Here is a 57671-nt window from a genome sequence, read left to right on the forward strand (position 1 = left end):
GAACTGCCTCAATGTTACGCTGCAGAACGGCGAGATCTGGTTCGAGGATCGGCCGATCGGGCTGCGCGCCCCGTCCGAGCCCGACGGCCCCGCGAAACTGCACTTCCGCCCGCACGACATCGAGCTGATCGACGGCTGCGGCGGTTGCCTTGCCGGCCTCGTTGCCGCCAGCCGCCGCGTTGCCGGCACCCGTCATCTCGAACTCGACCTTGGCCGCAACCATCCGCATGTCGAGATCGAACTCTCGCCCGAGCGCGCCGCTGCCGGCGACCACAGCCGCATCGCCTTCCGACCGACAAAGTGGAAGATCTTCAGGGAGGAGCAGGCGAATGCGGCCCCAACGCCGGAGCCGCCGGCCGAAGTGGAGACCGCCGAACCGTTTGAACTGGCACGCACCGGCAGCTGACCGGTCGCGCTCCTAGCCCAGTTTCGCCCGTCTCGTCATGCCTAGCGTGCAAGCGCGCCGACAACGACGGGCTGAGAGTCGCCGTGCGGATATCGGTTTGCTTCGCGATGCGCTAAGCAGGGACGCCCGCTGCCGACAATGGCTGCGGAACCAGGAGAAGCGCATGACGATCGTCGACGACCTGAAACAAGCCCTCGGCGACATCGTGCTCACCGGCACGCAAATCGGCGAACGCCACCGGAGCGACGCCAGCCTGACCGGCCGGGAGCTGCCCAGAGCCGTGATCCGCCCGACAAGCAGTGGCGAGATCGCCACGGCCCTCCGGCTCTGCAACGAGAACGGCCAAACGGTCGTCGTCCAGGGCGGCCTCACCGGACTTGCCGGCGGCGCCAATGCCGGCAACGACGCGGTGGTGATCTCGCTCGAGCGTTACACCGGCATCGAAGAAATCGACCCACAGGCAGGCACCATGACCGTGCGGGCCGGAACGCCGCTCGAAGTGGCGCAACGCGCCGCCGAAGACGCCGGTTTCCTGCTGCCAATCGATCTCGGCGCCCGCGGTTCCTGCCAGATCGGCGGCAACCTCGCCACCAATGCCGGCGGCATCCGGGTGCTTCGCTACGGCGTGACGCGCGACAACGTGCTCGGTCTCGAAGCGGTGCTCGCCGACGGCACGATCATCTCGTCGCTCAACAAGATGATCAAGAACAACACCGGCTACGACCTCCGGCAATTCTTCATCGGCTCCGAAGGAACGCTCGGCGTGATCACCCGCGCGGTCCTGCGCCTGCGGCCCTTGCCCGCCGGCCGGCTGACGGCGCTCTGCGCTCTCGAAAGCTACGACGACGTGGTCGCCTTCCTCACGCGCTGCCAACGCCGCCTGCCCGGCCTCTCGGCCTTCGAGGCGATGTGGGAAAACTACTTCCGCTTCAACGCCGAGGCGGAGAAGCTGAAGTTCTTTGACGAAATCCCGCCCTTCGCGGTGATCGTCGAGCAGGATCTGCTCGGTGATGCCAGCGAGCGTGACGGCTTCGAGGCCTTTCTCGGTGAGGCGCTTGAAAATGGGATCATTGCCGATGCGCTGATCGCCCAGTCGGAGAAAGAAAGCCGTTCGTTCTGGAGCGTGCGCGAAGGCCACGCGATGGACAGCCAGCTGCCGGCGCTCGTCAACCTCGACGTCAGCCTGCCGATCGGCGATATCGGCCGCTTCGCCACGGAATGTGGAGCGGCTCTATTTCAACGGTTCCCGGCCGCCCATGTCTCCTTCTTCGGCCACGTCGCCGACAGCAACCTGCATATCGCCTTTTCGGAGCCTGACAGCGACGCGGACACGCCGCATATCGTCGACGGCATCGTCTACGAAATCGTGCGGCGCTACAAAGGCTCGATCTCGGCCGAACATGGCATCGGCACGCTGAAGCGGGATTTCCTCGACCATTCGCGCAGCCCGGCCGAACTCGAACTCATGCACCGGATCAAACGGGCGCTCGACCCGAACGGCATCCTCAATCCGGGCAAGGTGATCTGAGGCAGCCTCATCGCCACGCAAACGGCTCAAATTCAGAGCCAGGACGCCGGCGTTTTCGGCAGGCGCCCTTCGGGATCGATAACCTTCAGTTCGGAACCCTCGCCCGCGTTCCAGTGCCACAGCGCGACGCAGGTGCCGCCGGGCGACATGAAGGACGGATAGATCAGGCCATCGAAGCCTCGGTCGCTCAACGCCAGTTGCAGGCGGTGCGTCTCCGGCACCAGACCACGATCGAGCGCATCGCGCCATTCGCATCGGTGGATTTCTTCGGTGAGACCAAGGTCGGAAAGGATCTCCGGCGCCGTCAGATCGGCAAGACGGGCAAAGCGGAGTTCAAGCTGGGCGATCAGCGCCGGGTGTTGGACGAAACCCTGATTGTATTCGGCCCAGGCGGTCGAGAGCTCGCGGGCGGCATAGATCGTCGGCGTTCCCACGGGATTCCACCTCCCACCGTACCGCCCTGCCCCTTCGCCCGAGAGCGGCGCATGCGCCCAGCGCGGCACATAGGCGCGCCAGAGGCGCACCGGCGCACCAACCGCCATCAGGCGTAGACACCGGAACGCACGGCTTCGAGATAGGCGAGCACCTTGTCGGCCTTGCCCTCGCCGACGAGATCATAGGCGGTCTTGCCGGCCCAGCCGGGGATCGGCTGGTGCTTGAACCAGATGACGGCGCGGCTGTCGTCGCCCGCCATTTCGCCGGCCATGGCAAGGATACGGACGACGCTGCTCAACGCCGCATCGACCTTTCGGGCACTGGACTTCGCCGTCAGCGTGTTGCGCGCGACACCGATCAGCTTCGCGAGTTCGGCAAGCGTCACGCCAAGGCGATCGGCAACCAGCCGAGCGGACAGGAAAGACGAATGGCTCTCGCCGTAGTGGGCGGTGGAGATGTTGAGACCGACAGCAGCCATGACAGGATCCGCACTTGTTTTGATCATCGTGTTATCAAAGTAAGATCAAAACATGCCCAAATCAAGGACGCCTATCGCCGCCAGGCGGGCTCGCGCTTGTCGAAGAACGCGCCGACACCCTCACGCGCCTCATCGGATTCCCAGCAATCGGCAAGCTGTTCGATGGTCGCGGCAATGGTCTCTTCGGTGATTGGAGCCCCAAGCGAGCGAGCCAGTCGCTTGGCCCGGCCGGTGGCCTCCGGCGCGACCGCCAGATAGGGCTCGATCTCCGTTTCGATCGCCGCATCCAGCGCGTCGGCGGCGACAACGGTGGTGGCGAGCCCCAAGGCGCGCGCCTCCTCCGCACCAAACAGACGGGCGGACATGAACAGCGGCCGCGCCTTACCCTCGCCGATGCGGGCGACGACATAGGGGCTGATGGTCGCCGGGATCAGGCCGAGACGTGTTTCGGTCAGGCCGAACTTGGCGTCGGTCGAGGCAACCGCCGCGTCACAGATGCTCATGAGGCCAACGCCGCCGCCAAAGGCATTGCCATGCAGGCGGCCGATCATGGGCTTCGAGATCTCGTTCAGCCCCTTGAACATCATCGCCAATCGCGTCGCCTCAGCAATGCGAGTCGCCCTGTCTGCATCGAACTGCTCGCGCATCCAGCCGAGGTCGCCGCCGGCGCAGAAGCTGCGGCCCTCGCCCTCAAGGATAACGACGCGGACAGAACGGTCGGCCGAAAGCTGCTCTGCCGCCTCGGTCAGTTCGCCGATCATCCGCGCCGAAAGCGCGTTGTGCTTCTGCGGCAGTGCCAAGGTCAGCCGCGCGACACCGCGTGCATCGGTTTCGATCCGGATCGTTTCGAAGGTCATGATCCCGTCCTTAAGGTCCGCGCGAAAGCGGCGGCCTGTTCGAGCTTCGCTAGGTCGAGCCCCGTCGAAAAACCCTTGGCCATTACGAAGGCGTTGACGGCGAGCGTGTCGACATTGCCGGCAGCACCCGGCGCATAGGGGCAGCCACCGAGACCGCCGGCCGAAGCGTCGAAGACCCTGATGCCGCGGTCGAGCGAAGCGGCAATGTTGTCGAGCGCGCGGCCGGAGGTGTCGTGGAAATGCCCGGCGAGCCTGTTGGCCGGAATGCGCTCCAGCACCGCGGCCAGCATCGCGTCCACCGCCTCTGGCGTGCCGCGGCCGATCGTGTCGCCGAGACTGATCTCGTAGCAGCCGAGATCATCGAGCAGGCCGGCGACGCGGGCAGGGCTCGCTGCGGCGATCGCACCCTCATAAGGGCATTCGACAACGCAACTCACATAGCCGCGCAGCAGAATTCCTTTTTCCCGGCACAGTTCGGCAACCGGTAGGAACCGCTCGATGCTTTCGGCGATCGAACAATTGATGTTCTTTTGCGAGAAGGTTTCGGAAGCCGAGGCGAAGATCGCCACCTCGTCGGCGCCGGCTTCGAGCGCGGCTTCAAGACCGCGCATGTTGGGCGTCAGCACCGCGTAGCGCGTCCCGGGCCGCCTCCGGATGCCGGCCATCACTTCGGCGGCGTCGGCCATCTGCGGCACCCATTTCGGGCTGACGAAGCTCGTCACCTCGATCCGCTCGTAGCCGCAATCCGAGAGCATATCGACGAGACGTATCTTCTCAGTCGTTGGGACGAGCGCGCTTTCATTCTGCAGCCCGTCGCGCGGCGCCATCTCGACGATCGTCACATGCCCAGGCGCCGCTCCGCTCATTCCGCGCTCTCCGGCTGGAGCATCACCAGCACGGCGCCGGCTGTCACCTGCTCGCCTTCGCTGACCTGCACGCTCTCGACCACGCCGGCGCGCGAGGCCGACAAGGTGAGTTCCATCTTCATCGCTTCCATGACGGCAAGCGCCTGGCCCTTCTCGACGGCATCACCGGGGCGGACCCGGATGAGCTTGACGATGCCGGGCATCGGCGCCGAGACCGCGTCGTCGGCGACCTCGCTTGAGTGACCGGCACCAAGCGCGTCCGGCAAGCGAAGTCCGTAGGTCTCACCATTCAGGAACAGCGTGATCTGCTCGCCTTCGCGCAGGAAACGGAACTCCTGCTGCGCGCCGGCGATTTCCGCCCGGGCGCCATCGGCAGAGCGATTGAGGATAACGACCGGCAGCGCCGCCGTCCCGGTGTGGACCGCAAACTGATCCCGGCCACGAGCCGCCAGCGCCACGGTCGTCCGTCCGCCCAGGTGTTCGATCGCGATGTTGCGGTTTGCGTCACCCCAAATCTGCCAATGGCCGAGCGAAGACCAGGGATCGGCCGATCCGTCCGGCTGCAAGGCTCCGGTCGAAATGATGGCCGCAAGCGCGAGGGCCGCATCGTTCGGCACCGGCGACGCCGATAGCCGATCGATCGAACGATCGATCAGGCCGGTATCGGGGTGCCCGGCGCGAAAATCCGGTTCGGCCGCAAGGCGGGCCAGAAAATCGAGATTGGTAACCGTGCCGCCGATGCGGCAGGCCCTGAGCGCAATCTCAAGCCTGGCCAGCGCCGTCGACCGGTTGGACCCGTGCACGATCAGCTTTGCAATCAGCGGGTCATAGAACGGCGTGATCCTGTCTCCCTGCCGGACACCGGCATCGACACGGACGCCCTCCTCCGGAAAGCTCAAGGTCGTGAGTTGCCCGGTCGCCGGCAGGAAGCCGCGCGACGGGTCTTCCGCGTAGATGCGGGCCTCGAATGCCCAGCCGTCGATGGAGATCTCGCTCTGGCGTTTCGGCAGCGCTTCACCGGCTGCAGCCCGCAGCTGCCACTCGACGAGATCGATGCCGGTGATCGCCTCGGTGACCGGATGCTCGACCTGCAGCCGGGTGTTCATTTCCATGAAATAGAACTGATCCGGCCAGAGCCCGTCGGTCACGTCGGCGATGAACTCGACAGTGCCCGCGCCGACATAGCCGATCGCCTGCGCCGCGCGAACGGCGGCTTCGCCCATGGCGCGCCGCACTTCCGCGGTCATGCCCGGCGCCGGCGCTTCCTCGATCACCTTCTGGTGGCGTCGTTGCAGCGAGCAGTCGCGCTCGTAAAGATGCAGGATGTTGCCGTGCCGGTCACCGAAGACCTGCACCTCGATATGCCGCGGCTTCGTCAGATATTTCTCGATCAGGACCGCGCCGTCGCCGAAGGCCGCTTCCGCCTCGCGGCGCGCCGCCTCCAGCGCAGCCGGAAAGTCGGCGGCGCTGTCGACCCGCCGCATGCCCTTGCCGCCGCCGCCGGCGCGCGCCTTGATCAGCACGGGATAGCCGATGTTCACCGCTTCCCCGGCAAGGAAGTCCGGCCCCTGTGTCTCGCCGTGATAGCCCGGAACCACCGGCACGCCGGATTGCTCCATCAGCGCCTTGGCGGCATCCTTCAGCCCCATGGCGCGAATGGCCGACGCCGACGGTCCGACGAAGGTGATGCCGGCCGCCTCGACGGCTTCGGCAAAGTCGGCATTCTCCGACAGGAAGCCGTAGCCGGGATGAATGGCGTCTGCGCCGACGGAGTGCGCCGCCGCGATGATGCGTTCGGCCACAAGGTAGCTGTCGAGCGCCGGCGCCGGGCCGATGCGGATCGCCTCGTCGGCCAGCGCCACATGCAGCGCGCCGACATCGGCATCGGAATAGACGGCGACCGTGCGGATGCCGAGGCGCTTGGCTGTGCGGATCACCCGGCAGGCGATCTCACCGCGATTGGCAATCAGGAGTTTGGAAAACATCGGCATCTCCTGGCCCTATTGCGCTGCGATCACATCGATTTCGAGCAACCATCCGGCATCGAAGATGCCGGCGATCGCGACCGTCATGGCGGGTGCTAGCGCACCGAGATATTCGGCGCGGGCCGCGCGGTTGGCCATGGCGTGTTGCCGATCGGCAAGCAGCACCGTCACCTTGACGATATCGGCCTTGGTCATGCCCGCCGCGGTCAATTGCGCGTCGATGTTGGCCCAGACCTGGCGCGCCTGCGCCTCGAAACCCTCCGGCAGCGCGTCTTCAGGCGTCAGCGGCACCTGCCCGCTGACGAAGAGCAGACGCTCGAAGTTCTCCAGGCGAACGGCCTGCGAGTAGCCTCCACGCGGCTGCGGTGCGTTCGGGGCATTGATGTTTTCGCGTTTCATGGCGGTGTCCCTACATCCTGAAGAGGCCGAAGCGCGTGTCTTCGATCGGCGCATTGAGCGCCGCCGACAGCGACAGGCCGAGCACGTCGCGCGTCTTGCGCGGATCGACGACGCCGTCGTCCCAAAGTCTGGCCGAGGCATAGAGCGGATGGCTCTGGCGTTCGAAGAGATCAAGGATGGGCTGGCGGAAACGCGCCTCCTCCTCCTCGCTCCAGGGCGTTCCCGCCCGCTTCAGGGCCTCGCTGCGCACGGTCGTCAGGACGCCGGCCGCCTGCTCACCACCCATGACGGAGATGCGGCTGTTCGGCCAGGTCCACAGGAACCGCGGCGAAAACGCCCGACCGCACATGCCGTAGTTGCCAGCGCCGAAGGAACCGCCGACCAGCATCGTCACCTTCGGCACACGTGCCGTCGCCACCGCCGTCACCAGTTTGGCGCCGTGCTTGGCGATGCCTTCCGTCTCATATTTCCGCCCGACCATGAAGCCGGTGATGTTCTGCAGGAAGACGAGCGGGATCTTGCGCTGGGCGCAGAGCTCGACGAAATGCGCGCCCTTCAGGGCGGATTCCGAAAACAGCACGCCGTTGTTGGCGATGATGCCGACCGGGATGCCGTGCACATGGGCAAAGCCGCAGACGAGCGTGGTGCCGTAGCGCGCCTTGAATTCGTCGAAACGGGAACCGTCCACGGTGCGGGCGATGACCTCGCGGATGTCGTAGGGCGTGCGCAGATCCGAGGGCACGATGCCGGCGATCTCGTGCGGGTCGTAGAGCGGCGGCTCAGGCGTCACCAGCTCGACCGTCAACGGCTTCAGCCGATTGAGTGCCGAAACGGCCCGGCGGGCGAGCGCCAGTGCATGAGCGTCATCGCGCGCCAGATGGTCGGCCACGCCGGAGAGCCGCGTGTGCACATCGGCGCCGCCGAGATCCTCCGCCGAGACGACCTCGCCGGTCGCGGCGCGCACGAGCGGGGGGCCGGCGAGAAAGATCGTGCCCTGGCCTTCGACGATGATCGTCTCGTCGGACATGGCCGGCACATAGGCGCCACCCGCGGTGCAGGAACCCATCACCACGGCGATCTGCGGGATGCCGGCGGCCGACATATTGGCCTGGTTATAGAAGATCCGACCGAAGTGATCGCGGTCCGGAAAAACCTCGTCCTGGTTCGGCAGGTTGGCGCCGCCGGAATCGACCAGATAGATGCAGGGCAGATTGTTTTCCGCGGCGATCTCCTGCGCGCGCAGGTGCTTCTTGACCGTCAGCGGATAGTAGGTGCCGCCTTTGACCGTCGGGTCGTTGCAAACGATCATGCACTCACGGCCAGACACCCGGCCGATGCCGGTGATCAGCCCGGCCGCCGGCGCATCGCCGTTGTACATGCCGTGCGCCGCCGTCATGCCGACTTCGAGGAAGGGTGTTGCCGGATCGATGAGGTTGGCCACCCGGTCGCGCGGCAAGAGTTTGCCGCGGCTGACATGGCGTTCGCGCGCGGTATCACCGCCGCCGGCGGCCGCCACCTTCACCGCGTCTTCGACAGTCGCGATCGCCTCCGCCATGGCCGCCTGGTTTGCCTTGAACGTATCGGAGGACGGAGAAATGTGAGATTTCAGAACGGTCATCAAGTCCTCTTTCGATCGAGTTCGGCCGTTTCAGTTGCCGGCGGCTACCGCGTCTCGGTAAACAGCTCCCGCCCGATCAACATGCGGCGGATCTCGCTGGTGCCGGCGCCGATCTCGTAAAGCTTGGCGTCGCGCAGCAGGCGACCCGCCGGGTAGTCGTTGGTGTAGCCGTTGCCGCCGAGCGCCTGGATCGCCTCGAGCGCCAGCGCCGTCGCCTTCTCAGCCGCATAGAGGATGCAACCGGCCGCATCCTTGCGCGTGGTCTCGCCGCGATCGCAGGCCGCCGCCACGGCATAGACATAGGCGCGCGCCGCATTCGCCGTCACATACATGTCGGCGAGCTTACCCTGCATCAGCTGGAACTCGCCGATCGCCTGGCCGAACTGCTTGCGCTCATGCAGATAGGGGACGACCACATCGAGGCAAGCGGCCATGATGCCGAGCGGCCCGGCCGAAAGCACGACACGCTCATAGTCGAGCCCCGACATCAGCACGCGCACGCCACCGCCGATGGTGCCGAGCACGTTTTCTTCCGGCACTTCGCAGTCCTTGAAGATCAGCTCGCAGGTGTTGGAGCCGCGCATGCCGAGCTTGTCGAGCTTCTGGCCGGTCGAAAAGCCGGCATAGCCCTTCTCGACGAGGAAGGCGGTGATGCCGCGCGGGCCGGCGGTCGGATCGGTCTTGGCATAGACGACGAGCACGTCGGCGTCCGGACCGTTGGTGATCCACATCTTGTTGCCGTTGAGCACATAACGGTCGCCGCGCTTGTCGGCTCTGAGCGTCATCGAAACGACGTCGGAACCGGCGCCGGGCTCCGACATCGCCAGCGCACCGACATTCTCGCCGGAAATCAGCTTCGGCAGGTAACGCGCCTTCTGGTCGTCGTTGCCGTTGCGGTTGATCTGGTTGACGCAGAGATTGGAATGGGCGCCGTAGCTAAGGCCGATCGAGGCCGATGCGCGGCTGATCTCCTCCATCGCCACGCAATGGGCGAGATAGCCCATAGCGGCCCCGCCATGCTCCTCGCCGGCGGTAATCCCGAGCAAACCAAGCTCGCCCATCTCGCGCCAGAGCGGCATCGGAAATGCGTTGCTGCGATCGGTCTCGTCCGCCAAAGGCGCGATACGGTCCGTTGCGAAGCGCCGCACACTCTCGCGCAACGCGTCGATGTCCTCGCCAAGCGCGAAGCTCAATCCGCCCTGAAACATGTCTATCCTCCCATCGTGCCGGCCAGTGCGGTCTCCTCCCACAGCGGCCGGACGATAACGCTCCATCCTCTACGCGGATCGCAGCGAATGCAATGAGATCAACGCCGCGACATGGCCGGACGATAGCACCGCGTTTCGCTAATTTCCTTCCAAAGAGGGGCAAAGCCAAGCACGATATGCAAATCCGGAACCGCCTGCCGATTGCATCCTGTGCGCGAACGAGTTGGCGGGCCCTCGCGCCGAGTCCGGCGGCAGGCGTTCCACTCCTGGTACGGCAGCAGGTGTCTCCGTGACATCGCGGGATCGACGATCAGTTCTTGTTCGGCCAGATTTCCTGGCTGGCCTCGACGGCCGCAAGGCCCTGCATCGCGTCTCTATTGCCGGTGGCGGCAAGCGCCTCGAAGATGCGTCGCGCTTCCGCGTGGTACTTGAGGTTCATGTAGGCGTAGCCGCGCAGCACCATCAGGTCCTGGCGGCGGGTCGAGATCTGCCCGAGCTGATCGAGAAAAAGGATGGCCTCGCGGTAGCGATTGGCATTGAAGGCGGCAATGGCACGGTCGGCGAGGATCGCCGTCTGCAGCTCGTCGACCCGCCCCCGGCTCTGCGTCGACTTGGTCGCCGACACCGCGGCCTTGTTGGTGAGACCAGCGCGCAGGTAGGCCAGGCTCTGGCCATAGGCAGCGTCTTCGCGCATCTGCGACGCAGGCGCCTGCAAGGCCACCTCGAATGCTTCGGCGGCCTCCAGCGGCCGGTTGAGGTCCATCAGGCACCAGCCGCGCGCGAGCGCCGCCTGCGGCGCCATGCCGGCGGGATTGATGGTGGTTCGGCAGCCGGCCCCGCTGCGCACCGATTTCTGCACGACGCCGCCCGTGCGCGGCCTCTGAGCGGCAGGTTGCGCGACCACCTCTGTGACGACGGTGGTACGGGCCGTCGGCTGCGGTTGCGTCCGTTGCACCTCGGCCGTCGGAAGCGGCGCGCGGCTGACTTCGTCGAGCTTCTCCTTGACTTCGCCAAGCCGGGCGATGCGTTCGGAACGGCCCGACCACAAACGCTGGACTTCGACGACGCCATCCTTGTCGTTCAGCTGGTCACGGCTGAGCGCAAGGCCATAGGCCGACGGCTCGTCGTCCGACTTCCAGCGCAGCGCCGTTGCAAACCATTGTGCGGCGGTTGCCGGCTGGTTGAGGGCGCGCGCATACCAGCCGAACTGCTGGGCCGTGGCCGGTTCGCGGGCCTTGGTCGTTTCCTGAGCGATCCGCGCCAGCACGGCGGCATCGAGGGCGACCGGCGGATCGATTGCCAGCAGATTGGCAGTCGCCGCGAAATAGGTCGCAAGGGCATCGGGCGAGCTATCGCGCCACGGGTAGAGTACTGCCTCGGCCTCGAGCGGTGCCTTGCGCGCGATCAGCGTCAGCGCCAGCCCCTGCGCGGCGGAGGCGCTGTCTTCCTTGTCATGGGCACGGCGGAACCATTGCTCGGCGGCGCTCATGTTGTCGCGGCGCAGCTGATACCAGCCGAGCAGCAGAGCGTCGCTTGCCGTGCCACCGGTCTCGGCCAGTTTTTCGAGGCGCTGGACGTACTTGGGATCAACCGCAAGCGCTTTGTCTCCGTCACCTTCGGCAACGAAGCGCCGGGCGAGATCGTCACGGATGCTTTCGAACTCCGGCACGCCCTCCGGCGTGGTGCGCTCGAGCGCGAGCAGATCCTGCAGCGTCGCGTAGGACAGCACAGCGGCAGCCTTCTGCACGGTGGCGAGCCGTTCCGGCGCATTGTCGCAGCTCTTCAGCACATAGAGATAGGCATCGCGGGCCCGGTCCGGCCGCTTGGTCTCGGCAAAGGCCTGCGCCACATGCCAGAGCACATCCACTTCCGAGCAGGTCAGAAGGCTCGGCGTGCTCGCAGCAATCGAAATCACGGTTTCATACTGCTTGAGCTCGGAGGCGTTCACCAGCCGGGCGCGAGCCTCGGCGACGTTGAGGCGCTCGAGCAGGTCCGATGGCGGCTGCCAGGCGGCTTCCTTCGCCTGACGCTCGGCGATCGCCTTGCGCACTTCGGCGTAGCGGCCTTCAGAGTAGAGCCGCCACATGGTTTCGAGCGCGACGTCGTTGTTGCGCGGCACAGCCAGCGGATCGGCGGGCGGGACCCAGTCGGGATAAAGCGAGCGCAGGCGCGAGATTTCCGCCTGCAGCCGTGCGGTATCGCCCTTGGCGGCAAAGTAGCGAAGCGCCGATTCGTCGACGACCGACTGCGGCTTGCTTGTGCTTTGTGCTTCCTCCGACGGCCTGTCGGCCTGGGCCACCTCGGTGAATTGCGGCGGCGCGCCGCGCGCGCCCTGGCCGGCGCTGCCGCCGACGGCGGGCGCCTCCTGGCTCTCACCAGTCAAGCTGCCGAGTTTCTTGTTGTCCTGGCGCAAGAAGCCGCCATCGGTCAGTCCGGCAACCCCGATCGCCGTAGTCATCACAGCGGCAATGGCAACGATTGAGGACTTCATAGACACTCCGGACGCTTCTCCCTCACGTAAGACAGCCCTAACAGGTGCAGCGTGGAAGGGTAATATTGCGTCGGGCTGAACACCTTGACGCTGTCGGGTATCGGAACCCTGTCCAAGACACAGGCCAGAATATGGTTAACAAATCGATAACCGGGGTCCGTGAGGCTGGTTTGAACGGCCCCCGTAGAGGCGTCGCTGAGGACCAATGCGTCGTTGTCGCCGGCCATTCCCGCCCGCAGCCGCGCCATCAGATCGCGGCCACCCATGTCCGCCCGGGCGAGGTAGAGCGGGATCCGCAAAGCGTTATAGCCGAACTCGGCGGGAAAGCCCTGGGCTGGCTTCGGCATCGCACGCAGGCTGACCCAGTCGGCCGGCAGTTTTCTCGGGCCTGATTGCAGGGCATTGAGCAAGGCCAGGCCGTCATCCGAGAGCGCCTTCCAGCGCGGCGACGGCGCTACCCGATCAAGTGCGGGAAAAGCCTCGAAGATCCAGTAGGACGGATTGACCACCGGGCCATCCGGGCGATCGGTCGTGCCGAAGCCCGTAACGCCGGGCAACAGCAGCGTTCGCCCGCCATGATCGAGCAGGGTGTTGTCGAGGATGGCCTTGGCGATCCTCGATGCGGCCTGCAGGTAATCCTGCCGCTTCCAGCGTTCACCGGCGAGCACCAGCGCATAGGCGATCAGGATGTCGCCGTCGGTGGCATTGTTGATGTCGATAATGTGCGGCGTTTCGGTGGCACTCCACTTCCACGCCGCCAGCCCATCGTCGCGCAGCAGCAGCTCACGGCGCGTGAACGACCAGATCAGCGCGAAGTCGGCCGGGTTGTCGGCCAGCACGGCGAGAAGCAGGCCATAACCCTGTCCCTCGCTATGGCTGACATTGCCATTGGCGTCGTCGATGATCCGGCCACCGGAATCGAGGAACCGCGCCTTGTACTGGTCCCATTCCCCAGCCTTCACCGAGCCCGCCTGTTCGTCGGCTCCGGCCGCCATCGGCAAAAGGAGCGCAAGCAATCCGGCGAGAAGCGCGGTCCGCCACTTCATTGGCGCCGCCCCAGGCGAGTGAGCATCGAGGATGTTGCCAGCCCCAGAAGCACCGACAGCACGATCAGCAGCAGGGCATAGACCATGATGTTGCTGGACAGCCAGTTGGCAAAGATCAGGCGATAGTTGGTGAGCGACGGCGGCTGCGTCTGGACGAAATCGAATCCGGCGACCGGCGTCGCCTCGATCTTGTCTGTCGCCGGCTCATAGGCCGAGACCCGCCCGGCAAGCTGTTGCCAGCGCGTGACGTCGGCGATCGCCGCCGTGCCCTCACGCAGACGCTTTCCGGTTGGCGCCGTCAGCAGCGTCCAGGTCGCGTCGTCGCTCGGATTGGCGCCTTGCGCAATCACAAGCCCGGCACTTTCCGGCGGAATATAGGCGGCTTGCGCTTCGGGCAGGATACGCAGCGAGCTCAGCGAAATGTCGAACTCCTGCTTCACCCAGGTCTGAAACCCCGTGACCTGGTTGCGCCAGGCGCCGCCGCTCAGGCGCGTGCGCCATTCGTCGATGGCTTTCTGGGTGTCGTCAGGACGGCCGGTGTCCTCCGCATTGCCCCAGGACATCTGCCTGGCGGGGTCGATACCGACCTGTGTCAGCACCGTCTTCGGCAACTGCGGCATGGCGCCGATGAAGATCGCGTTGCGGCTGCCGGCTGCAAGCGGCGATGTGATCACCTCCACCAGCATCGGCCTGCCGCCGGCAACAGCCAGGCGGGCAAGGAAGGTCGCGGCCGCCGACAGCGTGTCCTCGTCGGCACGGTCGAGGAAAAGGGGAACGGCGGCGCTATCACTGCGATAGGGGGCGGCAGCACCGGAAATCGCAGCGATATTCGGCCGGCGACCGATGCGCGCGAAGTCCGGCATTCGCAGTTCGGACGTATCGAAGAGCGCGAAGCGCGGATCGTTGGAGGCCGGCGTTCCCGGCGCGCAGGCCTTGTCCGGCTCGGCGGAGAGCACCGCCTCGATCTCGATCAGGTTCGGACCGGGCTTGAAATGGCGCATCGTTACTTTGATCGGCAGGTGGCGCAGGATGTCGCCTGTGGCCGAGTTCAAAGGGATCGTCGATGCGATGTTGCCGTTGATATAGATGTCGATGTGGCTGCCTGGAAGCACGGCATCCGTATAGGCAGCGTCGAGCAGAAGCGTCGCGTCGCCATAGGCGTCGGCATAGAAATCCGACGGCACGGCTACGGAGAAACGCGTGCGAAAGCGCCGGCCGGTAAATTCGCTGGTCTCCACCCCGAGTTCGGAGAAGCGCAGGCGCGCATTCGTCACGACCAGCGGCGTCTCCGGCAACTGCCAACGCCCGGTGGCGATGACGTCGCGCGGCACGTTGCTCGGGCGGTCCATCGGCTGCGTGATCCCCTCGATCGCCTCCTGAACGGCGGACCAGTCTGGACCGCTGATCACCAGCACCGACGACTTCGTCTTGCCGTCGCGCACGAACATGGCGACAGGGCCGCTCGACGCACCTTCCGGCAGTCGCTCGAGGAACGGCGCCACTTCCTCCGCGGTGCCGACGAGCGCAGTCATCTGCCCGGGTTTCGCGAGTTCAGGCATGGTCTCGCTGAGGGCGAATTCCTGGGCGGGCATCTGGCCGCGCAACGCCATGCCTTGCGCAAGCCGCATCAGAGCCGCCGTTCGGCTCGGCTGCTGGAGGCCGGGAACGACCAGGTTGAACTGCGTCCGGCCGCGCGCATCGAGCCCGACCGCGCGTACGTCGTCGAGACTGGAAAGCGTCGCGCTGTCGCCGGAGGAAAACCGGATGAAGGCCGATTCCGGTGCGATCTCAGTCCACAGTTCATAGGTCGATTCGACCGTGCAGTCCGTGCGGTGGCGTTGGCGAACCTTGACGCGAATATCGTTGGATCCGGCGCGCAGCAACCCGGGCTTCAGGTCGTAGCTCAGCGGCGTGGCGGCCTCCGCCGAGCCGATCGGCTTCTCGCCGGCCAGTTCGCCATTGACGAAGATCGAAAGCGTCGACGCTTCCGGCGCAACGACGATCGCGTTCTGATAGGCGAAATTAAGCGAGGCGGCAGATTGCGCCTGCGCCGGCGTCAGATAGACGGACCAGGTGCGTTCATCGACCTCTCCGGTCAGCGACAGTGCGCTGAACGGGATGATGAAGCGCTTGAAGTCGTCCGGCGGCTTGAGCGTGACGATGGGTTCTGCCGGCCCGGCGTTGCTTCCGGTGTCTGCCGGCGGCTGCAGGATCGGAGCATCCGCAGGGCGCTCGCCGGACATGTCGAAAGGCGACGGCTGCGCCGACACGCCGGTTGCAAGGCTCGCAAGCAAGAGGGCTGGGAGAACGAGGCGCCTGAGCATCAAGCGCCCTCCTTCTGCGCCTCGGAGCCACGCAGGCTGCGAAGGAAGTAGATCATGCCGCGGCTCGTCTGATAGAGCGCCAGCCAGAGGAACCAGAACGTTCCGCGCACCAGTCCCGGATTACCGCGCCGGGCGCTTTGAAACTCGCTCCATTGCCGCGAATTGGCAAAGATCAGGTCGGCGACCAGGCTGTGATGGCGGGCGACCTGCGGCAGGTAGCGGCAGCCCATGATGGTGATATCGCCGGCAACCTCCTTGTTGCGGATCGCGACAGGCAGCGTCTCGGCCACGCCGCTGCCGCTGTAGGGCTCGAAGCGGATCCCGCCCTCGGTGTCGGTCGGCAGCGTCGATGCGTCGATGCCGTAGACCTGGACGCGCGCGCCGTGCGCCGAGACATCCTCGATCGTTGCCGGATACCATTTGTCGGCGACCCCGAATTCGCAGCGGCGGCTGACCTTGACGCGCCGGGAGGCTGCCCGCTCGCCGCGCTCCGACACGACGCCGAGCACGCAGCCGGCCATGATCAGGTTCAAGAGGTTCCAGCCGCCGACGACGAGCGTCACGTCTGCCTTGTACGGCTCGGTGTAGACCCGGTAGACCGTCATGAGCAGGGCGACGAAAAGCACCGCGAAGATGACGAAGAACGGCCGGGCAATCTCGGAGAGCCGGCTTTCCAGGATCGATTCATCCTTTGCCGTCACCTTGAAGGTCGGCCGGCTCGGCCGCAGCAGCACCGAGATGACCGCCGGCAGCAGATGCACCGTCTGGGCGAACTCGTAGAGTTCAGAGATCCAGGGCCAGCGGAACGAGCCGTAGAGATAGTTCTGCATCATCAGGTTCACGACCATGTAGGCCAGCGTATAGGCGAGGAACTCGCCGCCAGACGCCGTGAAGATCTCAAGGTCGAAGAACAGATAGAAGAGCGGCGCAAAAAGGAAAATCGTCCGCGGGATCGGAAACAGCCAGAACAGCGTCGACGACATGTAGCAAAGCCGTTGCGGGATCGACAGTCCGCCCTTGAACAGCGGAAAGCGGAATATGAGGATCTGCATCATCCCTTGCGCCCAGCGGCTGCGCTGGCCGATGAAGCTGGCGAAGGTCGCCGGTTGCAGGCCGGCGATCAGCGGGCGGTCGACATAGATGCTGTTCCAGCCGCGTCCGTGCAGCGCCAATGCCGTTTCGCAATCCTCGGTGATGCTCATGCCGCTGAAGCCCTCGGTATCCTCCAGCGCCTTGCGGCGAAGAACGGCGGCCGAGCCGCAGAAGAAGGCGGCATTCCACTTGTCGAGACCGCGCTGGATGATGCCGTAGAACATCTCGTTCTCGCTCGGCATTTTCTCGAAAGTGCGCAGGTTGCGCTCAAGCGGATCCGGGTTGAGGAAGAAGTGCGGCGTCTGCACCAGGAACAGCTTCGGGTCCTGCTCGAAATAGCCGACGGTCTCTAAAAGGAAGTCGCGCGCCGGCGCGTGGTCGGCATCGAAGACCGCAATCAACTCGCCGTCGGAGTGCAGCATGCCGTTGTTGAGGTTGCCGGCCTTGGCGTGCTCGTTGCGCTCGCGCGTGAGGTAGCGCACGCCGAGATCGTCGCAAAGCGCCTGCAGTTCGGCATTGCGGGCGGATGCGCGCTGCGCTTCGACAAGGTTTGCCGAGTTGCGCTTCTGCAGGGTGCCGCCGTCGTCGAGCAGCCACACGGTCAGCTTGTCGGCCGGATAATCCATCGCCTTGGCGGCGGCAAGCGTATTGGCGAGCAGGCCTGCGTCCTCGTTGTAGGACGGCACGAAGACGTCGACCTTCGGAAACTTGCCGGGAGAGATCGAACTCGCCTTTCGCGGCGGCAACGGCATCGCCACTACGAACAGGCTGAGCGACAACATCATCACGCTGTACATTTCAGCAAGGTAGAGCAGGAAGCCCGGGATGAAGTTTTCAAGCTGGTTGAGCGGCGGCAGCGTGCTTGTCGTGCGCCAATAGACATAACGCAGCACGATCGCCGTACCGAAGGCGAGCGCGATCAGCCGCCAGCGGCCGCCGGCATTGGCAAGCTTGAGCACGGCCATGAAGGTAACGATGAGAACGCTGACGATGAGCTGCGTCTGGAGGTTCACCGGCAGCGTGATGACCGCCATCACACAAAGCGAGAAAAACGCCCAAGCGGCAACCGATCCGATCCTGCTCATACATTTGCCTTCCAGCGTTCGGCATCATGCCACTGGTATTGCCCGACCCATATTCGACCGAGTCTCCCCTACCGACACCAGCCCATAACAAAGGATGGTTAGCGGTCGATTAAGGGCAGGCTCCTCCGGTCTGCTGCCCTGCGCACGCGGGAGCCGGCACGATCACGTTCGGCAAGGTTTTCGCCGTGGTTTCCGCCTGCGCCTGCGGCATTGAGACGGTCCCGTCCGGCTGCGGAACCGGGATCGACGTCACCGCGGCGGGCGCAACGACCTGCTGTTCGACGCGTGCCGGAACGCTGCTGACTTCACGCCGTGCCACGGGCTGCACCTGGCGCCGCGGAACCGCCACCGGAGCGCTCGTGGTCACCGCCTCTTCCTGGCGGTAGATCGGGCTGCCGGTTCGGCCGAGACCCGCCTCCAGCGGCGGCGGCGCGCCATAGGGGTTCCAGGCAGGATCGCCGAAGGTGCCGGTGATCGTGTAGCCGTAGACCGGGGCCAAAAGCTCGGTCTCGCTGGCGCCTGCCGCGCAATAGCGCAGCCGCACCTGGATCGTGCCGTAGCCCTTGAGCGGCGAGCGATGGTTCTCCGCCTGGCGGATCTGCTGCCAGGCAAAGATGCAGGCGTCGTTCGCCCGGCCCTGACCGAAGGCATAGCCGAACGGCCCGTAATTGTTCTGCAGGAAGTAAGGGTTGAGCGACAGCGAAACGCCGGGCAGCGCCCGGCGCGCCTCAGCCATCATTTTGTTGTCGCGCACAGCGGCATAGTTCGAGCGGGACTGTTGGTCGAACTTGGCGTTCATCGGGCCGAAGAACTTGGCCCGCAGCAGGTTCTGACCTGGGGTCGCCGCCGAGGTGTAAAGATAGATATCCTGCTCGATCGCGTTGGTGCTGCGCCGTTCGACGACGTTCAGAACCGCAGGCCCGCCGGGCGGCGGCAGGATCAACGCGTTTTCCGAGGGAACCATGATGCTGCCGGTCGGCGTGCCGACGTCCTGGCGCGTGTTGCAGCCCGACAGCACGGTCGCGGCCACCAGCGACACCGCAGCCACGCGCCAGCCGTTCGCAGGGCGCAGCCGTCTCTCCGACGTGCCGAATCTCCGACTCAGATATCGTTGCATCATGGCTGAGCATTAGTTGATTCACCCCATTTCGCAAACCCGCGAAGAATGGGGGCAGAGATGCGACCGGGCGACGACGCACGGCTTTGTCCCCTCAAAATCGATTGTTTCAGGGCGGGCCGGCGCGCTTCGGCGGCGCCGCGACCAGTCGCCTCAAACCGCTTCTCTGGGACGGGCAAGATCGTTGACACCCTCATCATCCGGGGCCTGCCCGTAGCTCATGCGGCGCATCTGCGCGATGACGCGCTCCATCTCGTCGTCGGGCAGAACCGGCGGCTCGCCAAGCGTCAGCGCCTGAACATACATGCGCGACAGGGTCTCGATCTCGATCGCCAGCCACAAGGCGGACTCGAGCGTCCTGCCGAGCGAGATCTGGCCGTGCTGGCCAAGCAGGCAGGCCGTACGGTCCTTGAGCGCCACAAGCGCATTGTCGGACAATGCCTGCGTGCCGAAGGTCGCATATTCTGCACAGCGGATCGTCGTGCCGCCGGCAATGCCGGTCATGTAGTGAAAACTCGGGATGGTCTTGTGGTGGCAGGCAAGCGTGGTCGCATAGACCGAATGGCAGTGCAGTACGACGTTGATATCCGTGCGTTCCCTCAGGATATCGCGGTGGAAACGCCATTCCGACGACGGACGAAGACCGACATAGGTACCGTCGAAATCCATCTCGACCAGATCCTCAGGCTGCATCGTCTCATAGGGCAGCGACGACGGCGTGATCAGGAAACCGGTCTCGGTACGAACAGAAATGTTGCCCGCAGTCCCCTGGTTGATACCGTTCGAATTCATGCGGCGGCAGATGTCCACCATCTCGCGGCGGAGCGACAGAATGTCGGCCTTGCTCATCGATATGTCCTTTCGAAGTCGCGACTGAAACCATTGTTGTGCCCAGCCCGGGCGCGGGCTCGCCATTGCGACGCATAGACGGCGACAGCAGGCGAGAGGTGAGACACGTCGCCGGGATCGGCGAGCGAAAGCGGCGCCGGGCGCCGGCGCCGGCCCTCGCTTGCAAGCAGTGCGGCGCCGGAGGCCACGCCATAGGCATCGAGATTGAAACGCACACGCCGGTTCGGCATCAGTGCGGCGACGAGGCGGGCATAGAGCGGGTCGCGCAGGAAGCTTCCGTCGAGTACGACCAGCGGCCCCGGCCCCAGCGCCTCCACGCACTCCGCCGTTAGAAGCGCGCAATAGAGCAACGCCAGCGCCTTGCGTTCGATCGGCGTTTCCGGCGGTGGCCCGCTGATGCGACCGCGACCGGCACTTCCCGGAAAGAGGCCGTCATCGTCGCCGAACGACGGCAGCGCCATGCTGCGTCTGGCGATCAAGCCGAGAACGACGTCGTCAGGCACCGCGGCGTCCGGCGGTTCGCGGCCCGCCACATGGGAGAACTCGCGGCCGCCCATCGTGAGCACGCCGCCGAGCGGGCGCCCGAAGACGTCGCTGTTCAGCGTCATGCCGCGGCGTTCGTCGAGCCGGTCGAGCGCCGTGCGGCCGGAAAAGCCGACGATCCACGTTCCGGTCGAAACGACGATGAAATCGTTGAGCCCGCCGGCGTGATAACGATAGTGGTTGAGGCTGCTGTCGTGGCCGCCCGTAAGCACGCGCAAGCCTTCCGGCAACCCGTGGCGCCGGACAAGCTCGGGACGAGCGGAGCCGAGGACCTGCCAGGCATCGGCAAAATCCGGCATCAGGCTCCGCCAGCCGCGTGTCCCGACAATGGGCGCGAAGCGGCGTTCGGCGACATTCCAGAGATGCGATTGCGCGCCGAGCAGGCTCGCCTCGGATGCAGCAACGCCCGACAGCCGCCACGCCCAATATTGCGGCAGACCGAGATACCAGCACGCGGCGGCGACGGCATCGGGCGCATGCTCCTGCATCCAGTAGAGCTGGCGCGCCTGATGGGTGGCGCTGTGCATCGTCGCGCTGCCGCGGTCGAAAAACGAACCGGAGAGCGGCGCGTAGCCGAACTGGATTTTCTCCGGCACCGGCTGCTCGTAATCGATCATCGGTAGAGCCGCGCCAGCGGCCATATCCGGGTCATCGCCGACGAGTACGCCGCCGGACCCGTGACCGGCGGCGACGAAGGTTTGCAGCGGATGGCGGCGACCAAGATCTGCGAGACTGGCGAAGATCCATTCGCCAAGGCTTTCGAGGTCGTGATGCCGCCAGGGCGGGCCCGGCAGCACTGGGTTGGCAACGCTCAGCGTTTCCAGGACGAAACCGTCTGATGTGACCGCGTTCAGCTTCACATTGGTCTTGCCGACGTCAAGGACGGCGACCGTCCCCGTGTCCGCATCCGCTGAAACTGCCATACCGAGACCCTCCGTCCTGATAGAGGCGGCGCTTAAAGCGCGCGCACCTAGATCAATCCGTATTGCCGGGCCTTGTTCCTAAGGAACGGCAGGCCGTTGCCCATCACTTCCTCTTCGTCCCTGGCGACCGGCCGCCAGACCGCAAGGCCATAGGCCACTTCTGGCGGCATGTTGATGAAGCTTTCCATCGCCAGTCCACCCTTGAAACCGATCGCGGCCAGCGTCGCGAAGATCTCGTCCCAGGCGCAGTTGCCATAGCCGGGCGTGCCGCGGTCGCTTTCGGACAGGTGGATGTATTTGATGAAGTCGCGTGCATCGAGGATGCCGGTGCCGATGCCCTTTTCCTCGATGTTCATGTGGTAGGTATCGAGATGCACGAAGACATTGTCGGCGCCCACTCGCTTGATCATGTCGACCGCTTGCCAACCGGTGTTGATCAGGTGGTTCTCGTAGCGGTTGACCGCCTCGACGCCAAGTTCGATGCCACGGGTTTTGGCGTGCTTGGCGGCGGCCTGCAGCACACGGGCGATGTTGTCGTACTCGGCTTCAGTCGGCGGCACGCCGGTGCGCTCGCCGATGCCGCCGTAGATGACGCCGGACAGCGCCTCGCCGCCGAGATCGGCCGTCTTGTCGATCGCCACCTTCAGATGCTCGATCGCGGCATCGGGTCGGACGGATGCCCAGGCGCGCTCCGGCAGGCCGAGCGAGCAGACCGCGCGCAGCTTGTTTTTCTCCAGCAGCGCCTTGGTATGGGCAGTATCAACCGCCGGCGGATTTAGCATCGGGATCTCGATGAAGTCGACGGCGTATTTCACCGCCGCCGCAACGGCGCGCTCCGCACCGGGGCGATCCCAATTCATGGTCCACATGCTTGTATGGACGCCAAAACCCTGCATGGTCATGTTTCCTTTCTGACAAATGAAATCTTGAATTTCGTCGCGACGAAGCGCAGCACCATGACGCCGGCGAGCAGCAAACCCCAGACGGCGGTCGCCAGATGCTGGTTGGCGCCGACGAGGTTGAGACCCGAAGAGAGAAGCTGCAGCACCACCAGCGCGACAAAGACAGGGATGACCCGACCGAAGCCGCCGAACGGATTGACGCCACCCAAGAAGCAGGCGAGCACCGTGATCAGCAGGTAGCTTTCACCGTGGCCGATGCGCACGGAATTGAAGCGCGCCAGCATGATGATGCCGGCAATCGCGCACATGGCGCCGGAGAGCGCATAGACGAGCACGATCACCTTGCGGGTGTTGATGCCGGAATAGCGGGTCGCCTCGAGGTTGGAGCCGATCATGTACGTGTTGAAGCCGAGCTTCGTGCGGGTCAGCAGCACGTTCCAGGCGAGCACGCAGACGATAAAGACGATCAGCGGGATCGGCACGCCGAGAAACGAGCCGTGACCGAGCGGACCGAGGAAGGCCGGAAAGCCGGATACGTCGCCGCCGCGCGTCAGGAACTCGCCGAGGCCGCGCAGGAAGATCATCATCGACAACGAAACGAGGATCGGATGCGCGCGGGTAAAGGCGATCACCAGTCCCATGATCACGCCGCTCGCCGCCCCAACGAGAATGGCGAGCACCGAACCGAGCAGGAAAGCGCCGGGGCCGGCCTCCACCCCGCCATTGGCCTGCAACACCCAGGCGAGCGTCAGCCCGGCGATGTTGGCCGAGAAGGTGATCGCGAGATTGAGCCCGCCCGTCAGGATCGGCAGCAACATCGCGAGCGTCAGAAGGCCGAGCTCCGGCAGCTGGAAGGCGACCGAACCGAAGGTGGCCGCGCTGAGGAACTGCGGCGAGGCGATGCCGAACACCAACACCACGGCGAGAAACGCCAGCCCCGGCCCGGCTATTTCCGGACCGATGAGGGTCTTCACGCGTTCGACGATCGCACTCATCGTCCGGCTCCTTTCTGGCTGACGAAGGGCAGAAGCCTTTCGATGCGGGTATTGGAGAGCGTGATCGCCACGAGGATGATGGCGCCGATGATCATCTTGAAAGCGAAGGGCGAGACGCCCATCAGGTTGAGGCCGTTCTGGGTGATCGAGATCAGGAGCACGCCGAGCACGCAGCCGAGCACCGAGCCCTTGCCGCCGCCAAGCCGCGCGCCGCCAAGGACGACCGCCGCAAGCACGTCGAGTTCGCGACCATAGAGCGCGTTCGGCACCACCTCCTGCGCATAGTGCGCCTGGATGAGCCCACCGATGCCGGCCATCAGACCGAGCCAGCCGAAGGCGATGAACTGCATGGCGCCGATGTTGATGCCGAAGCGGCGCGCGCCTTCCGGATTGTCGCCGAACGCATAGAGCTGGCGGCCAGTCGTGGTGCGGGTGATCAGCACCCAGGTGGCGATGACGCAGAGCACCATCACCAGCACGGGAAGCGTGATCTCGATCCAGGTTCCGTCCGGCATCTCGTGTTCGAACAGGATGACGCGGTCCGTCAGCCAATCCGGCAGGTCGTAGATCGACACGCCCTTGGTGAAAAACATCAGGAGGCCGAAGTAGATGTTGAAGGTCGAGATCGTCGCGACGATCGAGATGACGCGGAAGCGGTGGATCAGGAAGGCGTTGATGGCGCCGAGCAGGATGCCGAGCGAGCCGGCAATCAAAAGGCCTGAGATCCAACCTCCGCCGCCAATCCAACCAAGAGCAATGGCCGTACCGTATTGCACGACCGAGGCGGCAACAGCGAAGGAGATATCGATGCCACCGGCGATCAGCACGACGAGCAGCCCGACGGCGAAGATGATGTTGACCGAGCTGATGTTCAGCAGGTCAAAGGCGTTGCCGAGCGAGAAGAAGTTGGCGGTCGAGACCGACAGCACGGCGCTGATCGCGATGATGACGGCAAGCAGCGACACTTCCGTCGCGTGGGTGCGGACGAAGCTACGCATAGACCGCTCCTTCGATCTCGGCGAGCGAAGCGCTGCGCGGATCATAGCTGCCGACGATGCGGCCTTGCGCCATGTGCAGCACACGGTCGGCGTTGAAATAGACCTCCGGCACCTCATCGGAGATCAGAATGATCGCAAGGCCGGTCTCGGCAAGCCGCGCGACGATGTCGAAGATGCCAGCACGCGCACCAACGTCGACGCCGACAGTCGGGGCGTCGAGGATCAGGAGCTTCGGATCGGTCGCCAGCCACTTGGCGATCGCCACGCGCTGCTGGTTGCCGCCGGAAAGCGTCGAGATCGCATCCTGCTGCAGCCCGATCTTGACGCCGAGATCGGCGATCCAGCGCGCGACAAGACTGCGCTTGCGATCCTCGGAGAGCAGTCCGCCTGAAAGGATCTTGTCGAGCGAACTAATCACGAGATTGTCGGCGATCGACTGCGGTTGGATGAGGCCAAGCGACAGCCGGTCCTCGGAGAGATAGGCGACGCCCGCCGCAATCGCATCGCGGTTGGACGAAAAGCGGACCGGCTTGCCTTCAAGCGCAATGGTACCGGATGCCGGCTTCAGCATGCCGAAAAGCGTCAGCGCCAGTTCGGTGCGCCCGGCGCCGAGCAGGCCGGTAATCCCAAGTGTTTCGCCGCGCCTGACCGAGAGCGAGATATCCTCGAATTGCCCGGGGCGGGACAGGCCCTTCACATCGAGCACGACGGGCTGACCGTCGCGGAATTTCGCGCGCACCTGCTGGTCGAAGGTCTTGCCGGTCATCAGTTCGGTGATGCGCGACTGGGTCATGCCGGCGGCGGGGTAGACGCCCACCAGCGCACCATCGCGCAAGACCGTGATGCGGCTCGAAATCTCCAACACCTCGGCAAGCCGATGGCTGACGAAAACGACGGCGACGCCGGAGGCGGAGAGCCCGCGAACGATATCGAGCAGATGGTCGGTTTCCGATTGCGTCAGCGACGCGGTCGGCTCGTCCATGAAGACGAGCCTCGCTTCACCCACAAGCGCCCGGGCGATCGCCACGATCTGGCGCTGGGCAATCGCATATTCCTTGAGCGGCAGGTCGACGTCGAGCGCCACGCCAAGACGGGCGAGCGCATCGGTCGCGATCTGGCGCATTCGGCCATAATCGACCAGTTTCGGCCAGCGGCCGAGCACCGTCTGGAAGGCGATGTTTTCGGCGACGCTCATTTCGGGAAACAGCGCCAGGTCCTGCCAGATCACCTGGATACCGCGATCCTGCGCGGTCACCGGTGACATGTGGGAATAGGTTTCGCCATCGAACTCGATCGAGGCGCCATCGGCGGGGCGGTAAACGCCGGTGATGATCTTGATCAGCGTGCTCTTGCCGCAACCGTTTTCGCCGGCAAGGCAATGAACCTCGCCCGGTCGGACGTCGAAGCTCACATTCTTGAGCGCACGAACCCCACCAAACGTCATGTTGATATCGCGCAGGGCCAGAAGCGGCTTCTCGCCTCCTCCCGCGGTCGCAAGCTGGTGCATGGACTGCCCCTAAATCACGTTAAGTCCGAGCAAGATGCGGGCAGAAACCGCAAACACCTTTCCTCATCCGGCTCCGGTACGGTTGAGGGACTTGCCAGGCCGGCCGAAGCCGGCCCAGCAGCCGGGAGAACCCTTGAGGATCAGAGACCCATGGCCGCGAGATCCGCGACCGTGTCCTTGTTGATCGGCACGAGCTGATCGACGATGATGTTGCGGTTTTCGAAGTCCGGCTTGACCTTGCCGAGACCTTCGATCTCGTCACCGTCCTTGACCTCCTCGCCCTTCATCAGCTTGTCGGCGAGTGTGACGAAGACTTCGCCGGCCTGCTTCGGATTCCACATGAAGCCGCCGGAGATCGCGTCGGACTTCACCAGCTTCTGGCCTTGGCCGGGAGAGAAGGGACCGAGCACGAAGATCTCGCCGACCTTGCGGCGCTCTTCGACGGCGCGGCCGGCGCCGATCGGGCCCTGGCTGCCGAAGGCAAGGAAGCCTTTCAGGTTCGGATGGGCAGAGATCAGGTCGAGTGCAGTCGACCGGCTCTTGTCGACGTCTTCGGCAACACCGTAGCGATCGCCGACCAGCGTCATGTCCGGATGGTTCTTCTTGATGTAGGCGATTGCCGCATCGGCCCAGGCATTGTGCAGCGGCACGGTCAGCGAGCCGACGAAGACGGCATATTCGCCCTTGCCGCCCATCTTCTCGGCCAGCAGCTTGCCATGCGCCTCACCGAAACCGGTCGAGGATGCGAGCTCGAAGTCCCAGTCGGCACCCTTCTGGCCCGGGGATTCGTGGGTGATGACGATGATGCCCTTTTCCTTGGCCTTGGTCAGCACCGGCTCAAGCACCTTGGCGTCGTTCGGCACCACGCCGATGACCTTCACGCCTTGGGCGATGAGATCCTCGATGGCGCGCACCTGCAGCGCCGGGTCGGCGCTGGTCGGGCCGACCATGAAGGCGTCGATACCGAGCTTCTGGCCGCGTTCCTTGATGCCGGCTTCCATGGCGTTGAACCACGGAATGCCGCCGATCTTGACGACGACGCCGACCTTACCGGCATCCTGCGCAAAGGCGGCCGCCGAACTCGCAAGCGCCAGCGATGTCGCCAGGGCGGCGACGAGAATTTTCCTGATCATGTTCTCTCCTCCACTCGTTCCCATAGGGGGAACGCGCCCGGTCGCCTCAGCGCCGGCCTCCAGTTTCAAATCATCACTGGCGAAGTGTTCCTCGCCTCCCTGAAACGCCGCCTCCTCAGACGACACCATCAAATGTGCACAATCGATATTTCTTGTTTGCACAATCGATGGTGCAAGAACTATTGTGCAGACTTAATCTTTCGTCAAGGGGAAATCGGCACTAAAACCACCAGGGGGAGAAACCGATGGCCAGCAGCAGCAAGAAGAAAGCGACGATCTACGACCTGTCGGTGTTGTCAGGAAGCTCGCCTTCAACCGTAAGTGCGGTCCTGAACGGCACCTGGCAGAAGCGCCGGATCAAGGAGAGCACGGCGGAACTGATCCGCAACCTCGCCGAGACGCACCAATACACGGCCAACCGCCAGGCGCGCGGACTGCGCAGTTCGCGCTCCGGCCTGATCGGGCTGCTCCTGCCGATCCATGACAACCGCTACTTCTCGTCGATGGCGCAGACCTTCGAGGCGCATGTCCGAAGCAAGGGGCAATGCCCGATCGTCGTCAGTGCCAGCCGCGATCCGGAGGAAGAGCGCAAGACCGCCGAAACGCTGATCTCCTATTCGATCGACGAGCTGTTCATCTGCGGCGCGACCGACCCCGACGGCGTGCACGAGGTCTGCGAGGCGGCCGGCCTCAAACACATCAACATCGACCTGCCCGGCACCAAGGTGCCCTCCGTCATCAGCGACAATTACGAGGGCGGGCGAATGCTGACCGAGGCGATCATCCGCCACTTCCAGGCATCAGGTCCGCTTGCGCCGCACGATCTCTACCTTTTCGGCGGCCGCAACGACCATGCCAGCCGCGAGCGCATCCGCGGCTTCCGTGCCGTCAAAAGCGAACTGCTCGGCGCCGATCCGGACGAATGCATCCAGCCGACGGGCTATGCGCCGAACAATGCCCGCCTCGCCTTCGAGGCCTTCTACGAAAAGCACGGCAAGCTGCCGCGCGGTCTCTTCGTCAACTCGTCGATCAACTTCGAGGGGCTGCTGCGTTTCATGGCAGGGCATCCGCACGAAAACTTCGCCGACCTCGTGGTCGGCTGCTACGATTACGATCCCTTCGCGTCCTTCCTGCCCTTCCCCGTCATCATGATCCGCCAGGACGTCGAGGGCATGATCACCAAGGCCTTCGACGTCATCGAGGAAGCCCGGCCGCAGCCGCGCATTCACCTGATCCAGCCCGAACTGGTGCAGCCGCGCACGGCACTGACCGGCCCGCTCGACGCCTTGAAAGACATCGAATAGCCCCGGCGACCAACGTTTCCGCGGAAACTGCAGCTTCATACAGAAAAATCATCTGTACATTCTATTAGAAGCAGCGTATTCATTGGAAATGGATGACGTTGACAGAAAAATCGTCGAAATTCTCGCTGACGATGCGAGGCGATCGCTGACCGATATCGGTGCTGCGGTGGAGTTGTCGCCGTCGGCCGTCAACGAACGCATTCGCCGGCTCGTCGCCAATGGCGTGATCCGAAATTTCACCGTCGAGGTCGATCATCGCGCGCTCGGCCTCGACGTACTCGCCTTCGTCTGGGTCGGCCTTGCGCCGGACGCGGACGAGGAAGCGTTCCGCAGCTTCATGGCCGGTCACCCTGCCGTAGCGGAATGCCACCATGTCACCGGCGCCTGGTCCTATTGCGTCAAGGTCCGGATGCCATCGCTCGGCGACCTCGAGCCGTTCCTTGCCGAAATGAAGCAACGGCGGTTCCTGGCGCGAAGCGAAACGGTGATCGCGCTGTCGACCGTGCGGGAAAGCCTGGTAACGACCGTGCTGCGCGCCTGACCGGACGCGCAAACTGCTGCAACATTTTTTGTTTGCCGGGCATGCACCGTCCTCGAAGCGAACGGCGCAACCATGCCCCGGCCGGAGCCCTATGCCATGTCCACATTGTTGTTTGGAAAAAGCCTCCTCGTCGGCCTCGCGGTCGCAGCCCCTCTAGGCCCGATCGGGGCGCTCTGCATCAACCGCACGCTGGAGCGCGGCTTCTGGGCGGGCGTGGCCGGCGGCCTCGGAACAGCCGCCGCCGATGCCACCTATGCGGCACTGGCTGCGATCGGCTTCGCGGCCTTCGCAGCAGTCCTTGCCATCATCGCCACGCCGCTTAGCTTGGCCGGCGGACTGTTCATGATCTGGCTCGGCTGGAGCGGATTACGGCCAAGGGCGGTGACGGCAGCCGCCGATGTCGGCGGACGCGATCTCATTCGCACAACCATCGCCACCTTTTTCCTGACGATGACGAGCCCGGCGACGATCCTCTCCTTTGCCGCGATCTTCGCCGGCCTCGGCCTTGCCGAAGCGGGCGACGCGCTCAGCGCTGCCGTCGTGGTCATGGGCGTCTTCCTGGGATCGCTCGGCTGGTGGTTTTTCCTAAGCGGCGGTGTTGCGATCGCCCGGACGCGACTGCCCGACAGCTTCGTCGTCTGGGTATCGCGCATTTCGGGGCTGGTTCTGATCGCTTTCGGCATCATTGCCATCGGAGCCGCCGTGAAGGGGCTGCTCTAGCCCCTGTCGACGCAGCCTCTACCGGCTGCGTCAATCACTTTCGACCCCTGCTCGTCAGGTCGTGGGCTTCACCGCCTCCACGTGCCACCACTTGGGTCGGGCAGTGCGATAGCTGTGGCTCTTCGGGATCAGATCGATGGCACTCGTCTTGTCGAAGACGCCGAGCAGAAGGGCAACCACCGGCGCATCGTCGATCGCACCGAGACTGCTGCCGCAGGCCGGGCAGAAGGCGCGGCTGGAATAGTCCGAGGAGCGATAGACCGATGGCGCGCCGCCCGGTCCGGTCCAGGTTACGGCTTCGCTCGGGAATTCGACCCACGCCAGGGTCAAGGCGCCCGAATGGCGCTGGCACATCTTGCACGAACACGTATGCGGCTTTCCGGCCGTCCCCTGCGCCTCAAACCGGATTGCTCCGCAGAGGCATCCGCCCGTGTGCGGCTTAAGCCTCTTGGCAACGGCCCGCGTCATACTTACCTCCAGTTGTGGTTTCGAATCGGCGCCAGTATAAAGAACCGCGACAAAATTGGAGGCATCCATGCGTGCAATTCGGGTGATATCTGCCCTTGTGGTTGTCGACGGCATCGCAGGCGAGGCGATGGCTGAGGATGGTGTGCGCCCGTCTGCAGCCGGGCCAACGCCGAAGGGCCGGATCGTCTCCGGCGCCTTCGAGATGGACTTCACGAAGATCCCGTAATCGCGGCAGCTTACATGCCGGTACCGGCTCAGTAGAACCACGCGCCGATGTCGCGAAACGCGCGTTTGCTCTGATCGCGCCTGTTGCCGTCCCGCGCCGCCGGGTCGTCGCCGATCGGCAGACTGAAGCCGAAAGGCTCGGCCGGCACGCCGCCGCGATCGCACCAATAGGCATCGAGGTCGGCCCTCATCATGCGGCGCCGCTTCAAGCGGCGGCGGTTGATGACGTGCTTGTCGTTCGAGACCGCAAAGACGTGGCCCGCGTGGCCTTCCGTCACCAGGCCATTGAGGACGAGCAGCGCCGCATCCTTCGGCCGGAGCCCGCCGAGATCGCGAGTTGCCGTGATCAGGGATCGCTTGGCCTCTTCGCCCTTCGGCCCCTGCATCCCGCCGATGGCGAGACTATAGGTGTCGCCTGCGCAACGCACGAAGATGAAGCCGACAGTGCAGAGCGCATAGCCATCGCTCTGCCGGCGCAGCCGGATCGCGAATGCCCCCTCATGGCGGGCCCCGCCATGGTCGGCCAGTTGCAGCTGGATGCGATAGTTCTCGCTGCGGCCGGAAACCGTGCCCATTTCCAGCGTGCTGCCGCGCCAAAGGGCCATCAGTGAACGGCGCGACAGGACCTCGCTTGCGACATCGAAGTGATTGAGCAGCAGGTCGAGCCTTGCTGTCGACGACGCGCCGTGCAGGAAGAATGTCGGGATCGACTTGCGCACGAGATCATCGTGCGGCAGACCCAGCCGGTAGCGTTCGGCGAATTCGCCTAGAAAGCCGATCCAGCGCGATGTCAGGAACGGATGGCGCGCAAACCGCATGGAAAATACGACGGCGCGCTTCAAGCTCACCCTCAGGCCGAGTTTGAGCACATGGCTGGTGATCGACGTCTCTCCCGAGCCTTCACCGACGACGGGCGCAGAAACCGGCCGGCCCGAAGGCGTCAGCTGTTCGCCGACGAATGCCTTGCCATCGACCGGCAACCGCAGATCCGCGCTGTATTCCTGACTGAATTCCAGGGACATGGTGCTATCCTTGAGAGCAAACGCTGTTGGCCGAAGGACTCGGCCGAGCTCAGGTTTGCCCGGGCACTGTCAAGGATTTGCGGAGAACCGGTGGGCAATTGCACGCCGATTCTAAGCGGGCGCGAGGGCGGCGAAGCCGCCGATGTTCCGATCGGGAAAAGCGGAAAATTGCTTGGCGCAACGGCTGTTGCGCCAATCGCTCACAGGGCGATTTCCCGCGGCAGGACGAGCGTGATCACGGCGCCGCCGCCGGCACGCGCGGAAAATTCCAGCCGTCCGCCATGCGCCTTGGCGATCGCCTGGACGACGGAAAGCCCAAGGCCCGTGCCGCCCGTCGCGCGCGACCGCGAGGCGTCGCCGCGCCAGAACAGGTCGATCGAATGGATCGAAACGTCGTCCGGAAGACCGGGACCACGGTCCAGCATCCGGATAAAAGCCTCGTCGGCACCCCGCCGCCCGGTCTCGCAGCGCAGGACACGGCCGTCTGCGGCGTAGCGTGTAGCGTTTTCGATCAGCGCCAGCAGCGCCTGGCGCAGACGCTGCGAATCGCCGGAGACCCGCACCGGCTCAAGCGCGACCTCCACCGACATGCCAACAGAGCCAAGCAGGGTGTTTGACGCACCAAGCACCTGGGTCGCCTCCACGGCGAGGTCCACCGTCTGACGCTGGGTGACCAGCTTCTGGCCGGCGGCGAGCGAAAGCGTACGCAGATCTTCAACCAGGGCGGAAAGCCCCTCCACCTGCAGCAGCAACTGCCGCACCCTTTCCGGCTCGAGAGGGAAAACACCGTCGGCCATTCCCTGAAGGTTGCCCTGCAGGATCGTCAGCGGCGTACGCAGTTCGTGCGCCACCGCCATCGTATTGAAGCGCAGCCGGTTCTCCATGTTTTCCAGTTCGGCTGCCAACTCATCGAAGGTCTTCACGAGCGTCGCCACCTCCTTGGCACCCTTGCGAAACGATCCGACGCGCACCGCGAAGTCGCCCGTCCTGAGGTCCTGCGTCGCCTGCGCCAGCACTTCCAGTGGTCGGCTGATCTTGCGCGCCAGCCAGTAGCCCACCAGCCCGCAGAAAGTGACTGCCGTCGCTCCGAAACCGAGGATGATCTTGTCCACCTCCCAGTTCGCCCAGTCTTCGAGTTCCGGCATCGTCGAAAGTAGCTTTTGCAGCGACTCCTGGCGCGGCAGCTTGCCGGCATTGATGTCCTTGTAAGCCTGAGCCGCCTCCGCAGGCATCCGCTCCAGCAGTCTCGCCTCCAGCCGCGGCTCCATAAATTCGACGCCGGCATAGATGATGAACACGCTGATGATGAGCAGCGCGATCGTCACGAGCGCGGTGAGAATGCCGAGCGGCAGGCGCGAGAGACCGATCTTCATCTGGGCTCCACGAAACGGTAGCCGACGCCGCGCACGGCACTGAAGAAGCCGCAGGCACCGAGATCTTCCAGCTTGCGCCTGAGATTGGCGATATGGGTATCGACCGTGCGGGCGAGCGCATCGCTGTCCGGCAGGCAGGCGTCGAGGATATCGGCGCGATCGAAGGCATGCGTCGGTCGGCGGATCATGTGGGCAAGGATGCGGAATTCGCTGAGCGTCAGCGGCACCGACTGGCGATTGCCGGCCCTTTCGACGAAGGCGACATGGGCATCGAGATCGACCTCGACACTCTCGAAGCGAAGCACGGTGGCGCCGGCGCCGTTGCGGGTACGGCGCAGCACCGCGTTGACGCGCGCCACCACCTCCTGCGGGTTGAACGGCTTGATCACGTAGTCATCGGCGCCGAGCCTCAGTCCGGTCAGCCGGTCGAGATCTTCTGCCAGTGCCGTGACCATGATAACCGGCGTATTCCCCTCGCGGCGAAGGCGGGCGAGAACCTCGAACCCATCGAGCTTCGGCATGCGAACGTCCAGCAGCACCAGGTCCGGCGACAGCACCGCATGGTGGGTCAGCGCCGTCTCGCCGTCGGCGGCACGCACCGTCCGGAAACCGTCGCGCACGAGATAGGCATCTAGGATCTGCGCAATCTCCGGCTCGTCCTCCGCCAGAAGGATGAGACCCTTATCGACCATGAACTAACTCCCTGGGTCTGATGTTGTGATCAGCAGCTTATGTGACGAATAAGCCCGCGTTGCAATTCGTCCGCGCGGCCCAATGGTCGCTTGATCGGCCCTCCGGATAGAGCTCCGTACAAATCTTCGCCGTTTCTTGACAATTGGCGACGGACGCGCCGCACAACCGACAAACCGGGCCTCTCCCCGCGGCCGAAATGCGGGGCAGAGTGCCGGAGACCTCCGTCCCGCATGTCGGTCGCGCTCGACCAGAAGCTGTATCGGCCAACCATTCGGTCTTGCGCATCAAGCGCTCCCAGTTCCTCGACGCAGCCTTGACAGAGCGGCGCAAGTGTCCGGCCCACACACAGACAACTTGCGAGCGACCGCATGCCCAGCCTTTATTCATCCACGGCGACCTCTTCAGACAGCGGCCGATGGTCGCGCGCCAATCCTCGTCTCTGGCCGGGGCAGGCGCGCGCGCGCCTGGAACACCGGCCAATCGCGGCCGCCGGCGCACTGACCATTTGCGCGGCCTTCGTCTTCATGGCCTTTCCCGGCATCGATCTTGCCGTCTCGCGCTGGGCCGCCTTCGCCACCGGCGACTTTCCGCTCTCGCGGGAGCCGGAGCTGCGGGCCCTTCGCGACTTCAACCGTATCTTGCCGGTTTTCATTCTGCCTTGCGTTCTGGCGCTTCTGGTTGCGCAGGCCATCGCACCCCGCCCATGGCTGCCCCGCCCGCACAAGGCACTGTTCTTCCTGACCTTCTTTGCGCTCGGACCTGGGCTCCTTATTCAGGCGCTGAAGCGGCTGATCGGACGGGCGCGCCCCCATGAGATCACCGATTTCGGCGGCAGCCTGCCGTTTACGCCGGCCTGGCAAGTGTCCGGCGCCTGCTCGCGCAGTTGCTCTTTTGCGTCGGGCGAATCCGCCACCGCGATCGCGCTCGTGGCGCTCGCACTGCTGTTACCGGTTCAATGGCGACGGGCGACAATCATCGCCCTCGTCCCCCTTGTCCTCGCCTTCTCGCTGAACCGGATCGTGTTCGGCGCGCATTATCTGTCCGATGTCGTTCTGGCGTGGTGCCTGATGCTGTGGCTGATGGCGTGGCTGTGGGCCGTATTTGCCGACAACGGCGAACGGATCGATGCCGCCGTTATGCGCCTTTCGCGCCGAAGCGCGCCATAGAGCGCCCGAGAAACCGGTATCGCTTCAGCGCGGAAAGACAAGTTCCACCGTCGTTCCGCGCCCAGGCTGCGAGAGAATGCGGGCATCGCCGCCGCTTTGCCGAACGAAGCCGTAGACGACGGCGAGGCCAAGTCCGGCACCGCCCTCCTGGTCACGGGTGGTGAAGTAGGGCTCGAACGCCTTGTCCACCGCCCCCGGCGACATGCCGATCCCCGCATCGGTCACCGAGACGACGACATCACTCTCGACGCAGCCGGCGCGGACGAGGATCGTGCCGCCGAGCGGCATCGCCGCGGCGGCATTGAGGCAAAGGTTGAGGATCGCCTGCTCGAAGAGCGCTGCATCGAGATTCACGTTGGGCAAGCCGTCCGCAATCTCGAAGGCGAGCCGGCATTTTTCGCCGACGGCGATTTCAAGCACGTCGGCCATGCCGCGCAGCACCGCGCCGATTTCGAGCGCGCCCGGCTGGAGTGGATGCTGGCTGCCGACAGACAGCATGCTCGAGGCCAGCGAACGCCCCCGGTCGGCCGCCTTGCGAATGCGGGCAATATGGCGTTTCTGCCGGTCGCTGAAGCCTGTCTCGCGCTCCAGCAGCCCCAGGCTGCCAGTGATGATGCCGATCATGTTGCCGACCTCATGGCTCACCTGGTGGGTCATCCTCATGATCCCGTCCAGCCGCTGCGCCTTCGCCGCCTCGGCCTCCTGCCGGTCGATCTCCGTCACGTCCCGCGCCAGCAGCACGATGCCCCGGTCCGGCTGCCGCGACAGGGAGACTTCGGTCACCCGGCCCATGTCGGAGCGATGGCGCAGCACCAACCGGTCGTCGAGCGATCCCGCGTCGCGATCGGCGGGCAAGAGGGTTGGATCGATCTCCGGCATTGGGCTCACGAACCGGCGCAGCGGCAGCTTCCGCGCCGAGCCTGGCCAGCCGACGAGCTCCATGACGCGACGATTCATCGTGATCGGTTTGCCGCCGGGATCGAAAAGCGCGATCCCTTCGTTCATGTTGCGGAAGGTCGAGCGAATGGTGCGCGCCGCCGCCTCGGCCGTCCGACGAAGCCGCGACACGCGCTCGACGCTTTCGCGGAAGGCGCTGAAGGCTTCAAGCAGCCGCAGGAACTCGGTCTCAGTCCCCTTGTAGCTCGGTGTATCGACGTCACGCCGCCCCTGGGCAAGCGCGTTCATGCCCTTGGAGAGCGACACGATCCCGCGCGACACCCGCATGACGGAGCGGATCGAGAAGATCGCCATGACGAGCACCAGCAGGGCGGAGACCGCGACGATGACGAGCAGTCGGCTCAGCGCATCAGAGGTCGAGGCGAGATCCTCGTTGAGCCCCCGGGCAACGGCCTCGCTTTGTGTTTCCGTGGCGTGCGAAAGATCGCGCGAGACCGTGTGCAGCCGCGCCACCGCGGCGCGGATGGCGAACATTTCCAGAAGATAGTGGGTCTGCGCCTCGAACACCCGTTCATAGGGCGTCAGCTCGGCTGCCGAAATCCGGCTATCCGGCCCGGCGGGCGCCAGCCGGGGCGTCGTTACGGCAACGTAGCGGCGGCGCAGTTCGCCAAGCTGGAACAGGCTGTCGGAATTGGATGCCGATTGCACGATCGCGTTGAGGCTCTGGCGAACCTCTGCGTCGGCTATGCCGTTGCCGGTGGCGATCTCTCCGAGCGCTGCTGCCGCATCGGCCTTGTACTGCTGGGCCGAATCCGCGTCGGCGGCGAGTGTCACAGTCTGTGTGCGGATCGCATCCAGCAACTCGACGATGTGCGCGCTGGCAAAGCCCTCGACCGCTGTCTTGCCGGTCTCCGGCGCCATGGTCTGAAGCAGGACGTCGACCTGCGCGACGACCGAGCGGCTTTCGCTCGACACCCGATAGGGCGAGGTTGCGTTCATCAGGAACGGCGCGCTGGACACGAGATCGGAAACCTGGCGCGAAACCAGTGAGGCCTTGGCAAGGCTCGAAAAGGCCTGCAGCCCGTAGGCCGCCATCTCGTCACGCGCCCGTTGCAGGCCGAACACGGCGACCGTTGCCAGGCTGAAAACGAGCACGCAGATGAAGACGATCGCAAACGGCAGGCGGAAGGCGATCGACGAAAGGAACGGGCGGCTGATCACGGCCGGGCCTCGTCGTCGTCGGTATCCAGCACATAACCCTTGCCGCGCCGCGTCTTGATGTGGCGCGGAAGGTCCGGATTGCGCTCGATCTTGCGCCGGAGCCGAAGCACGAGCACATCGACGTTGCGGTCGATATAGCGATCGCTTTCGGCGCCCAGCCGATCGAGGATATGGGCGCGGGTGACTGGCGTGTTCGGCGTTTCCGCGAGAATTTCCAGCAGAGCGAACTCGGCGCTGGTGAGCGAGCGGGTCGCATCGGAAAGGCAGACCGCGCGCCGGCTCTTGAGGTCGATCGACCAGTCGCCGAGTTTCAGCGCCGCGGGCTCGTGCTCGCGCTCGGTCTCCCGCTCCGGCTTCAGCGACGGGTAAGTCCGTCGAAGCACGGCCTTGATCCGGGCCGTCAGTTCGATCGGCTCGAACGGCTTGACGACATAATCGTCGGCGGCCGTCTCCAGTCCCAGCACCCGATCCGCGGCGCTGCCTGCCGCCGTTACCATGACGATGCCGATATTGGTGCGCGCCCGCAGCCGCTGGGCAAAGGTCCGGCCCGAGGCTCCAGGCAGGTTGTGGTCGACGAGCACCAGGTGCACCGTTTCCCGCTCGAGGACGACAGCGGCGGCCTCCGCCGATGGCGCCGTCAGCGGCATCCAGCCTTCGGCCTCCACCAGATCGGAAACAAGCTCCGCCATGTCCGGATCGTCTTCGACGATCAGAATCCGTATTCTCTCACTCAGCATGCACGTCCTCCCGCCGCCATCATAGGCGGGGCTGCCCCAATGATCAAAGCGGCTCGCGTTATCCGCATTGTCACATTTGTAATCTTTGTAATCTTGAAACGGCAAAGCCGCATCCGTGTTGTAAGAACGGTAACCATTCTGCGGGTTGCGACCCGCAGGGAATACCGACATCCTGATTGCGGAGATTGGGGCGGCAACGCTCCAAATGGGAGGACATCGTGAAAGGCATTACCGCTATCGGCGCGGGCGTGGCCCTATGGCTGTGCGCCGCCACGTCAGGCATGACGGCACCGGCGCTCACCGTGCTTTGCGGTGTCGACGAAGCGTGGTGCGCGACGATGAAGGCCGCTTTCGAGGCGAAGTCGGGCATCGAGGTCGCTATGACCCGAAAGAGCAACGGCGACATCCTCACCCAGATCCGGGCCGAAAAGGACACCCCTACCGTCGATGTGTGGTGGGGCGGGACAGGCGACACCCATCTGCAGGCGGGATCGGAGAACTTGCTCGAACCCTATCGGCCGGCGCATGAGCGCGACATGCTGCCCTGGGCGCAGAATTTCTTCGCCATCTCCGGCGGACGTTCGGCGGGCATTTATGCCGGAGCGCTTGGCTTTGCCTACAATGCCGACCTGCTGCATACGCTGAAATTGCCGGCCCCGACCTGCTGGAAGGATCTCGCCGACAACGCCTATCGCGGCCGTATCCGCAGCGGCAATCCGAACTCGTCGGGCACCGCCTTCACCACGCTTGCAACGCTGGTGCAGCTCTTCGGCGAGGATGAGGCCTTCCGGTTCATGGGCGCACTCAACCGCAACATAGACCAGTACACCACGGCCGGCTCGGCACCGGTCAAGGCGGCAGCACGCGGGGAAACCCTGATCGGCATCTCCTTCATGCATGACGCGGTCACGCAGAAGCAGGCGGGCTTCCCACTCGTCATCGTCGCGCCGTGCGAAGGGACCGGCTACGAAATCGGCGCCGTCAGCATCGTCAAGGGCGCGCGCCATCTCGAAAACGCGAAAAGCTTCGTCGATTTCGCGCTCACCCCGGAAGGCCAGGGTACGGGTGCAGCTGCCGGCCAGAACCAGGTCCCATCCAACGCCCGCGCGGAGTTGCCGCCTGGCGCACCGGACATATCGCTGATCAAGATGGTCGATTTCGACTTCGCCACCTTCGGCTCGCCGGAGGAACGAAGTCGATTGCTCAAACGGTTCGACGCGGAGATCGCCGCGACGAACTGAGCGCTTCGCAGAAGCGTAGCAAAATCCACAGCACCGAAATCGTGAACGTGCCGCCCGGCGGGCAGGCCGATGGCCGCGCCATGCCCGTTCGCGCCCAAGTTTCAAACAGGCAACAGGAGGATGCCCCAATGAAAACAACGACGCTTTCCCTCATGCTCTTTGCAGGCACGGCGCTTGCCGCCCTGCCCGCCCAGGCTGCCGGCAGCCTCAACCTCATCTGCTCCGCAGACGTGGTCATCTGCGAACAGATGACCGGCGACTTCCAGAAGGAAACCGGCATCAAGGTCAACATGGTTCGCCTGTCTTCGGGCGAAACCTACGCCAAGATCCGCGCCGAGGCGCGCAACCCGAAGACCGACATCTGGTGGGCGGGCACCGGCGACCCGCACCTGCAGGCAGCCTCCGACGGCCTGACGCTCGAATACAAGTCGCCGATGCTGGACCAGCTCCAGGATTGGGCGAAGAAGCAGGCTGAAGGCTCCGGCTATCGCACCGTCGGCGTTTATGCCGGCGCGCTCGGCTGGGGCTACAACACCGAGATCTTCCAGAAGAAGGGCCTGAAGGAGCCGAAGTGCTGGGCCGACCTGCTCGACGCCTCGCTGAAGGGCGAGATCCAGATGGCCAATCCGAACTCTTCCGGTACGGCCTATACCGCGCTTGCCTCACTGGTGCAGATCATGGGCGAGGACCAGGCCTTCGATTACCTCAAGAAGCTCAACGGCAACATCGCGCAGTACACCAAGTCCGGCTCAGCGCCGGTGAAGGCAGCCGCACGCGGCGAAGCCGGCCTCGGCATCGTTTTCATGCACGACGCCGTGGCACAGACTGCCGAAGGCTTCCCGATCAAGTCGATCGCGCCTTGCGAGGGCACCGGCTACGAGATCGGCTCGATGTCGATCATCCGCGGCGCCAAGAACCTGGACAATGCCAAGGCCTGGTACGACTGGGCGTTGAAGCCCGAGGTCCAGTCGCGCATGAAGGACGCCAAGTCCTTCCAGCTGCCGTCCAACAAGTCGGCCGAAGTGCCGAAGGAAGCACCGAAGTTCGAGGACATCAAGCTGATCGACTACGATTTCGCCACCTTCGGCGATGCCGAGAAACGCAAAGCCCTGCTCGAGCGCTGGGACCGCGAGGTCGGCGCGAGCGCCAACTGATCGCGGCCTGAACGGTTCGGCCGGGTGATTGATCCGGCCGGCACCGCCCAACGGTCCCAACCGTCGTTCATCGCTTCCGGCAGGCGCCGCGGCGATGCAATGTCACATCATCTTTCATTCCAAATTGCGCAAGGACCGTCATGGAACATCGCAACCGCAGGCTCGACCTCACGCTCGGGCTCGGACTGGCCGCCTTCTTGGCTGTCCCCTGGTATCGTATCGAAGGCGGCTTCTTCGGGCTCGGCTGGCTTGCCGATTTCCCCGGGGATTTAGCCGTTGCCCCCGGCCTGATGCAGATTTTCGCCCATGATAAGCCGTGGCTGATCGTGGCGCTGGCGCTGCTCGGCATCTGCGTCGCAGCGCGTTTCGTCCGCGATCCCGCGCGTCGAGGGCTTCTGCTTGCCGTCGCCGGCGCAGCGGGGGTTCTGTATCTCGCTCTCCAGGGGCTGGCGATCGGCTTTTCCGGCTGGACCTGGACGATCAGCGAGACCCTGTTCGGCACGCTTTCCGACGGTCAGCCGTCAATGGGCGCCGGCGCCGTGCTTATGGCACTCACCTTCGTTCTTCTGTTCGCCTTCGGGCTGGCCGAGCGCGGCGTGCTCAAGGGCGACGCCTTCATCGTCGCGGCGATTTCCCTGCTCGTGACCCTCGTCATCGTCTTCGTCTTCTATCCGGTCGGCAGCATGTTCGCGGCGTCGGTTCAGGATTTCGACGGCTCGTTCAAACCGGATGGTTTCATCCGCAATATCCAGGACGCCTCGATCTGGAGCCTGAGCTGTGTCGTCGGCGAAGGCCGCTGCGGCGTCGCCTGGCGCACCCTATGGCTGGCGCTGATGACGGCGTCCGGCTCGACGCTGCTTGGCCTTGCCTTCGCGCTTGTCGCCACCCGCACCCGCTTCCCCTTCAAGAAGGGCATGCGGCTCTTGACGGTGTTGCCGATCATCACGCCGCCCTTCGTCATCGGCCTGGCGTTGACGCTGCTCTTCGGCCGCGCCGGGGTCGTTACCGAATTTCTCTCGGATGCCTTCGGCGTCGAACCGGGGCGCTGGCTCTATGGCCTTACCGGCATCTGGATCGCGCAGGTCCTCTCCTTCACCCCGATTTCGTTCCTCGTGCTGATCGGCGTCGTCGAAGGGGTCAGCCCTTCGATGGAAGAGGCGTCGCAGACGTTGCGCGCCGATCGCTGGCGCACCTTCTGGACCGTCTCTCTGCCGCTGATGAAGCCGGGCCTGGCGAACGCCTTCCTCATCGGCTTCATCGAAAGCATGGCCGACTTCGGCAATCCGCTGGTGCTCGGCGGCAGCCATGGCGTGCTCTCGACCGAAATCTTCTTCGCCGTCGTCGGCGCGCAGAACGATCCGTCCCGTGCGGCCGTACTCGCCATCATCCTTCTCTGCTTCACGCTCACGGCCTTCGTGGCGCAACGCTACTGGCTCGCCGGCAAGAACTATTCGACCGTGACCGGCAAGGGCGATTCCGGTGCCCACAGTGCATTGCCACGCTCGATCTCGATCGGCGTTCACGCCATCGTCATTCCCTGGATGATCTTCACCGTCGTCGTTTACAGCATGATCCTCTTCGGCGGCTTCGTGAAGACCTGGGGTCTCGACAACTCGCTGACGCTCGACCACTACGCCAAGGCCTTCTCGATCTCGTTTGCCGACGGCGCAATCGCCTGGACGGGTGTTGCCTGGAACTCCTTCTGGACGACCATGGAGATCTCGCTGATCGCAGCACCACTGACGGCTATGGTCGGGTTGCTGACGGCCTATCTGATCGTGCGCCAGCGTTTCGCCGGCCGTGATGTCTTCGAGTTCGCGCTGATGCTGAGCTTTGCTATCCCCGGCACCGTCATCGGCATCAGCTACATCATCGCCTTCAACCTGCCGCCGCTCGAAATGACCGGCACGGCGCTGATCCTCGTCGCCTGCTTCGTCTTCCGCAACATGCCGGTCGGCGTGCGCGGCGGCATTGCGGCGATGAGCCAGCTCGACAAGAGCCTCGACGAGGCGTCGCTGACGCTTCGGGCAACGAGCTTCCGCACGTTGCGCAAGGTCATCCTGCCCTTGCTGCGTCCGGCGATCGTCGCGGCACTCGTCTATTCCTTCGTCCGGGCGATCACCTCGATCAGCGCCGTCGTCTTCCTCGTCAGCGCCGAGTACAACATGGCCACCGCCTACATCGTCGGCCTTGTCGAAAACGGCGAGTTCGGCGTGGCGATCGCCTACTCCTCGGCCCTCATCCTGGTGATGATCACCGTCATCACCGGCCTGCAACTCCTCGTCGGCGAACGCAAGCTGAGGCGCGAGAACCGCGTCCTCGGCGCCGCTCCGGTCCGTTCGTCCAACACCATCTCCCAGGAGAAAACCGCATGAGCACCTCCATGAGCACCCCGCGCACCGGCTCGGTCGTCTTCCAGAACGTGCGCAAGCAGTTCGGCAGCTTCACCGCCATCCACGACCTGTCGCTCACCATCGAGCCGGGCACGCTGGTGACCCTGCTTGGCCCCTCCGGCTGCGGCAAGACGACGACGCTGCGTATGCTGGCCGGCCTCGAACACCCTTCCGCCGGCCGGATCCTGATCGGCGGCAAGGACGTGACCATGCTGCCGGCCAACGAGCGCGACGTGTCGATGGTCTTCCAGTCCTATGCGCTCTTCCCGCACATGTCGGCGCTCGACAATGTCGCCTACGGCCTCGAATCCTCGGGAATCAAGAAGAAGGAAGCGCGTGAGCGCGCCGAAGAAGGCCTGCAGCTCGTCGGCCTCGGCGGCCTCGGCCAGCGGCTTCCGGCCGAACTTTCGGGCGGCCAGCAGCAACGCGTCGCCGTTGCCCGCGCGCTCGTGCTCGAACCGCAGGTGTTGCTGCTCGACGAACCGCTGTCCAACCTCGACGCGCGACTGCGCCGCAAGGTGCGCACAGAAATCCGCGAGTTGCAGCAGCGCCTCGGGTTCACCGCCGTCTACGTCACCCACGACCAGGACGAGGCGCTTGCCGTTTCCGACCGCATCATCGTCATGAAAGATGGCGCGATCGCGCAGCAAGGTGCGCCGCGCGACCTCTATGAAGCGCCGGCCTCCACCTTCATCGCCGACTTCATGGGCGAGGCCAATGTGCTGCCCTGCGAGGTGACCGCGACCGACGCCGGCCTGGCGACGATCCGCATCGGCGGATTTGAGCACCGCCTGCCCTCCAAGGGCACCCGGACGGGTCCGTCGAAACTCGCCGTACGGCCCAACGCGGTAACGCTGACGCCAGCCAAGGGTGCGGCCCTTTCAGGCACGATCAGCAGCGCCGCCTATCTCGGCGGCCACGTCGAATACGAGGTCGAAACGCCGGCGGGTCTCCTCTTTGTTGTCGATCAGGCGGTGGAGGAAATGCTATCTCCGGCAACGGAGGTCGCGATCGGTTTCCGCAGCCGCGGCCTCGCTTTGATTGACGCATGACTTTTCACAACTGGATACGAGAAGGACACTTGCATGACTGCTGAAATTGCCGGCCTCGATGCCCGGTTCGCGCTTGCTAAATCCATGGCCGAGGAGGCCGGCCAGCTCGCCTACGATTACTTCCTGAAGCGGGAAACACTCGTCATCGAAACCAAGCGTGACGCCCACGACGTCGTGTCGATCGCCGACCGCAACGTCGAGACGTTGATCCGCGACAAGATCGCCGCCGCGTTTCCGGACGATGGCGTGCTCGGAGAGGAGCATGGACTTCTCGACGGCACATCCGGCTTCACCTGGGTGCTCGATCCGATCGACGGCACCACGCCCTTCGTCAACGGCATGCCAAACTGGTGCGTCTCGATTGCGGTGGTCTATGCGGAGAAACCCGTTATCGGCGTGATCCACTCGCCCTGCCACCAGGAAATCTATGCCGCTGCAACCGGCCGGGGCGCGACGCTGAACGGCAAGCCGCTTCGTCTCGACGGCACGCGCACGATCCGCAACGCCGTCACCGGGCTTGGCGCCAACGATCAGGTGAAACCTGGCGAGATGGGTGCCATCGTCGAGCGCCTGCTCTCGAATGGCGGCAACTTCATGCGCAACGGTTCCGGCGCACTGATGATCGCCTATGTGGCGGCAGGTCGCCTCGTCGGTTATTACGAACCCTACATGCATGCCTGGGACTGCCTTGGCGGCTATTGCCTGGTGACCGAAGCCGGCGGCTGGACGCTGCCTTTCCCCGCGCGGGGCGAGGCGCTGACGCATTGGGCGCCGGTGTTGGCCGCAGCCCCCAGCGCCGTCGATGACCTGCTGAAGGTCGCCCAGCTTGACCGGGCAGCAGCTTGATCACTCTTGCGCCGAGCCGGTGGGTTTGTCGGGCTTGAATCCCAGCAGACCACCGAGTTCCATCGGGAACGGGAAGATCACGGTCGAGTTCTTCTCGCCGGCAATGACGTTCAAGGTGCTCAGATAGCGCAACTGCATGGCCTGAGGCTGCCGGGCGAGGATCTCGGCGGCCTCGAGCAACTTGGCCGCGGCCTGCTGCTCACCCTCGGCATTGATCACCTTGGCGCGCCGCTCGCGTTCGGCCTCCGCCTGACGGGCAATCGCCCGAACCATGGCCTCGTTGATGTCGACATGCTTGATCTCGACGGTCGCCACCTTGATGCCCCAGGCATCCGTCTGGCTGTCGAGGATCTTCTGGATATCGTCGTTCAGCCGATCACGCTCGGCCAGCATCTCGTCGAGATCATGTTTGCCAAGCACGGACCGCAGGGTCGTCTGCGCCAGCTGGCTCGTCGCCATCATGAAGTCCTCGACCTGGATCGTCGATTTCTCGGCGTCGATCACCCGGAAATAGATCACGGCGCTGACCCGAACGGAAACGTTGTCATGAGAGATGACGTCCTGGCTCGGCACGTCCAGCACCCGGGTTCTGAGATCGACCCGCACCATCTGCTGCACATAGGGCACAAGCAGGATCAGCCCCGGCCCCTTGACGCCGGTGAACCGGCCGAGGGTGAAGATCACGCCCCGTTCATATTCACGCAGGATCCGGATCGAATAGGCGATGACGAGAATGACGAGCACCAGCAACGCAGCAAAAGGAGCAAGGCTCCCGAACATGTCCATGACCATTCCTCCATTCCGGGCGCCTTCACCGCGCCCTCACCCGATCCGCGGGCGCTATGTCTTTGGTCCGTCGCGGATCACTTCGAGCGTCAGTCCGTTCCGCCCGATGACCTTCACGTTCTCGCCCCTCGACAGCGTCTCCGTGCTGACGGCCTGCCAGCGCTCGCCATGGGCGATGACGTAACCGGCCGCGCCGGTCCAATTTTCGACCGTGCCGGCAAGGCCGATCATCTGTTCGCTGCCGGTCACCACCGCGTGGCGGCTCGAACTGAAGGCGAGCCGAGCGACCAGAAGGCTAAAACCGAGGCTTGCAACCGCAAGCGCCGCCAGCACGGACCAGGAAACCCCAAAACCCGGCGTATCCGTATCGAAGAGAATGGCCGCGCCCAGAACCAGTGCAAAACTGCCGCCGGCGCCGAGCACGCCGAAGGATGGCGAATGCGCCTCGGCGACCATCAATCCGATCCCGAGCATGATCAGCCCTATGCCGGCATAACTGACGGGCAGCACCGAAAGCGCATAGAGCCCGAGCAACAGGCAGATGCCGCCGATCGTTCCCGGCGCCACCGACCCCGGCGACAGGAACTCGAAGATCAAGCCGTAGATGCCGATCATCATCAGGACGACCGCGATATTGGGATCAGTGACCACTGAAAGCAGCCGGGTGCGCCAGTCGGGCACGAAGTCCTCGGTCGTAAGACCTGCGGTATCGAGCACGATCTCTCGCTGCCCCACGCGCACCGTCCGCCCGTTCGCCTGCTTCAGGAGATCGGCAACGTCGGTCGCGGTGAAATCGACGGCCTTTTCCCGGACGGCGGCCTCGGCCGAGAGGCTTGCAGCCTCTCGCACCGCCTTTTCGCCCCAGTCGGCATTGCGCCCGCGCAACTCCGCCAGCCCGCGGATATAGGCCACGGCATCGTTGACCATTTTTGCCTCGCCCGGGCTCTGCGCCGCCGGCTGTTTGTCGCCGTCCTTACCCTCACCGAACATGTCGCCACCGATCGCAATCGGCGTCGCGGCGCCGAGGTTCGTTCCCGGCGCCATCGCCGCAATGTGGCTGGCATAAAGGATGTAAGTGCCGGCGCTCGCCGCCCGCGCGCCGCTCGGCGCAACGTAGGTTGCGACGGGTATGGGCGAGCCAAGGATCGCGCGGATAATCTCGCGCATCGAGGTGTCGAGGCCGCCGGGCGTATCCACCTGCAGGACCACCAGCGGCAGGCGGTGCTCTTCCGCCTTCGTCAGGCCACGCCTGACATATTCGGCGGTCGCCGGACCGATGGCGCCGTTGACATGCAGCACCAAGGCGACCCGATCGTTTTCGGCCCGCGACGAAGCTGGAAACGCGAAGGACAAGATCAACAAAAACAACAGCGTGAGGGTTCGCAACATCCGTCGTCAGAACCTCGCATGCTCGACACCTGCGAAGAGGGCCACGCGCCGCATGATAGCACAACACAAGGTTAGCACGAAGCGAAGGCCTCTACTGCGCCAGCGGGTCCGCACGTCAGAGCACAGGACGCCGGCGGCCTCTCGGCTGCGACGGGATGACAACGGCGGCGATCGGCGGTATCTGCTAGATGTTCATTTGAGCGGCAACGCTTCGCCGCCAATTCGAGGCTGCCTTCGTGGCGCCTTCCGGTTTCAGCAGAACAGGATTTTTGGGTTTGGAGACGACCCTCTACCAACCGATCAAGAGCTTCCTCGAAACCCGCGGCTACAGCGTCAAGGGCGAGATCGGCGGCTGCGATATCGTCGCGCTCAGCGACGACGAACCGCCGCTGGTGGTCGTGTGCGAACTGAAGCTGAGCTTCAACCTCGAATTGATCCTGCAGGCGGTCGATCGCGCCACCGCGGGCGACGAGGTGTGGGTCGCCGCCCGTGTTTCGGCCAAGGGCAAGGGGCGGGAGAGTGACCGGCGTTTCCGCGATCTCTGCCGCCGGCTCGGCTTCGGGATGCTGGCGGTCGCCGACAATGGCATGGTCGATGTTATTCTCGCGGCTTCCGCGGTGATGCCGCGCAAGAACAACAGGAAAAGAGCGCGCCTGATCAGCGAGCATCGCCGCCGCAAGGGCGATCCGACCGCGGGTGGCGCCACGCGCACACCGATCATGACCGCGTATCGGCAGCAGGCGCTCGCCTGCGCTGCCGCCCTGCAAGTCGGCCAGCAGCGCCCGCGCGATCTGCGCCCGGTAGCACCCGATGCCGCCAAAATCCTGCTCAGCAACGTCTATGGCTGGTTCGAGCGGGTCGACCGCGGCATCTACGCGCTGTCGGAACAGGGCGCCGAAGCACTTCGCCGCTGGCCTCCGCTCGAGACCGCAACGGTCGTGATCGCCGAGGCATCCGAAGCATGACACAGCCTGGAGCCCTCCGGTGAACCCCGCGCTTCGCCTTCTCTATCTTTGCCTCGCATGGCTGATGGTCGGCCTCGGCGTCATCGGCGCCTTTCTTCCGATCCTGCCGACGACGCCGTTCCTGTTGCTGGCAGCCGGGCTCTTTGCCCGCGCCTCGCCCCGGCTGGAGCAATGGCTGCTCAACCACCGGGTCTTCGGGGCCCCACTTCGGCTGTGGCGCGAAAAGGGGGCGATATCCCGGCGGGCCAAGACCGGTGCGGTCAGCCTGATGGCCGCCAGCTTCGGCCTCTTCCTTTTCTTCGGCAATCCGAGCCTCTCGCTCGCCGCTATCGTCGCAGCCGCAATGGCGCTTCCCGCGCTTTTCATCCTGACGCGTCCAGCGGAGTAGCCGGTCGGCACGGCCAACGAACCAGGCCGGTGCAAACGGGAAACGATACTTTTCCTCTCAAGAAATACTTGATTGCGCGCGAAAAGGTCGAAATATTCTCCGGGCGCACACGCTATAAGCGTATACATCCATACTTAGTGTTTTTGTAAATCAAAATATACTTCGAACAACTCAAGAACAAAGTTGTACAAATGTGCAATTTCCGCGGCCGCGCACCGGCTCGCTCTCTTGCTCGACCGTTGTTCCGCATCCACGCAATGCACGATCGCGTGAATTTATGCATCGCGAACGGCCGTGGAAACGTTTCATCGGCTCACATAGGCACCTGCTGAACGCAGATAGACCCCCAAAACTGACGATTGGCGATTGACAAGCCGGTCCGGTTGGCTCCATCTATTGCATTACAAAGGCAGCAATTCCTTAATAAAGGAATATGTGGAGGAGCATATGCCTGACATGCTGGTGAGCTTGTATTCGCCGATCCTCGGTGAACTCAAGCGCAGAACAAAAACCGACAAGGTGACGATCCGTCCCGCCTTGCCGCCGGAAATGGGCCTGGTCGTCGGCTGGGTTCGGGAGAATTTTAGCGAGAACTGGGCGAGCGAGGTGACTGTCGCCTTCACGCGCAGGCCCGTCGCCTGTCTTATCGCGGTTGACGACGGCAAGCTCGTCGGCTTCGCCTGCTACGACACGACCGCTCCCGGCTTCTTCGGCCCGACTGGCGTCGATCCCGTCGCCCGCGGCAAGGGCATCGGCGTCGCCCTGCTTTCCGACTGCCTCGACACCATGAAGACGCTTGGCCACGCCTATGCCTTCATCGGCGACGCCGGCCCGGTCGATTTCTACGCAAAGACCGTGGGCGCCGTGCCGATCCCCGCCCCCGACAAGGGGATCTACCAGGGCATGCTGCGCCGCCCCTCCAAATAATTCCAATCTCGGAGCCTCTGAATGTCCTCGACACCCCTCGCCCTTTTTGTCGGTCTTCCGAACCCTACGCTTTCGGAGGACGAGTTCGCCCTGTTTCGCGAAACCAACCCGCTCGGTCTCTTCGTTGGCCGCCGTAACCTGCGTGATCCGCAGCAGGCAAAGGCTCTGATCGAACGCTTCCGCGAAGCCGTCGGCCGCGAAGACGCTCCCGTCTTCACCGACCAGGAAGGCGGACGCGTTCAGCATCTCGACGCCGGCCCCTGGCCGCTGTTCCGCTCCTTCGGCGAATTTGCCGAACTCGCCCGCCGTGACTTTGCCCTCGGCAAGAAGGCCCTGCGCCTGTCAAGCCAGGCCATGGGCACGATGATGACCGATCTTGGCCTGACGAGCGGCTGCTCGCCGGTGCTCGACCTCGTCTTCTCGACGACGAGCTCCGTCATTGGCGCCCGCGCCTTCGGCGCCGACCCGGACTTCATCGCCGCACTCGGCCGCGAAGTGGTCGACGGCCTGCTCGAGACCGGCAACATGCCGATCATGAAGCACATTCCCGGCCATGGCCGCGCGACGCTCGATTCGCACAAGGAGCGCCCGGTCGTCGACGCCTCGCGTGAATTGCTGACGTCCACCGATTTCAAGCCCTTCGTCGCCCTGCGCGACACGCCCTGGGCCATGGTCGCCCACGTCGTTTACTCGGCCTTCGACAAGGAACTGCCGGCGTCCATCTCGCCGATCATGCACGACGTCATCCGCAAAAACATGGGCTATGACGGCGTCCTCATCTCCGACTGCATCTTCATGGAATCGCTGCGCGGCACCCTGCCGGAGCGTGTTCGCCAGGTGCTCGATGCCGGCTTCGACATCGCGCTCCACAGCCATGGTGATCTCGCCGAAAGCGAAGCGGCAGCCAAGGCGGCAAGCCCGCTGACCGCCGCCGCGCAGAAACGCATCGACGCCGCCAACGCCCGGCTCGGCACGCTCAAGGTCGATGTGCGCGCCGTGCATGCGGAAGTCGAGGACATGTTCAACAGCGCCCTCGTGGCCTGACCGAAACAAGAAATCCTAGCGATCTAAAAGGGGAACTACCGTGAAAAAATCGCTTCTCGGCGCAGCGACCGCGCTCGCCCTCATCGCCGGCCCGGCGGCGGCACAGACCGTGCTGACGGCCAATATCGAGCCGGCGACCACCTGGGTTCGCAACTTCAACCCGTTCAACCAGACCTCGGCGCGCCAGAGCACGCTCGACTTCATCTACGAGCCGCTGGTCGTCTTCAACCGCTTCGACGGCAACAAGCCGGTCTTCCGGCTGGCCGAAAGCTTCAAGCTCTCGGACGACCTGAAGTCGATCGAGTTCAAGCTTCGTCCAAACCTCAAGTGGTCCGACGGCAAGCCGCTGACGGCGACCGACGTCAAGTTCACCTACGACTACCTGAAGAAGTTCCCGGCGCTCGACTTCGTCAGCATCTGGACCTTCATCACCGGTGTCGAGGCCGTGGACGCTGAGACCGTGCGCTTCACGCTCGCCAATCCGAGCTCGCTTGCAGCCGAACAGCTGGCGCAGCTGCCGATCGTGCCCGAGCACGTCTGGAAGGACATTGCCGAGCCGGTCACCTTCGCCAACGAAACGCCCGTCGGCAGCGGTCCGCTGACCGAAATCCCGCGCTTCACCGGCCAGACCTACGACCAGTGCCGCAACCCGCACTACTGGGACGCAGCAACGCTCAAGGTCGACTGCGTGCGCTTCCCGCAGCTTGCCGACAATAACCAGATCCTGACGGCGACCGCGTCGGGCACGCTCGACTGGGGCGTCTCCTTCATCCCGGATATCGAGAACGTCTATGTCGCCAAGGATCCGGAACACTTCCACTTCTGGTATTCGCCAAGCAGCATGGTCGCCTTCCTGTTCAACCAGGAAACGGCGAACGAAAACAACCGCAAGGCCTTCAACGACGTGAAGTTCCGCCGTGCCGCCTCGATGGCGCTCGACCGCGGCACCATGGTCGACGTCGCCGGCTACGGCTACCCGACGCTCAACGAAGACCCGGCAGGAATGGGCGAGCTCTACAAGAGCTGGGCCGATCCGTCGGTCGCCGCCGATTTCGGCAAGTACGGCAAGTACGATGCGGATGCCGCCAAGGCGCTGCTCGACGAGGCCGGCTACGCCGACAAGGACGGCGACGGCTTCCGCGACAACCCGGATGGCAGCAAGATCTCGTTCTCGATCATCGTTCCGAGCTCCTGGACCGACTGGATCGACACGGTGACGATCGCCGTCGAGGGCCTGCAGGCCGTCGGCCTCGACGGCAAGATCGAGACGCCCGAGGAAGCGGTCTGGACCGGCAACCTCATCAACGGCACCTTCGATGCGGCGATCAACAGCCTGCCGGCATCGGCCTCGCCCTACTACCCCTACAAGCGCGCCTTCAGCGCGTCGGACAAGGGCAAGACCCGCTTTACCTCGCAACGCTGGTTCAATCCGGATGTCGAAGCGCTTCTGACCGAGTTCACCCAGACCGCCGACCCGGCCAAGCAGAAGGAAGCGATGAACAAGGCACAGCGCATCGTCGCCGAAAACATGCCGATGATCCCGGTGTTCAACAACCCGAACTGGTACCAGTACAACACCAAGCGCTTCAAGGGCTGGGCGACGGCGGAAAACCCCTTCGTCAACCCGTCGATCACCCGCAACAACCCGGCGCGTCTTCTGCACCTGCTGGCGCTTGAACCGGTGAAGTGATCCCTGATCGAAGGCGCGGCGCCCTTTCGGACGACGATCCGGGAGGGCGCCGCATCTCGATCGGCAACGGTGGCGGGCGCTTTTCGTCCGCCACGCAATCGTCCTTGGGGTCAGTCTCCACGGGCGGTTCGACAAGAAGACAGCCCTGCCGCCTGACGCGCTCTTGCGGCAGCCGCAGTCGATGGAGTTCCCGATGGCCTTTTTGCTTCGCCGCCTCTGCTTCTATCTGGCGGCCTTCGTCGCAGCGGCGACGATCAACTTTTTCCTGCCGCGGCTGATGCCCGGTGATCCGGTGCAGATCATGTTTTCGAGCGCCGGCGCTGAACTGCCGCCCGAAAGCCTGCAGGCCCTGAAACTCACCTTCGGCTTCGTCGATGGCCCCCTTTGGCAGCAGTACCTCACCTATCTCGGCAGCATCTTCAGCGGCGACCTCGGCCGTTCCATCAAGTATTTCCCGCTGCCGGTGACCACCGTGCTCGGCAACGCACTCGTCTGGACCGTCGGTCTGATGGGAACTGCCACCATCGTCAGTTTCGCGCTCGGCACCTTCCTCGGCATTCTCGCGGCCTGGCGCCGTGGCAGCCTGTTCGACGTCATCGTTTCCGTCGGCGCGATCTTCGCGACCTCGGTTCCCGCCGTCGTCACCTCGCTGATCGTCGTCTTCACCTTCGGCTTCACGCTTGGCTGGTTCCCGACCGGCTATGCCGCCGATCCGGCGCTCGATCCCGCCTTCACGTTCGAATATATCGGCAGCATCCTCTACCACGGCATCCTGCCGATGCTGACGCTTTGCGCGGTTCTGACCGGCGGCTTCGCCGTGACCATGCGCAACAACATGATCAACCTGCTCGGCGAAGACTACATCGTCATGGCCCGCGCGAAGGGGCTCTCCGACACCCGCGTGATGATCTGGTATGCGGCGCGCAACGCCCTGCTGCCGACCGTCTCGAGCCTTGCCATCGCCATCGGCACTGTGCTCGGCGGCTCGCTGGTGACCGAGGTGGTGTTCAACTATCCGGGCCTCGGCAACATTCTCTACCAGGCGATCCTCGCCCGCGATTACCCCGTCATCCAGGGACAGCTCTTGATCATGACCGCCACCATGCTCATTGCCAATTTCATCGTCGACGTCAGCTACGTGCTGCTCGACCCGCGACTGAAGAGGGCGTGATATGAAAACCTCCTCCTTTCCGCTCATCCACAACCGCAAGGCCATGGTCGGCGCGCTGATCGTCGCCTTCATCCTGGCTGTCGCGATCGCAGCCCCCTTGCTGACCTCCTATGACCCGGGCGCGCGCGTCGGACGGCCGCATCAGTCACCGTCGCTCGAGCACTGGCTCGGTACCACCCGTATCGGCCAGGACGTCTTCGCCCGCCTCATCTACGGCGCACGCACGTCGCTCGCCGTCGGCTTCGGCGCCGGGCTTCTCATCACCATTGTTGGCACAGCACTCGGCATCATCGCCGGCTATCGCGGCGGCAAGATCGACGAGGTCATCAGCTTCTTCACCAACATGGTGCTGGTCGTGCCGAACCTGCCGCTGCTGCTCGTGCTCGCCGCCTTCATCGGCCAGGCAAGTCCGTGGGTCATCGCGCTCATTCTCGGCTGCACGTCCTGGGCCTGGGGTGCCCGTGTCACCCGCGCAGAGACGCTGTCGGTCAAACAGAAGGACTATGTGAAATCCGCCGAGATGATGGGCGAGCCACGCTGGCGCATCATGACCTTCGAAATCTTCCCCAACCTCATCTCGATCGTCGGCATCAACTTCATCGGCAGTGTGATTTTCGCGATCATCACCCAGGCGACGCTCGAGTTCCTGGGCCTCGGCGATCCCAAGGTCGTTTCCTGGGGCACGATGCTCTATGCGGCGCAGAAGGCCTCCGCCCTTTCGGTCGGCGCCTGGTGGGACATCCTGACGCCCTGCTTCGCGCTCGCCTTCCTCGGCATTGGCCTGTCGCTGCTCAACTTCGCCGTCGACGAAATCGCCAATCCGCGGCTTCGCACCGGCAACCGGCTCGGCCGCTGGTCCGCGCTCATCCGTTCCGGGGAGGGCCGCCTGTGACCGCACCTTTGCTTTCGGTCAAGAACCTGACCATCGATTACATTGGCGAGACCAACGATTTCCGCGCCGTCGACAATGTCAGCTTCGACGTTGCCCCCGGTGAGGTCTTCGGCCTTGCCGGCGAATCCGGCTGCGGCAAGAGCACGATCGCCTTTGCCATCAGCCGGCTGCACAAGCCGCCGGCGCTGATCCGCAAGGAAAGCGCCATCCTGCTCGACGGCCGCGACGTGCTCGACCTCGACCAGAAGGATCTCGCCGACTTCCGCTGGCGCGAAGTGGCGATGGTGTTCCAGAGCGCAATGAACTCACTGAACCCGGTGTTGCGCATCGAACAGCAGTTCTACGACGTCTTGAAGACGCACAAGCGCATCACCCGCGCACAGGCGCGTGATCGCACCGCCGAGATGCTCAAGCTCGTCGATATCTCGCCGGACCGGATGCGCGATTATCCGCACCAGTTTTCCGGCGGCATGCGCCAGCGCATCGTCATCGCCATCTGCCTTGCGCTCGATCCGCGGCTGATCGTCATGGACGAGCCGACGACGGCGCTCGACGTGGTGGTGCAGCGCGAAATCCTGCAGCGGATCAACGAACTCCGGCGCAAGCTCGGTTTTGCCGTGCTCTTCATTACCCACGACCTCGGGCTGATGGTGCAGTTCTGCGACCGCATCGGCATCATGCTCGGCGGCAAGCTGGTCGAACAGGGCACCGCCGACGCCATCTACCGGACACCGGAGCACGACTATACCAAGAAGCTCTGGGCCTCCTTCCCCTCGCTGCACGGAGGCGTTCTTCGATGACCGGCATGTCCGCACCCATTCTTACCCTGGACAAGGTCAGCAAGACCTTCGGCAATGGCCCCGCCGCCGTGCGCGCGGCGAGGGCTATCTCGTTCTCATTGCATGCGGGCCGGGCGCTTGCCGTCGTTGGCGAATCCGGCAGCGGCAAGACCACCTGCGCCCGCATCGCCATGCGCGAATACGAGCCGAGCGAAGGACGGCTGCTCTATAAGGGCAAGCCCGTCGACGCGGCCGGATCCAAGGAAATCGCCGACTATCGCCGCTCGGTGCAGATGATCTTCCAGGATCCCTTCGCTTCGCTCAATCCGGCCCACACCATCGCCTACCACCTGAAGCGGCCGCTGATGCTGCATCGTGCTGACATCAGGGGTGCGGCGGTCGACGAAGAGATCAAGGCCCTGCTTCGGCAGGTGAAGCTCGATCCTGAGATCGTCGCGCCGAAGTACCCCCACGAACTTTCCGGTGGCCAGCGCCAGCGCGTCAACATCGCCCGGGCGCTCGCGGCCAAGCCCGAAGTCATCGTCGCCGACGAGCCGACCTCGATGCTCGACGTTTCCGTGCGGCTCGGCGTGCTCAATCTCTTGAGCGAAATGAAGCGCGAGATGAATCTCGGCCTGCTTTACATCACCCACGACATCGCGACGGCCCGCTACGTCGCCGAGGATATCGCGGTGATGTATGCAGGCCAGATCGTCGAATGGGGCAATACCAGTAAGGTCATCGACAACCCGGCCCATCCCTATACCAAGCTGCTGCTCTCGGCTGTGCCGGATCCGGACATCCGCTTCGACGATCCGAACGCGCAGGTGAGCTCAGCCGAAGCCGATGAAACGCGCCGGCGTTCGGCGGCGACCCAGGAGACAATCCGCGAGGTCGAGCCCGATCATTTCGTGCGCGCGGCCTGAGCCGCCCACCGACTGGCTAAAACAAAAACGCCCCGCTTACCGCGGGGCGTTTTTGTTTGGTCGCGAAAAGCGCAACCCCGTCGATTTTTGGCCCGGCGCCCTCGTGCGCCGGGCCATAAAATCAGGCGGCTTCGCGCTTTTCGACGTCGGTCGGAACGGTGGAGATCGTCTTCAGGATCTGCGAAGCGATCTGGTAGGGGTCGCCCTTGGAGTTCGGGCGGCGATCTTCGAGATAGCCCTTGTAGTCGTTGTTGACGAAGCTGTGCGGAACGCGGATCGACGCACCACGGTCAGCAACACCGTAGCTGAACTGGTGGATCGAAGCGGTTTCGTGCTTGCCGGTCAGGCGCATGTGGTTGTCCGGGCCGTAGACGGCGATGTGGTCGGCACGAGCTTCGGCGAAAGCAGCCATCAGCTCTTCGAAGTATTCCTTGCCACCGACTTCGCGCATGTAGGCGGTCGAGAAGTTGGCGTGCATGCCCGAGCCGTTCCAGTCGGTGTCGCCGAGCGGCTTGCAGTGGTATTCGACGTCGATGCCGTACTTTTCGGTCAGGCGCTGCAGCAGGTAGCGGGCAAGCCAGATTTCGTCGGCAGCCTTGCGCGAGCCCTTGCCGAACACCTGGAATTCCCACTGGCCCTTGGCGACTTCCGCATTGATGCCTTCATGGTTGATACCGGCAGCCAGGCAGATGTCGAGATGCTCTTCGACGATCTTGCGGGCCACGTCACCAACGTTGCTGAAGCCGACGCCGCAGTAGTAGGGGCCCTGCGGCGCGGGGTAACCGGCATCCGGGAAGCCGAGCGGGCGGCCGTTCTGATAGAAGAAGTATTCCTGCTCGAAACCGAACCAGGCGCCGTCGTCATCCAGAACCGTAGCGCGGGTGTTGGACGGATGCGGCGTCTTGGCATCCGGCATCATGACTTCGCAAAGGACGAGAACGCCGTTCTTGCGCTCCGGATCCGGATAGACGGCGACCGGCTTCAGCACGCAGTCCGAGCTGCTGCCTTCGGCCTGCATCGTCGACGAACCGTCGAAGCCCCAGAAGGGCAGCTGTTCCAGCGTCGGGAAAGCATCGAATTCCTTGATCAGGGTCTTGCCGCGCAGGTTCGGGGTGGGCTTGTAACCGTCGAGCCAGATGTATTCGAGCTTAAACTTTGTCATTTCGTTCTCTCACATGACGCCAGGAATGGCTTGGTTCCGAAGCGGTTGGGCAATCCAGACTGGCTGCCCGACGACCGATGAGCGTTAAGAAGCATTAATCGTGCCAACTTGAATTAAGCGTCGAGAATCCAGAAAAAAGGGTCACTAGGGGCAGGTGCGAGCGCGGCCGAACCGATGGCACAGCGCAAGGAAGCAGCGATTCGCACAAAAAATAGGCAAAACCTGCCCGACTCCGCGGCAAAGCAGGGCGGCAAGTCTGCGGTCAAAGATCCAGCGTCAGTAGATGCCGGCGATTGCCTGCAAAACGTGCAGTGGCGCAATGAACCGGACAGGTCAACTTCAGCGCCCGACGACGCATTGGCGCATGATCGCGGGCAGGACCTTGAACAGCCGCGCGTCCTCGCACTGGGAAACATTGAAGCGCATGAAGCCGTTGGCGGTTCCGGCGTGAGAAAAGACGTTGCCGGGCGCCAGCACGATTTCCTGCTGCAGTGATTTCTGCGCCACCTCGGCCGCGTCGATGCCATCGGGCAAACGGCACCAGAGAAACATGCCGGCCTGCGGCTCGATCCATGGCGTGATGCCGATCTCCCCGAGCCGCGCCGCCGTCTCGTTCATCGACCGTGCCAGGCGCTCGCGCAGTGCCTCCATGTGCTTGCGGTAGCTGCCGTCCTTGAGCATCGCAAAAACCAGCTCCGCCGCAAGGCTCGGCCCACCGAACGTGGTGGCGATCTTCAGGTCGACCAGCCCCTCGATCCACCCCCGCGGCGCGGCGATGAAGCCGCAGCGGATGGAGGCCGAGAGAGTCTTGGAGAAGCTGCCGATCTGCACGACACGCTCGAGCCCGTCGAAGGCGGCAAGCCGCGGCGCCGGCGTATGCTCGAAATCGGCGAAGATATCGTCCTCGACGATCGTCAGCCCGGCCTGTTCGGCGAGCTTCAGCAGACGATGGGCAACGACCGGCGAGAGCGTGGCGCTTGTCGGATTGTGAAGCCCGGAATTGGTGATGTAGAGCCGCGGCCGGTGGGTTGCGAGAACCTCAGCGAATTTCTCGAGATCGGGCCCCGAAGGCGTATAGGGCACGCTTACGACCTCTGCCCGATGGGCGCGCAGCAGAGCATGGAAATTGAAATAGCAGGGGTCGTCGACCACGACCGTATCGCCTGGCTCAATCAGGAAGCGGCAGAGCAGATCGATCGCCTGCGTCCCGGATTCCGTCAGGATGATCTGGTCGGGCGATGCCTCGACACCGTGCTCGCCGAGACGCCGCGCCAGAAGCTGGCGTAAGGGCCGATGGCCAAGCGGCGTTCCGTAGTCCGTCAGCCCGCTCGCCTCCAGCTTGGATGCCGATTTAAGAGCACGGCGGATTGCAGTTTCCGGCATCCAGCTCGGCGGCAGCCAGCCGCAGCCGGGCTTCAGCACGCTATCGCCCGTTTCCAGCGCCTGGCGCGACACCCACAGCGGATCGACGGCCCGGTCGAGCCGCGGACCGATCTCGGCCAAAGACAGAGGCGCCAGCGGCGCCGCCACGAAGAAGCCGGCGCCGGGCTTCGAGCGAATGACACCTTCGGCCACCAGCCGTTCATAGGCTTCGACGACGGTGGATTTCGAAACGCGCATGGTGTTGGCGAAGGCGCGGATCGACGGAAGCTTCGCCCCCGGCGTTAGGACACGCCCGGCGATCCGCTGCCGGATCGTCGACATCACGCCTTCG

The 57671-nt window shown here is 64.4% G+C and carries 51 protein-coding genes (1 of these 51 running past the window's edge); 21 read left to right on the forward strand and 30 right to left on the reverse strand.

Annotated features, from left to right (window positions below; translation table 11 throughout):
- Positions 1-406 (forward strand): TOBE-like domain-containing protein (locus IB279_RS33245; RefSeq protein ID WP_192340623.1); only part of this gene is annotated, 406 nt, incomplete at its 5' end.
- 163 nt (positions 407-569) lie between these two features.
- Positions 570-1934 (forward strand): FAD-binding oxidoreductase, encoded by a 1365-nt coding sequence (locus IB279_RS33250; protein WP_090299236.1) that lies wholly within the window; start codon positions 570-572, stop codon positions 1932-1934.
- A 32-nt stretch (positions 1935-1966) separates the two neighbouring features.
- Here IB279_RS33250 and IB279_RS33255 read toward each other — a convergent pair whose 3' ends face one another.
- From IB279_RS33255 to IB279_RS33350, 20 genes are all read right to left on the reverse strand, one after another.
- Positions 1967-2476 (reverse strand): RES family NAD+ phosphorylase, encoded by a 510-nt coding sequence (locus IB279_RS33255; protein WP_060529103.1) that lies wholly within the window; start codon positions 2474-2476, stop codon positions 1967-1969.
- Entirely contained in the window at positions 2476-2847 is a 372-nt protein-coding gene (locus IB279_RS33260; RefSeq protein ID WP_060529162.1) for an antitoxin Xre/MbcA/ParS toxin-binding domain-containing protein, read from the reverse strand. The genes IB279_RS33255 and IB279_RS33260 overlap by 1 nt, the downstream gene beginning before the upstream one ends.
- A gap of 71 nt (positions 2848-2918) precedes the next feature.
- Positions 2919-3704: a crotonase/enoyl-CoA hydratase family protein gene (locus tag IB279_RS33265; protein ID WP_113189554.1), complete on the reverse strand. Its 786-nt coding sequence runs from the start codon at positions 3702-3704 to the stop codon at positions 2919-2921.
- Positions 3701-4570 (reverse strand): hydroxymethylglutaryl-CoA lyase, encoded by an 870-nt coding sequence (locus tag IB279_RS33270; protein ID WP_090299231.1) that lies wholly within the window; start codon positions 4568-4570, stop codon positions 3701-3703. The genes IB279_RS33265 and IB279_RS33270 overlap by 4 nt, the downstream gene beginning before the upstream one ends.
- Positions 4567-6555 (reverse strand): acetyl/propionyl/methylcrotonyl-CoA carboxylase subunit alpha, encoded by a 1989-nt coding sequence (locus IB279_RS33275; RefSeq protein WP_162765831.1) that lies wholly within the window; start codon positions 6553-6555, stop codon positions 4567-4569. Before IB279_RS33275 ends, IB279_RS33270 begins: the two co-directional genes overlap by 4 nt.
- 15 nt (positions 6556-6570) lie before the next feature.
- A complete protein-coding gene (locus IB279_RS33280; protein WP_060529107.1) occupies positions 6571-6954 on the reverse strand; it encodes a RidA family protein in 384 nt (127 codons plus the stop codon).
- Positions 6955-6964: 10 nt separating this feature from the next.
- Positions 6965-8572 (reverse strand): carboxyl transferase domain-containing protein, encoded by a 1608-nt coding sequence (locus IB279_RS33285; RefSeq protein ID WP_060529108.1) that lies wholly within the window; start codon positions 8570-8572, stop codon positions 6965-6967.
- 44 nt (positions 8573-8616) lie between these two features.
- Positions 8617-9780 (reverse strand): isovaleryl-CoA dehydrogenase, encoded by a 1164-nt coding sequence (locus tag IB279_RS33290; RefSeq protein WP_060529109.1) that lies wholly within the window; start codon positions 9778-9780, stop codon positions 8617-8619.
- A 310-nt stretch (positions 9781-10090) separates the two neighbouring features.
- Positions 10091-12271: a cellulose synthase gene (locus IB279_RS33295; RefSeq protein WP_192340625.1), complete on the reverse strand. Its 2181-nt coding sequence runs from the start codon at positions 12269-12271 to the stop codon at positions 10091-10093.
- Positions 12268-13317 (reverse strand): glycosyl hydrolase family 8, encoded by a 1050-nt coding sequence (locus IB279_RS33300; RefSeq protein ID WP_089043686.1) that lies wholly within the window; start codon positions 13315-13317, stop codon positions 12268-12270. The genes IB279_RS33295 and IB279_RS33300 overlap by 4 nt, the downstream gene beginning before the upstream one ends.
- A complete protein-coding gene (locus tag IB279_RS33305; RefSeq protein ID WP_034789952.1) occupies positions 13314-15641 on the reverse strand; it encodes a cellulose biosynthesis cyclic di-GMP-binding regulatory protein BcsB in 2328 nt (775 codons plus the stop codon). The genes IB279_RS33300 and IB279_RS33305 overlap by 4 nt, the downstream gene beginning before the upstream one ends.
- Positions 15641-17818: a UDP-forming cellulose synthase catalytic subunit gene (gene bcsA / locus IB279_RS33310; protein WP_034789955.1), complete on the reverse strand. Its 2178-nt coding sequence runs from the start codon at positions 17816-17818 to the stop codon at positions 15641-15643. Before bcsA ends, IB279_RS33305 begins: the two co-directional genes overlap by 1 nt.
- 109 nt (positions 17819-17927) lie before the next feature.
- Complete coding sequence (gene bcsN / locus IB279_RS33315) at positions 17928-18866, reverse strand: cellulose biosynthesis protein BcsN (protein WP_063894939.1); 939 nt, start codon at positions 18864-18866, stop codon at positions 17928-17930.
- 222 nt (positions 18867-19088) lie between these two features.
- A complete protein-coding gene (locus IB279_RS33320; protein ID WP_060529113.1) occupies positions 19089-19784 on the reverse strand; it encodes a class II aldolase/adducin family protein in 696 nt (231 codons plus the stop codon).
- Entirely contained in the window at positions 19781-21250 is a 1470-nt protein-coding gene (locus IB279_RS33325; RefSeq protein WP_060529114.1) for an FGGY family carbohydrate kinase, read from the reverse strand. The genes IB279_RS33320 and IB279_RS33325 overlap by 4 nt, the downstream gene beginning before the upstream one ends.
- A gap of 47 nt (positions 21251-21297) precedes the next feature.
- A complete protein-coding gene (locus tag IB279_RS33330; RefSeq protein ID WP_034789974.1) occupies positions 21298-22146 on the reverse strand; it encodes a sugar phosphate isomerase/epimerase in 849 nt (282 codons plus the stop codon).
- A gap of 2 nt (positions 22147-22148) precedes the next feature.
- Complete coding sequence (locus IB279_RS33335; RefSeq protein ID WP_060529115.1) at positions 22149-23147, reverse strand: ABC transporter permease; 999 nt, start codon at positions 23145-23147, stop codon at positions 22149-22151.
- Positions 23144-24145: an ABC transporter permease gene (locus tag IB279_RS33340; RefSeq protein ID WP_060529116.1), complete on the reverse strand. Its 1002-nt coding sequence runs from the start codon at positions 24143-24145 to the stop codon at positions 23144-23146. The genes IB279_RS33335 and IB279_RS33340 overlap by 4 nt, the downstream gene beginning before the upstream one ends.
- Positions 24138-25652, reverse strand: a complete 1515-nt coding sequence (locus IB279_RS33345; protein ID WP_192340627.1) for a sugar ABC transporter ATP-binding protein — start codon at positions 25650-25652, stop codon at positions 24138-24140. The genes IB279_RS33340 and IB279_RS33345 overlap by 8 nt, the downstream gene beginning before the upstream one ends.
- A gap of 140 nt (positions 25653-25792) precedes the next feature.
- Positions 25793-26785 (reverse strand): autoinducer 2 ABC transporter substrate-binding protein, encoded by a 993-nt coding sequence (locus IB279_RS33350; protein ID WP_089043683.1) that lies wholly within the window; start codon positions 26783-26785, stop codon positions 25793-25795.
- Between the two features lie 245 nt (positions 26786-27030).
- Between IB279_RS33350 and IB279_RS33355 the strand changes: the two genes are divergently transcribed.
- The 3 genes from IB279_RS33355 (at position 27031) to IB279_RS33365 (ending at position 29350) form a co-directional block, all read left to right on the forward strand.
- Positions 27031-28089, forward strand: a complete 1059-nt coding sequence (locus tag IB279_RS33355) for a LacI family DNA-binding transcriptional regulator (protein ID WP_034789995.1) — start codon at positions 27031-27033, stop codon at positions 28087-28089.
- Between the two features lie 88 nt (positions 28090-28177).
- Complete coding sequence (locus IB279_RS33360) at positions 28178-28630, forward strand: Lrp/AsnC family transcriptional regulator (RefSeq protein WP_034790005.1); 453 nt, start codon at positions 28178-28180, stop codon at positions 28628-28630.
- 96 nt (positions 28631-28726) lie between these two features.
- Entirely contained in the window at positions 28727-29350 is a 624-nt protein-coding gene (locus IB279_RS33365; protein ID WP_034790024.1) for a LysE family translocator, read from the forward strand.
- A gap of 54 nt (positions 29351-29404) precedes the next feature.
- On the opposite strand, the gene IB279_RS33370 is transcribed toward IB279_RS33365, so the two are convergent.
- Positions 29405-29818, reverse strand: a complete 414-nt coding sequence (locus tag IB279_RS33370; protein WP_034790293.1) for a GFA family protein — start codon at positions 29816-29818, stop codon at positions 29405-29407.
- 67 nt (positions 29819-29885) lie between these two features.
- Here IB279_RS33370 and IB279_RS33375 point away from each other — a divergent pair, with 67 nt between their 5' ends.
- Positions 29886-30044: a hypothetical protein gene (locus IB279_RS33375; protein ID WP_156400770.1), complete on the forward strand. Its 159-nt coding sequence runs from the start codon at positions 29886-29888 to the stop codon at positions 30042-30044.
- Between the two features lie 28 nt (positions 30045-30072).
- On the opposite strand, the gene IB279_RS33380 is transcribed toward IB279_RS33375, so the two are convergent.
- The 3 genes from IB279_RS33380 to IB279_RS33390 all read right to left on the reverse strand — a co-directional run bounded on the left by IB279_RS33380 (position 30073) and on the right by IB279_RS33390 (position 33130).
- Complete coding sequence (locus IB279_RS33380; protein WP_051659181.1) at positions 30073-31065, reverse strand: DUF535 family protein; 993 nt, start codon at positions 31063-31065, stop codon at positions 30073-30075.
- 200 nt (positions 31066-31265) lie between these two features.
- On the reverse strand, positions 31266-32438 hold the full coding sequence (locus IB279_RS33385) for an ATP-binding protein (RefSeq protein WP_034790027.1): 1173 nt from the start codon (positions 32436-32438) through the stop codon (positions 31266-31268).
- On the reverse strand, positions 32435-33130 hold the full coding sequence (locus tag IB279_RS33390; protein WP_060643952.1) for a response regulator: 696 nt from the start codon (positions 33128-33130) through the stop codon (positions 32435-32437). Before IB279_RS33390 ends, IB279_RS33385 begins: the two co-directional genes overlap by 4 nt.
- 369 nt (positions 33131-33499) lie before the next feature.
- Here IB279_RS33390 and IB279_RS33395 point away from each other — a divergent pair, with 369 nt between their 5' ends.
- Entirely contained in the window at positions 33500-34297 is a 798-nt protein-coding gene (locus IB279_RS33395; protein ID WP_051659182.1) for a phosphatase PAP2 family protein, read from the forward strand.
- A 24-nt stretch (positions 34298-34321) separates the two neighbouring features.
- Here the strand turns inward: IB279_RS33395 and IB279_RS33400 are convergent, their stop codons facing one another.
- Positions 34322-36415 carry a nitrogen regulation protein NR(II) gene (locus IB279_RS33400; RefSeq protein ID WP_060519911.1) on the reverse strand — a complete coding sequence of 698 codons (2094 nt, stop codon included), beginning with the start codon at positions 36413-36415 and terminating at the stop codon, positions 34322-34324.
- Positions 36412-37152: a response regulator gene (locus IB279_RS33405; protein ID WP_034790032.1), complete on the reverse strand. Its 741-nt coding sequence runs from the start codon at positions 37150-37152 to the stop codon at positions 36412-36414. Before IB279_RS33405 ends, IB279_RS33400 begins: the two co-directional genes overlap by 4 nt.
- Positions 37153-37370: 218 nt before the next feature.
- Between IB279_RS33405 and IB279_RS33410 the strand changes: the two genes are divergently transcribed.
- The 5 genes from IB279_RS33410 (at position 37371) to IB279_RS33430 (ending at position 43838) form a co-directional block, all read left to right on the forward strand.
- The gene (locus IB279_RS33410) at positions 37371-38393 is read left to right on the forward strand and encodes an ABC transporter substrate-binding protein (RefSeq protein WP_234798799.1); all 1023 of its coding nucleotides are present in this window, start codon (positions 37371-37373) and stop codon (positions 38391-38393) included.
- Positions 38394-38521: 128 nt separating this feature from the next.
- Positions 38522-39547: an ABC transporter substrate-binding protein gene (locus IB279_RS33415; protein WP_034790034.1), complete on the forward strand. Its 1026-nt coding sequence runs from the start codon at positions 38522-38524 to the stop codon at positions 39545-39547.
- 140 nt (positions 39548-39687) lie between these two features.
- On the forward strand, positions 39688-41922 hold the full coding sequence (locus IB279_RS33420) for an iron ABC transporter permease (RefSeq protein WP_034790035.1): 2235 nt from the start codon (positions 39688-39690) through the stop codon (positions 41920-41922).
- 8 nt (positions 41923-41930) lie between these two features.
- Positions 41931-42992, forward strand: a complete 1062-nt coding sequence (locus tag IB279_RS33425) for an ABC transporter ATP-binding protein (protein WP_034790301.1) — start codon at positions 41931-41933, stop codon at positions 42990-42992.
- Positions 42993-43025: 33 nt separating this feature from the next.
- The gene (locus tag IB279_RS33430) at positions 43026-43838 is read left to right on the forward strand and encodes an inositol monophosphatase family protein (protein WP_034790037.1); all 813 of its coding nucleotides are present in this window, start codon (positions 43026-43028) and stop codon (positions 43836-43838) included.
- On the opposite strand, the gene IB279_RS33435 is transcribed toward IB279_RS33430, so the two are convergent.
- Together IB279_RS33435 and IB279_RS33440 are read right to left on the reverse strand one after the other, a co-directional pair.
- Positions 43839-44624, reverse strand: coding sequence for a slipin family protein (locus IB279_RS33435; protein WP_192340629.1), 786 nt, complete (start codon positions 44622-44624; stop codon positions 43839-43841).
- A gap of 54 nt (positions 44625-44678) precedes the next feature.
- Entirely contained in the window at positions 44679-46013 is a 1335-nt protein-coding gene (locus tag IB279_RS33440) for a nodulation protein NfeD (RefSeq protein WP_192340631.1), read from the reverse strand.
- 275 nt (positions 46014-46288) lie between these two features.
- On the opposite strand from IB279_RS33440, the gene IB279_RS33445 reads away from it, so the two are divergent.
- From IB279_RS33445 to IB279_RS33485, 9 genes are all read left to right on the forward strand, one after another.
- Positions 46289-46978: a DUF2161 domain-containing phosphodiesterase gene (locus IB279_RS33445; protein ID WP_060519920.1), complete on the forward strand. Its 690-nt coding sequence runs from the start codon at positions 46289-46291 to the stop codon at positions 46976-46978.
- A 19-nt stretch (positions 46979-46997) separates the two neighbouring features.
- Positions 46998-47366 (forward strand): YbaN family protein, encoded by a 369-nt coding sequence (locus IB279_RS33450; protein ID WP_082572828.1) that lies wholly within the window; start codon positions 46998-47000, stop codon positions 47364-47366.
- A gap of 447 nt (positions 47367-47813) precedes the next feature.
- Positions 47814-48293 (forward strand): GNAT family N-acetyltransferase, encoded by a 480-nt coding sequence (locus tag IB279_RS33455; protein WP_034790046.1) that lies wholly within the window; start codon positions 47814-47816, stop codon positions 48291-48293.
- 21 nt (positions 48294-48314) lie between these two features.
- Positions 48315-49337 (forward strand): glycoside hydrolase family 3 protein, encoded by a 1023-nt coding sequence (locus tag IB279_RS33460; RefSeq protein ID WP_192340633.1) that lies wholly within the window; start codon positions 48315-48317, stop codon positions 49335-49337.
- Positions 49338-49377: 40 nt separating this feature from the next.
- Positions 49378-51027 carry an ABC transporter substrate-binding protein gene (locus IB279_RS33465; RefSeq protein WP_090299195.1) on the forward strand — a complete coding sequence of 550 codons (1650 nt, stop codon included), beginning with the start codon at positions 49378-49380 and terminating at the stop codon, positions 51025-51027.
- A gap of 193 nt (positions 51028-51220) precedes the next feature.
- On the forward strand, positions 51221-52198 hold the full coding sequence (locus IB279_RS33470) for an ABC transporter permease (protein WP_060529168.1): 978 nt from the start codon (positions 51221-51223) through the stop codon (positions 52196-52198).
- Position 52199: 1 nt separating this feature from the next.
- Complete coding sequence (locus IB279_RS33475) at positions 52200-53090, forward strand: ABC transporter permease (RefSeq protein ID WP_034790082.1); 891 nt, start codon at positions 52200-52202, stop codon at positions 53088-53090.
- Positions 53087-53890, forward strand: a complete 804-nt coding sequence (locus tag IB279_RS33480; protein WP_034790084.1) for an ABC transporter ATP-binding protein — start codon at positions 53087-53089, stop codon at positions 53888-53890. The genes IB279_RS33475 and IB279_RS33480 overlap by 4 nt, the downstream gene beginning before the upstream one ends.
- Before the next feature lie 5 nt (positions 53891-53895).
- Positions 53896-54795: an ABC transporter ATP-binding protein gene (locus IB279_RS33485; RefSeq protein ID WP_090299244.1), complete on the forward strand. Its 900-nt coding sequence runs from the start codon at positions 53896-53898 to the stop codon at positions 54793-54795.
- A 121-nt stretch (positions 54796-54916) separates the two neighbouring features.
- Here the strand turns inward: IB279_RS33485 and IB279_RS33490 are convergent, their stop codons facing one another.
- Positions 54917-55957, reverse strand: a complete 1041-nt coding sequence (locus tag IB279_RS33490) for a glutamine synthetase beta-grasp domain-containing protein (protein ID WP_034790086.1) — start codon at positions 55955-55957, stop codon at positions 54917-54919.
- Between the two features lie 339 nt (positions 55958-56296).
- A protein-coding gene (locus IB279_RS33495; RefSeq protein ID WP_060519928.1) for a PLP-dependent aminotransferase family protein crosses the window boundary here: on the reverse strand, positions 56297-57671 show its 3' portion. Its footprint extends 41 nt past the window's final position; the window shows 1375 of its 1416 coding nt (coding positions 42-1416); the start codon falls outside the window, past its right edge; it ends in the stop codon at positions 56297-56299.

Source organism: Ensifer sp. ENS06 (assembly GCF_014852205.1).
Taxonomy (GTDB): Bacteria; Pseudomonadota; Alphaproteobacteria; order Rhizobiales; family Rhizobiaceae; genus Ensifer; species Ensifer adhaerens.

Excerpts from the sequence above, each read along its gene's own strand:
- IB279_RS33440 (WP_192340631.1), bottom strand. The coding sequence starts at position 46,013 with ATGTTGCGAACCCTCACGCTGTTGTTTTTGTTGATCTTGTCCTTCGCG.
- IB279_RS33270 (WP_090299231.1), bottom strand. The coding sequence starts at position 4,570 with ATGAGCGGAGCGGCGCCTGGGCATGTGACGATCGTCGAGATGGCGCCG.
- IB279_RS33390 (WP_060643952.1), bottom strand. The coding sequence starts at position 33,130 with ATGGTCGATAAGGGTCTCATCCTTCTGGCGGAGGACGAGCCGGAGATT.
- IB279_RS33335 (WP_060529115.1), bottom strand. The coding sequence starts at position 23,147 with ATGAGTGCGATCGTCGAACGCGTGAAGACCCTCATCGGTCCGGAAATA.
- IB279_RS33420 (WP_034790035.1), top strand. The coding sequence starts at position 39,688 with ATGGAACATCGCAACCGCAGGCTCGACCTCACGCTCGGGCTCGGACTG.
- IB279_RS33280 (WP_060529107.1), bottom strand. The coding sequence starts at position 6,954 with ATGAAACGCGAAAACATCAATGCCCCGAACGCACCGCAGCCGCGTGGA.
- IB279_RS33275 (WP_162765831.1), bottom strand. The coding sequence starts at position 6,555 with ATGTTTTCCAAACTCCTGATTGCCAATCGCGGTGAGATCGCCTGCCGG.
- IB279_RS33350 (WP_089043683.1), bottom strand. The coding sequence starts at position 26,785 with ATGATCAGGAAAATTCTCGTCGCCGCCCTGGCGACATCGCTGGCGCTT.
- IB279_RS33490 (WP_034790086.1), bottom strand. The coding sequence starts at position 55,957 with ATGACAAAGTTTAAGCTCGAATACATCTGGCTCGACGGTTACAAGCCC.
- IB279_RS33345 (WP_192340627.1), bottom strand. The coding sequence starts at position 25,652 with ATGCACCAGCTTGCGACCGCGGGAGGAGGCGAGAAGCCGCTTCTGGCC.
- IB279_RS33430 (WP_034790037.1), top strand. The coding sequence starts at position 43,026 with ATGACTGCTGAAATTGCCGGCCTCGATGCCCGGTTCGCGCTTGCTAAA.
- IB279_RS33305 (WP_034789952.1), bottom strand. The coding sequence starts at position 15,641 with ATGCTCAGGCGCCTCGTTCTCCCAGCCCTCTTGCTTGCGAGCCTTGCA.
- IB279_RS33405 (WP_034790032.1), bottom strand. The coding sequence starts at position 37,152 with ATGCTGAGTGAGAGAATACGGATTCTGATCGTCGAAGACGATCCGGAC.
- IB279_RS33385 (WP_034790027.1), bottom strand. The coding sequence starts at position 32,438 with ATGAAGATCGGTCTCTCGCGCCTGCCGCTCGGCATTCTCACCGCGCTC.
- IB279_RS33255 (WP_060529103.1), bottom strand. The coding sequence starts at position 2,476 with ATGGCGGTTGGTGCGCCGGTGCGCCTCTGGCGCGCCTATGTGCCGCGC.
- IB279_RS33285 (WP_060529108.1), bottom strand. The coding sequence starts at position 8,572 with ATGACCGTTCTGAAATCTCACATTTCTCCGTCCTCCGATACGTTCAAG.
- IB279_RS33485 (WP_090299244.1), top strand. The coding sequence starts at position 53,896 with ATGTCCGCACCCATTCTTACCCTGGACAAGGTCAGCAAGACCTTCGGC.
- IB279_RS33260 (WP_060529162.1), bottom strand. The coding sequence starts at position 2,847 with ATGGCTGCTGTCGGTCTCAACATCTCCACCGCCCACTACGGCGAGAGC.
- IB279_RS33360 (WP_034790005.1), top strand. The coding sequence starts at position 28,178 with ATGGATGACGTTGACAGAAAAATCGTCGAAATTCTCGCTGACGATGCG.
- IB279_RS33325 (WP_060529114.1), bottom strand. The coding sequence starts at position 21,250 with ATGGCAGTTTCAGCGGATGCGGACACGGGGACGGTCGCCGTCCTTGAC.
- IB279_RS33460 (WP_192340633.1), top strand. The coding sequence starts at position 48,315 with ATGTCCTCGACACCCCTCGCCCTTTTTGTCGGTCTTCCGAACCCTACG.
- bcsA (WP_034789955.1), bottom strand. The coding sequence starts at position 17,818 with ATGAGCAGGATCGGATCGGTTGCCGCTTGGGCGTTTTTCTCGCTTTGT.
- IB279_RS33265 (WP_113189554.1), bottom strand. The coding sequence starts at position 3,704 with ATGACCTTCGAAACGATCCGGATCGAAACCGATGCACGCGGTGTCGCG.
- IB279_RS33300 (WP_089043686.1), bottom strand. The coding sequence starts at position 13,317 with ATGAAGTGGCGGACCGCGCTTCTCGCCGGATTGCTTGCGCTCCTTTTG.
- IB279_RS33455 (WP_034790046.1), top strand. The coding sequence starts at position 47,814 with ATGCCTGACATGCTGGTGAGCTTGTATTCGCCGATCCTCGGTGAACTC.
- IB279_RS33250 (WP_090299236.1), top strand. The coding sequence starts at position 570 with ATGACGATCGTCGACGACCTGAAACAAGCCCTCGGCGACATCGTGCTC.
- IB279_RS33475 (WP_034790082.1), top strand. The coding sequence starts at position 52,200 with ATGAAAACCTCCTCCTTTCCGCTCATCCACAACCGCAAGGCCATGGTC.
- IB279_RS33435 (WP_192340629.1), bottom strand. The coding sequence starts at position 44,624 with ATGGACATGTTCGGGAGCCTTGCTCCTTTTGCTGCGTTGCTGGTGCTC.
- IB279_RS33295 (WP_192340625.1), bottom strand. The coding sequence starts at position 12,271 with ATGAAGTCCTCAATCGTTGCCATTGCCGCTGTGATGACTACGGCGATC.
- IB279_RS33415 (WP_034790034.1), top strand. The coding sequence starts at position 38,522 with ATGAAAACAACGACGCTTTCCCTCATGCTCTTTGCAGGCACGGCGCTT.
- IB279_RS33330 (WP_034789974.1), bottom strand. The coding sequence starts at position 22,146 with ATGCAGGGTTTTGGCGTCCATACAAGCATGTGGACCATGAATTGGGAT.
- IB279_RS33470 (WP_060529168.1), top strand. The coding sequence starts at position 51,221 with ATGGCCTTTTTGCTTCGCCGCCTCTGCTTCTATCTGGCGGCCTTCGTC.
- IB279_RS33425 (WP_034790301.1), top strand. The coding sequence starts at position 41,931 with ATGAGCACCCCGCGCACCGGCTCGGTCGTCTTCCAGAACGTGCGCAAG.
- IB279_RS33290 (WP_060529109.1), bottom strand. The coding sequence starts at position 9,780 with ATGTTTCAGGGCGGATTGAGCTTCGCGCTTGGCGAGGACATCGACGCG.
- IB279_RS33340 (WP_060529116.1), bottom strand. The coding sequence starts at position 24,145 with ATGCGTAGCTTCGTCCGCACCCACGCGACGGAAGTGTCGCTGCTTGCC.
- IB279_RS33320 (WP_060529113.1), bottom strand. The coding sequence starts at position 19,784 with ATGAGCAAGGCCGACATTCTGTCGCTCCGCCGCGAGATGGTGGACATC.
- IB279_RS33375 (WP_156400770.1), top strand. The coding sequence starts at position 29,886 with ATGCGTGCAATTCGGGTGATATCTGCCCTTGTGGTTGTCGACGGCATC.
- IB279_RS33365 (WP_034790024.1), top strand. The coding sequence starts at position 28,727 with ATGTCCACATTGTTGTTTGGAAAAAGCCTCCTCGTCGGCCTCGCGGTC.
- IB279_RS33355 (WP_034789995.1), top strand. The coding sequence starts at position 27,031 with ATGGCCAGCAGCAGCAAGAAGAAAGCGACGATCTACGACCTGTCGGTG.
- IB279_RS33370 (WP_034790293.1), bottom strand. The coding sequence starts at position 29,818 with ATGACGCGGGCCGTTGCCAAGAGGCTTAAGCCGCACACGGGCGGATGC.
- IB279_RS33395 (WP_051659182.1), top strand. The coding sequence starts at position 33,500 with ATGCCCAGCCTTTATTCATCCACGGCGACCTCTTCAGACAGCGGCCGA.
- IB279_RS33380 (WP_051659181.1), bottom strand. The coding sequence starts at position 31,065 with ATGTCCCTGGAATTCAGTCAGGAATACAGCGCGGATCTGCGGTTGCCG.